Source organism: Coleofasciculus sp. E1-EBD-02, from assembly GCF_040218245.1.
Taxonomy (GTDB): domain Bacteria; phylum Cyanobacteriota; class Cyanobacteriia; order Cyanobacteriales; family Coleofasciculaceae; genus Coleofasciculus.
Window position 1 is genome coordinate 1 of the sequence record NZ_JAVJQN010000169.1, and the last position, 57,671, is coordinate 57,671.

The 57,671-nt window shown below is 44.0% G+C and carries 55 protein-coding genes and 3 pseudogenes; 35 read left to right on the forward strand and 23 right to left on the reverse strand.

The annotated features are described in order from the left end of the window. Positions 1-36: 36 nt before the first annotated feature. A pseudogene (locus RIC07_RS26785) lies at positions 37-165 on the forward strand (ISL3 family transposase); the annotation flags it as partial. Between the two features lie 662 nt (positions 166-827). Here the strand turns inward: RIC07_RS26785 and RIC07_RS26790 are convergent. Next, positions 828-2,849 carry a protein kinase domain-containing protein gene (locus RIC07_RS26790; protein WP_446397176.1) on the reverse strand — a complete coding sequence of 674 codons (2,022 nt, stop codon included), beginning with the start codon at positions 2,847-2,849 and terminating at the stop codon, positions 828-830. 243 nt (positions 2,850-3,092) lie between these two features. On the opposite strand from RIC07_RS26790, the gene RIC07_RS26795 reads away from it, so the two are divergent. The 10 genes from RIC07_RS26795 to RIC07_RS26840 all read left to right on the forward strand — a co-directional run bounded on the left by RIC07_RS26795 (position 3,093) and on the right by RIC07_RS26840 (position 12,605). Beyond that, positions 3,093-3,641 carry an FHA domain-containing protein gene (locus RIC07_RS26795; RefSeq protein WP_446380851.1) on the forward strand — a complete coding sequence of 183 codons (549 nt, stop codon included), beginning with the start codon at positions 3,093-3,095 and terminating at the stop codon, positions 3,639-3,641. Positions 3,642-3,884: 243 nt separating this feature from the next. Continuing rightward, positions 3,885-4,259 carry a four helix bundle protein gene (locus RIC07_RS26800; protein WP_446397177.1) on the forward strand — a complete coding sequence of 125 codons (375 nt, stop codon included), beginning with the start codon at positions 3,885-3,887 and terminating at the stop codon, positions 4,257-4,259. A 349-nt stretch (positions 4,260-4,608) separates the two neighbouring features. Continuing rightward, positions 4,609-6,489: a mechanosensitive ion channel domain-containing protein gene (locus RIC07_RS26805; protein WP_446397178.1), complete on the forward strand. Its 1,881-nt coding sequence runs from the start codon at positions 4,609-4,611 to the stop codon at positions 6,487-6,489. Between the two features lie 257 nt (positions 6,490-6,746). Further along, positions 6,747-6,938: a hypothetical protein gene (locus tag RIC07_RS26810; protein WP_446397179.1), complete on the forward strand. Its 192-nt coding sequence runs from the start codon at positions 6,747-6,749 to the stop codon at positions 6,936-6,938. Positions 6,939-7,008: 70 nt separating this feature from the next. Continuing rightward, positions 7,009-7,680, forward strand: coding sequence for a response regulator transcription factor (locus RIC07_RS26815; protein ID WP_446397180.1), 672 nt, complete (start codon positions 7,009-7,011; stop codon positions 7,678-7,680). 226 nt (positions 7,681-7,906) lie between these two features. Further along, the gene (locus RIC07_RS26820) at positions 7,907-9,178 is read left to right on the forward strand and encodes a sensor histidine kinase (RefSeq protein ID WP_446397181.1); all 1,272 of its coding nucleotides are present in this window, start codon (positions 7,907-7,909) and stop codon (positions 9,176-9,178) included. Positions 9,179-9,229: 51 nt separating this feature from the next. Then, entirely contained in the window at positions 9,230-10,726 is a 1,497-nt protein-coding gene (locus RIC07_RS26825) for a thymidylate synthase (RefSeq protein ID WP_446397182.1), read from the forward strand. Next, entirely contained in the window at positions 10,723-11,265 is a 543-nt protein-coding gene (locus RIC07_RS26830) for a deoxycytidylate deaminase (protein ID WP_446397183.1), read from the forward strand. Before RIC07_RS26825 ends, RIC07_RS26830 begins: the two co-directional genes overlap by 4 nt. 42 nt (positions 11,266-11,307) lie before the next feature. Beyond that, a complete protein-coding gene (locus tag RIC07_RS26835; protein WP_446397184.1) occupies positions 11,308-12,063 on the forward strand; it encodes a dCTP deaminase in 756 nt (251 codons plus the stop codon). Between the two features lie 62 nt (positions 12,064-12,125). Continuing rightward, entirely contained in the window at positions 12,126-12,605 is a 480-nt protein-coding gene (locus tag RIC07_RS26840; protein WP_446397185.1) for a nucleoside 2-deoxyribosyltransferase, read from the forward strand. Positions 12,606-12,628: 23 nt separating this feature from the next. Here the strand turns inward: RIC07_RS26840 and RIC07_RS26845 are convergent, their stop codons facing one another. Both RIC07_RS26845 and RIC07_RS26850 read right to left on the reverse strand, forming a co-directional pair. Further along, complete coding sequence (locus RIC07_RS26845; protein ID WP_446397186.1) at positions 12,629-13,525, reverse strand: hypothetical protein; 897 nt, start codon at positions 13,523-13,525, stop codon at positions 12,629-12,631. A gap of 173 nt (positions 13,526-13,698) precedes the next feature. Next, positions 13,699-14,235 carry a P-loop NTPase family protein gene (locus tag RIC07_RS26850; RefSeq protein ID WP_446380836.1) on the reverse strand — a complete coding sequence of 179 codons (537 nt, stop codon included), beginning with the start codon at positions 14,233-14,235 and terminating at the stop codon, positions 13,699-13,701. A gap of 19 nt (positions 14,236-14,254) precedes the next feature. On the opposite strand from RIC07_RS26850, the gene RIC07_RS26855 reads away from it, so the two are divergent. The 4 genes from RIC07_RS26855 to rph all read left to right on the forward strand — a co-directional run bounded on the left by RIC07_RS26855 (position 14,255) and on the right by rph (position 16,281). Beyond that, complete coding sequence (locus RIC07_RS26855) at positions 14,255-14,542, forward strand: hypothetical protein (RefSeq protein WP_446397187.1); 288 nt, start codon at positions 14,255-14,257, stop codon at positions 14,540-14,542. After that, positions 14,523-14,711 carry a hypothetical protein gene (locus tag RIC07_RS26860; protein ID WP_446397188.1) on the forward strand — a complete coding sequence of 63 codons (189 nt, stop codon included), beginning with the start codon at positions 14,523-14,525 and terminating at the stop codon, positions 14,709-14,711. Before RIC07_RS26855 ends, RIC07_RS26860 begins: the two co-directional genes overlap by 20 nt. A gap of 95 nt (positions 14,712-14,806) precedes the next feature. Then, positions 14,807-15,403: an adenylate kinase gene (locus tag RIC07_RS26865; RefSeq protein WP_446397189.1), complete on the forward strand. Its 597-nt coding sequence runs from the start codon at positions 14,807-14,809 to the stop codon at positions 15,401-15,403. A 161-nt stretch (positions 15,404-15,564) separates the two neighbouring features. Then, complete coding sequence (rph, locus tag RIC07_RS26870) at positions 15,565-16,281, forward strand: ribonuclease PH (protein ID WP_446380832.1); 717 nt, start codon at positions 15,565-15,567, stop codon at positions 16,279-16,281. A 221-nt stretch (positions 16,282-16,502) separates the two neighbouring features. On the opposite strand, the gene RIC07_RS26875 is transcribed toward rph, so the two are convergent. The 4 genes from RIC07_RS26875 to RIC07_RS26890 all read right to left on the reverse strand — a co-directional run bounded on the left by RIC07_RS26875 (position 16,503) and on the right by RIC07_RS26890 (position 20,310). Next, positions 16,503-17,516 (reverse strand): DUF2207 domain-containing protein, encoded by a 1,014-nt coding sequence (locus RIC07_RS26875; RefSeq protein ID WP_446397190.1) that lies wholly within the window; start codon positions 17,514-17,516, stop codon positions 16,503-16,505. Positions 17,517-17,606: 90 nt separating this feature from the next. Further along, positions 17,607-17,939: a hypothetical protein gene (locus RIC07_RS26880; protein WP_446397191.1), complete on the reverse strand. Its 333-nt coding sequence runs from the start codon at positions 17,937-17,939 to the stop codon at positions 17,607-17,609. Further along, on the reverse strand, positions 17,824-18,924 hold the full coding sequence (locus RIC07_RS26885; RefSeq protein WP_446397192.1) for a DUF2207 domain-containing protein: 1,101 nt from the start codon (positions 18,922-18,924) through the stop codon (positions 17,824-17,826). The genes RIC07_RS26880 and RIC07_RS26885 overlap by 116 nt, the downstream gene beginning before the upstream one ends. A gap of 174 nt (positions 18,925-19,098) precedes the next feature. After that, the gene (locus RIC07_RS26890; protein ID WP_446397193.1) at positions 19,099-20,310 is read right to left on the reverse strand and encodes a glycosyltransferase family 4 protein; all 1,212 of its coding nucleotides are present in this window, start codon (positions 20,308-20,310) and stop codon (positions 19,099-19,101) included. A gap of 835 nt (positions 20,311-21,145) precedes the next feature. Between RIC07_RS26890 and RIC07_RS26895 the strand changes: the two genes are divergently transcribed. From RIC07_RS26895 to RIC07_RS26920, 6 genes and pseudogenes are all read left to right on the forward strand, one after another. Then, complete coding sequence (locus RIC07_RS26895; protein ID WP_446397194.1) at positions 21,146-25,468, forward strand: hypothetical protein; 4,323 nt, start codon at positions 21,146-21,148, stop codon at positions 25,466-25,468. Between the two features lie 348 nt (positions 25,469-25,816). Then, positions 25,817-26,380: a hypothetical protein gene (locus RIC07_RS26900; protein ID WP_446397195.1), complete on the forward strand. Its 564-nt coding sequence runs from the start codon at positions 25,817-25,819 to the stop codon at positions 26,378-26,380. A 12-nt stretch (positions 26,381-26,392) separates the two neighbouring features. Beyond that, positions 26,393-26,815 (forward strand): hypothetical protein, encoded by a 423-nt coding sequence (locus tag RIC07_RS26905; protein WP_446397196.1) that lies wholly within the window; start codon positions 26,393-26,395, stop codon positions 26,813-26,815. 23 nt (positions 26,816-26,838) lie between these two features. Further along, positions 26,839-27,291, forward strand: a complete 453-nt coding sequence (locus tag RIC07_RS26910; RefSeq protein ID WP_446397197.1) for an HNH endonuclease — start codon at positions 26,839-26,841, stop codon at positions 27,289-27,291. 155 nt (positions 27,292-27,446) lie between these two features. Then, positions 27,447-27,683 (forward strand): type II toxin-antitoxin system Phd/YefM family antitoxin, encoded by a 237-nt coding sequence (locus tag RIC07_RS26915; RefSeq protein WP_446397225.1) that lies wholly within the window; start codon positions 27,447-27,449, stop codon positions 27,681-27,683. Continuing rightward, positions 27,680-27,775, forward strand: a pseudogene (locus RIC07_RS26920) (Txe/YoeB family addiction module toxin); the annotation flags it as partial. The gene RIC07_RS26915 and the pseudogene RIC07_RS26920, both read left to right, overlap by 4 nt. A gap of 2 nt (positions 27,776-27,777) precedes the next feature. Here the strand turns inward: RIC07_RS26920 and RIC07_RS26925 are convergent. Further along, positions 27,778-28,482 carry a TIGR02391 family protein gene (locus RIC07_RS26925; RefSeq protein ID WP_446397198.1) on the reverse strand — a complete coding sequence of 235 codons (705 nt, stop codon included), beginning with the start codon at positions 28,480-28,482 and terminating at the stop codon, positions 27,778-27,780. 57 nt (positions 28,483-28,539) lie between these two features. Further along, a complete protein-coding gene (locus RIC07_RS26930; RefSeq protein ID WP_446397199.1) occupies positions 28,540-29,229 on the reverse strand; it encodes a Uma2 family endonuclease in 690 nt (229 codons plus the stop codon). A gap of 343 nt (positions 29,230-29,572) precedes the next feature. Between RIC07_RS26930 and bchB the strand changes: the two genes are divergently transcribed. Together bchB and RIC07_RS26940 are read left to right on the forward strand one after the other, a co-directional pair. Beyond that, positions 29,573-31,099 carry a ferredoxin:protochlorophyllide reductase (ATP-dependent) subunit B gene (gene bchB, locus RIC07_RS26935; protein WP_446397200.1) on the forward strand — a complete coding sequence of 509 codons (1,527 nt, stop codon included), beginning with the start codon at positions 29,573-29,575 and terminating at the stop codon, positions 31,097-31,099. Between the two features lie 213 nt (positions 31,100-31,312). Further along, positions 31,313-32,011, forward strand: a complete 699-nt coding sequence (locus tag RIC07_RS26940) for a ribonuclease III family protein (protein ID WP_446397201.1) — start codon at positions 31,313-31,315, stop codon at positions 32,009-32,011. Between the two features lie 63 nt (positions 32,012-32,074). On the opposite strand, the gene RIC07_RS26945 is transcribed toward RIC07_RS26940, so the two are convergent. From RIC07_RS26945 to RIC07_RS26955, 3 genes are all read right to left on the reverse strand, one after another. Then, on the reverse strand, positions 32,075-32,698 hold the full coding sequence (locus tag RIC07_RS26945; protein WP_446397202.1) for a DUF4276 family protein: 624 nt from the start codon (positions 32,696-32,698) through the stop codon (positions 32,075-32,077). Continuing rightward, a complete protein-coding gene (locus tag RIC07_RS26950) occupies positions 32,695-33,849 on the reverse strand; it encodes an AAA family ATPase (RefSeq protein ID WP_446397203.1) in 1,155 nt (384 codons plus the stop codon). The genes RIC07_RS26945 and RIC07_RS26950 overlap by 4 nt, the downstream gene beginning before the upstream one ends. Positions 33,850-34,010: 161 nt before the next feature. Beyond that, the gene (locus tag RIC07_RS26955; RefSeq protein WP_446397204.1) at positions 34,011-34,280 is read right to left on the reverse strand and encodes a hypothetical protein; all 270 of its coding nucleotides are present in this window, start codon (positions 34,278-34,280) and stop codon (positions 34,011-34,013) included. Between the two features lie 91 nt (positions 34,281-34,371). Here RIC07_RS26955 and RIC07_RS26960 point away from each other — a divergent pair, with 91 nt between their 5' ends. The 5 genes from RIC07_RS26960 (at position 34,372) to RIC07_RS26980 (ending at position 35,747) form a co-directional block, all read left to right on the forward strand. Continuing rightward, complete coding sequence (locus RIC07_RS26960) at positions 34,372-34,602, forward strand: ribbon-helix-helix domain-containing protein (protein ID WP_446380826.1); 231 nt, start codon at positions 34,372-34,374, stop codon at positions 34,600-34,602. Between the two features lie 9 nt (positions 34,603-34,611). Next, positions 34,612-34,767, forward strand: coding sequence for a hypothetical protein (locus RIC07_RS26965; protein WP_446397205.1), 156 nt, complete (start codon positions 34,612-34,614; stop codon positions 34,765-34,767). After that, positions 34,754-34,897: a hypothetical protein gene (locus RIC07_RS26970; protein ID WP_446397206.1), complete on the forward strand. Its 144-nt coding sequence runs from the start codon at positions 34,754-34,756 to the stop codon at positions 34,895-34,897. The genes RIC07_RS26965 and RIC07_RS26970 overlap by 14 nt, the downstream gene beginning before the upstream one ends. Positions 34,898-35,020: 123 nt before the next feature. Further along, positions 35,021-35,272 carry a UPF0175 family protein gene (locus RIC07_RS26975; RefSeq protein WP_446397207.1) on the forward strand — a complete coding sequence of 84 codons (252 nt, stop codon included), beginning with the start codon at positions 35,021-35,023 and terminating at the stop codon, positions 35,270-35,272. Further along, positions 35,265-35,747, forward strand: a complete 483-nt coding sequence (locus tag RIC07_RS26980; protein WP_446397208.1) for a DUF3368 domain-containing protein — start codon at positions 35,265-35,267, stop codon at positions 35,745-35,747. The genes RIC07_RS26975 and RIC07_RS26980 overlap by 8 nt, the downstream gene beginning before the upstream one ends. 153 nt (positions 35,748-35,900) lie before the next feature. Here the strand turns inward: RIC07_RS26980 and RIC07_RS26985 are convergent, their stop codons facing one another. From RIC07_RS26985 to RIC07_RS27010, 6 genes are all read right to left on the reverse strand, one after another. Beyond that, positions 35,901-36,530, reverse strand: a complete 630-nt coding sequence (locus RIC07_RS26985) for a type I restriction endonuclease (RefSeq protein WP_446397209.1) — start codon at positions 36,528-36,530, stop codon at positions 35,901-35,903. 760 nt (positions 36,531-37,290) lie between these two features. Further along, a complete protein-coding gene (locus RIC07_RS26990) occupies positions 37,291-39,237 on the reverse strand; it encodes an Hsp70 family protein (protein WP_446397210.1) in 1,947 nt (648 codons plus the stop codon). 106 nt (positions 39,238-39,343) lie between these two features. Then, complete coding sequence (locus tag RIC07_RS26995) at positions 39,344-40,243, reverse strand: hypothetical protein (protein ID WP_446397211.1); 900 nt, start codon at positions 40,241-40,243, stop codon at positions 39,344-39,346. A 208-nt stretch (positions 40,244-40,451) separates the two neighbouring features. Continuing rightward, a complete protein-coding gene (locus tag RIC07_RS27000) occupies positions 40,452-41,228 on the reverse strand; it encodes a PEP-CTERM sorting domain-containing protein (RefSeq protein WP_446397212.1) in 777 nt (258 codons plus the stop codon). A 292-nt stretch (positions 41,229-41,520) separates the two neighbouring features. Beyond that, positions 41,521-42,330 (reverse strand): PEP-CTERM sorting domain-containing protein, encoded by an 810-nt coding sequence (locus tag RIC07_RS27005; RefSeq protein ID WP_446397213.1) that lies wholly within the window; start codon positions 42,328-42,330, stop codon positions 41,521-41,523. A gap of 386 nt (positions 42,331-42,716) precedes the next feature. After that, positions 42,717-43,106: a hypothetical protein gene (locus RIC07_RS27010; protein ID WP_446397214.1), complete on the reverse strand. Its 390-nt coding sequence runs from the start codon at positions 43,104-43,106 to the stop codon at positions 42,717-42,719. Positions 43,107-43,282: 176 nt separating this feature from the next. Here RIC07_RS27010 and purB point away from each other — a divergent pair, with 176 nt between their 5' ends. The 3 genes from purB (at position 43,283) to RIC07_RS27025 (ending at position 46,709) form a co-directional block, all read left to right on the forward strand. Beyond that, positions 43,283-44,578, forward strand: coding sequence for an adenylosuccinate lyase (purB, locus tag RIC07_RS27015; protein WP_446397226.1), 1,296 nt, complete (start codon positions 43,283-43,285; stop codon positions 44,576-44,578). Between the two features lie 15 nt (positions 44,579-44,593). After that, positions 44,594-45,850 (forward strand): glutathione S-transferase family protein, encoded by a 1,257-nt coding sequence (locus tag RIC07_RS27020; protein ID WP_446397215.1) that lies wholly within the window; start codon positions 44,594-44,596, stop codon positions 45,848-45,850. A 64-nt stretch (positions 45,851-45,914) separates the two neighbouring features. Next, complete coding sequence (locus RIC07_RS27025; protein ID WP_446397216.1) at positions 45,915-46,709, forward strand: DUF4058 family protein; 795 nt, start codon at positions 45,915-45,917, stop codon at positions 46,707-46,709. A gap of 147 nt (positions 46,710-46,856) precedes the next feature. On the opposite strand, the gene RIC07_RS27030 is transcribed toward RIC07_RS27025, so the two are convergent. From RIC07_RS27030 to map, 4 genes are all read right to left on the reverse strand, one after another. Then, positions 46,857-47,585, reverse strand: coding sequence for a hypothetical protein (locus RIC07_RS27030; RefSeq protein WP_446397217.1), 729 nt, complete (start codon positions 47,583-47,585; stop codon positions 46,857-46,859). Further along, the gene (locus RIC07_RS27035; RefSeq protein ID WP_446397218.1) at positions 47,585-48,766 is read right to left on the reverse strand and encodes an AAA family ATPase; all 1,182 of its coding nucleotides are present in this window, start codon (positions 48,764-48,766) and stop codon (positions 47,585-47,587) included. The genes RIC07_RS27030 and RIC07_RS27035 overlap by 1 nt, the downstream gene beginning before the upstream one ends. Positions 48,767-49,078: 312 nt before the next feature. Next, the gene (locus RIC07_RS27040; protein ID WP_446376262.1) at positions 49,079-49,840 is read right to left on the reverse strand and encodes a MinD/ParA family ATP-binding protein; all 762 of its coding nucleotides are present in this window, start codon (positions 49,838-49,840) and stop codon (positions 49,079-49,081) included. A 308-nt stretch (positions 49,841-50,148) separates the two neighbouring features. Next, on the reverse strand, positions 50,149-50,976 hold the full coding sequence (map, locus tag RIC07_RS27045) for a type I methionyl aminopeptidase (RefSeq protein WP_446397219.1): 828 nt from the start codon (positions 50,974-50,976) through the stop codon (positions 50,149-50,151). A gap of 423 nt (positions 50,977-51,399) precedes the next feature. Here map and RIC07_RS27050 point away from each other — a divergent pair. From RIC07_RS27050 to RIC07_RS27065, 4 genes and pseudogenes are all read left to right on the forward strand, one after another. Beyond that, a pseudogene (locus tag RIC07_RS27050) lies at positions 51,400-51,573 on the forward strand (Uma2 family endonuclease); the annotation flags it as partial. Between the two features lie 354 nt (positions 51,574-51,927). Continuing rightward, a complete protein-coding gene (locus RIC07_RS27055) occupies positions 51,928-54,309 on the forward strand; it encodes a VIT domain-containing protein (protein ID WP_446397220.1) in 2,382 nt (793 codons plus the stop codon). 86 nt (positions 54,310-54,395) lie between these two features. After that, positions 54,396-54,635, forward strand: a complete 240-nt coding sequence (locus RIC07_RS27060) for a hypothetical protein (RefSeq protein ID WP_446397221.1) — start codon at positions 54,396-54,398, stop codon at positions 54,633-54,635. Between the two features lie 5 nt (positions 54,636-54,640). After that, a complete protein-coding gene (locus tag RIC07_RS27065) occupies positions 54,641-55,123 on the forward strand; it encodes a DUF3368 domain-containing protein (RefSeq protein ID WP_446397222.1) in 483 nt (160 codons plus the stop codon). Between the two features lie 31 nt (positions 55,124-55,154). Here RIC07_RS27065 and RIC07_RS27070 read toward each other — a convergent pair whose 3' ends face one another. Then, positions 55,155-57,593, reverse strand: a complete 2,439-nt coding sequence (locus RIC07_RS27070) for a helicase-related protein (RefSeq protein ID WP_446397223.1) — start codon at positions 57,591-57,593, stop codon at positions 55,155-55,157. Positions 57,594-57,671 lie beyond the last annotated feature (78 nt).

Genomic DNA, 57,671 nt, shown 5'->3' on the forward strand with positions numbered 1-57,671 from the left:
TGTAGCTAAAAACAATAAATTAACAGAAGAAGAGGTCGAATCAAAGAAGCTTCGCCTTTAATTGGAATTATGCATTCATTAAAAGAAGAATTGCATCAAATATTTGAAGAAAGTCAAAACCTGGGAGAGGGAACTTTAAAACTAATTGATTGGTTAGACAAGGCAACTAGATCTAGTTTGTCCAATTGCGCGATCGCTCCGACATTCGGCTTGTAGTAAGGGCTTTAGCCCTAGATTCTGTTGGGTTGAGCGAAGTCGAAACCAAACCTACAACCTATTCCACTATTTTAGCTGTGTCACACCATTACAATTGACTTTATGATGGGCTTGAGTAAAGGGCGACCCGATCATATTGAGTGGAGGAGCGTTTTTAATTAATGCAAGCGGGTCGCCCCTACCGTTTCAACTAAAGGTGATAGGCTTCTAGATAATCAAGATTCAAATTCTATCAGTTCACGTTGATATATTCTCCTATAAAGTGGCTTCATTATCAGCAATTTCAGTATCCAGTTAACGCCGATATGCAGCCATATATTCGACAAGTTCATCAAGGAATAGTATAAACATTTCCAGGTTTTTCAGTCTGGCAAATGCTACATATAACGCTACGCGCTCAACTTTCTTGCAATAGGCTTTCTTGCAATAGTTAAGACAAAAGCTTACCTGACAAGGGATTGAGCGTATTTGAATTTTTCTTCATTTGTCCTAACCTTAGTGCGTAGTGCTATATTTTAACCCGTTTTAACAGGTTTTAGCTTTTAGCCCGAACTTTAGTTCCGGGCTTCTTCTTCTTTAGTTCCGGGCTAACCCCCGGTGAGATAGGGGTTTCATTTCTTCGCTTCTGCTGCGATTAACATCGTTGCAGCATATTCATTATTAGGTTGAATTTCCAGCGCCTTTTTCAAAGACGCGATCGCGTCATCGAACCGTTCTAATTCCATATAGGCTTCGGCTTTGTTAATCCAGGCGTTGGCAGAATTGGGTTTAAGCTGAGTGGCGCGATCAAGAACCGGAATCGCTTTCTCCGGTTGACCTAATAAAATCAACGCCACGCCTTGATTAATCCAGGCTTCGGCAAAATCTGGCTTCAGGGTTGTGGCTTTTTTGTAGAGGTTTAGCGCTTCTTGATGTCTTCCCAACTGATCCAACGCCGCACCCTTACTCCATAACGCTTCCGGATAATCAGGGTTAATGGCTAAGGCGCGATCGCACGCCTGAATCGCTTCGGTTGGACGAACCTGAGTGTTTAAATCATAGCAGCGTTGCCAATGGGTTTTGGCATTGGCGGTATTAGGGGAAGGAGAAGCCGATGGAACAGGTGATGGTGTTGGCTGAACCTTTGTTGGCTTTGGCGCTACGGGAGTTGGTGTTGACGTTGCTGGTTTGGGGGGTGCAGGATTTTGAGTGACTGGGGGTGACTTTTTCACAGAAGGGGAAGGAGTTGATTCCGGTGAAGGAACAGGAGAGGATTGGTTATTGGGTTTTGGTGTATCAGGAGTAGGCTGTTCAGACGTAGGTGATTCTGAGTCTGAACTGGGATTCGTCGTTGTCTCCTCCGTGGAGGAAGATTCAAGGGATGATCTGGGGGAGGCTTGAGTTGCAGAGTTCGCAGAATTAACAGTTAATTCCTGACTCTGATTCGTCGTTTTGCTGGTAAACTGCGGAATCAGCCGTGTTGTCGCGACTCCAGCAATTCCGCCGACAATGCCTAAAATTGCTACAACCCACCACAGATTCAGCCCTCGTTTTGGGTTGGAACCGGGTGTAACAATGGTGGGGACTGAACTCCCGGATGCGGGTTGGGAATTCCGCCAAGTTTCGGGTAACTGAGTGCTACTGGTGTCTGAGGGGGATGTGGTTGGGGAATCTGGAAAACCTCTCTCCAAACCTCTCTCCTGCAAGGAGAGAGGTTTTGAATGTTCTGGAAGCGATGCTGTGGTGTCTGAGGAATCGGGTAATCGTTGCGTTGTATCGGAGGCTGGGATATCGCTGGATAGGCTTTGCAGGGCGTCTAAGGCTTCGGTGGCGGTTTGATAGCGATCGCGGAAGTCATACCGAATCATCTGATCCAAAACCTCTGCCAAGTTGAGATTAACATGAGGGGCTAAATCACGCCACTGAATTTCTCCTGTCTCTGGATTTTCCCGCAGCAGTCGGGGATGTGTCCCGGTTAAGGCTTGAATCCCTAAGATACCCACTGCATACACATCACTACTAAACCGGGGTTGTCCACCCAACTGTTCTTTAGGAACATAGCCTTGAGTACCAATGGAAATAGTTAAATTGGTTTGTCCTTGAGGATGACTAAATTGAGTGGTAACTTGCTTCACCGCACCAAAGTCAATTAGGACAATTTTGCCATCCTGTTGGCGGCGAATCAGGTTAGAGGGTTTGATATCGCGATGAATCACATTTTGCTCATGGACATACGCCAAAACCTGGAGAATATCCTGTAGTAAGGCAATAGTTTTAGATTCTAACCATTGCTGACCTTTTTTAAATTCCTGGGTGAGGGGATTGCCAAGAATTAATTCTTGTGCTAAATAAAATTCTTGATTCTCTTCAAAATGTGCCAGCAGCCGGGGAATTTGGTCATGATTACCCAGTTGATAGAGGACTTGAGCTTCGGTGTCAAATAGGCGTCTAGCGGTTTCCAGACTGGCGGCGTCAGTGGTTTTAGGTTTAAGTTGCTTAATCACGCATTGGGGATGTCCAGGTAAGTGGAGATCTTGCGCCAGAAAGGTTTGACCAAATCCGCCTATTCCCAGTTGACACTCGATTTTATAGCGTCCACCGAGAGGTTGATCCGTATTTGTGGATTGAAATCGACGGAAAAGATTAAAGCTCATGCCCTACCGCTCATTACAGGAAAACTGAAGCCTTGACCTACTATCTTAATTATTTTTAACGATATGATTTTGATAGTGACCTAATCATCATTATCCTTATTCAGAATCCTTTACCCGATTGTTGAATCGACGACCCAAAAAATTTGACGTGACAACAGGCGTTGCGGTTTCAGCAAATGTCTACATTATCACTCAAAAAACGGGAACCATTACTATAACAGGTGTTCGAGGTCTACCACGTCTATGTATATTCAATTAACCTGGGAAGATCCAGAAATGGGGGAAGTTAAGCGATCGCTCTTAGCTGCACCGATCGCGATCGGTCGAGAATTGGATCAAATGCCAGAGTATTGGGGAGGAGAGTCGGTATCTCGGTTAGAACTGGCGAACCCAGAGATCTCCCGGTTTCATGTCCTGATTACGATGGCAAATAACCAAATCTATATTACCGATCAACGTAGTGCTAACGGTACCTTTCTAAATGGGCGACCCCTGCGCCAAGCCAATCAACCCATTTCCTTTAAAGATACCCTACGGATGGGTCCCTATAAAATGACCGCCACCTTAGTCCACAGCAATGATCTCAACGCCACCGCCCAGAGTCCCAACGTATCCAGCTTTACGCCGTCGATGAAGTCTATCCCCCAAAAGAAAGTGGTGATCTGGGCGATTGGAATCGGCGTTCTCTTATTAACCACATTTGGCGCATGGGCAGTAGCCAGCACTATTTTAGAGCGATCGCGCCCCCAACCGTCGCCCACAGAGCCGTCTAGTAGTCGTCTGGTGAAATAAAGATGGGGGAGCTGGGGAAGCGGGGGGAGCTGGGGAAGCGGGGGAAGCGGGGGAAGCGGGGGAAGCGGGGGAAGCGGGGGAAGCGGGGGAAGTGGGGGAAGCGGGGGAAGCTGGGGAAGCGGGGGAAGCGGGGGAAGCGGGGGAAGTGGGGGAGCTGAGGGAGTTGGGAAGGCTGGGGAGGACTAACTTAGAGTTTATTTGAGTAGTAAGTATTTGGTTTAGTCGAGGAAGATGAGTAGAAACATGTTGAAAAGCCATAGAGACTTAGAAGTTTATAAGATGGCGTTTGATTCAGCCATGATAATTTTCGAGTTATCTAAAAAATTTCCTGTAGAGGAGCGATATTCTTTAACTGACCAGATTCGTCGTTCTTCTCGCTCAGTTTGTGCCAATCTAGCAGAAGCATGGCGTAAAAGACGATATGAAGCTGCCTTTATTGCTAAATTGAATGACTGTGAAGCAGAAGCGGCTGAAACTCAAACTTGGATAGAGTTTGCTGTTAAATGTAGCTATATGGATATTCAAGTCGGTCGAGAAGTTTATGGGACTTACAACCAAGTTTTAACAGGTTTCGTCAACATGATCAACAATCCTTCACCCTGGCTTATGAAGCATTAAATTTATCCAATTAATTTACCCAATTAGTGATTTTTAAAATCTGGCGCTAGTAGTCATTTGTGAAAATAACCCATCTCTAAAAATGCTCCCCCTGCTCCCCCTGCTCCCTCTGCTCCCTCTGCTCCCTCAGCTCCCTCTGCTCCCCCTGCTCCCTCAGCTCCCTCTGCTCCCTCAGCTCCCTCTGCTCCCTCTGCTCCCTCGGCTTCCCCTACTCCCCCGGCTCCCCCGGCTCCCTCTAAGACGTTGGCGGTTTATCCTGTTAGGGTTATTGACGCTGCTGCTAACACTGAACCCATTTCCCAGCTTTGCCCAAACATCCCCAACCAATCATAATGACAAAGCACCAATCGTGCTAGATGGTCGCGTTTTATTGCAGGTAAGAAGTTTAAATAATAACTATACAGCAGAAAATCGGGCAAAGCGGATCAACGATATTTTGGCGCAAGCGGTGCAATCCTCTCAACCTGCAAGCGTTGAAGTGAATCAGACAGAGGATCAAACCACGCTAACTATTCCTTCCTTGCTTGAGTCAGACCATTTACTCACTGTAACCGACAAGGATGTCCTACCAGAACTAACGGCTCTTCAGCAAGCCCGAATTTGGCAGAGAATTCTGGAAAAGGCATTTGTACAAGCCCAATTTGAGCGATCGCCCGCCTATATTCGTCAGGCGTTAGGCTTTGTCCTTGGGGCGATACTGGTTGCGATCGCGATTCATCTGGGTTTACTGTTTCTGGGAAAATGGGTGTCTCATCGCTTGAGAGTGTGGCTAGGACAACCCACCTCCTCCTTTCACGCCTGGGAAGATCCCGCCCAATTCATGGTACGCCTTGCCCAACTAGGGTTACAGGGCGGATTATGGATCGCGATCGCCTATTATGTGACCGATTTGTTTCCCGCCAGTCGGATTTGGCGCTATGAGTTATTCGATTTTATCGCTAAGGTTTTTGGTATTCTTAATGCGCCAGTGATTAGCTTAGGTAGTAGTAAATATTCTGCCCTAGAATTACTATTGCTTTTGGGCTTGACTGTTGGATTGTGGTTTGCGGTTAGTTCTCTCACCAAGTTGTTTAAATCCTATGTCTTAGCGCACACCGGGGCTGAACCCAGATTGCAAGAGGTGATTACTGTCCTCACTCAGTATGTTCTCACCTTTCTCGGATGGATTGTCCTGTTACAAATTTGGGGTTTAGATGTTGGGTCTTTAACCATTCTTGCCAGTGTCCTCGGTGTGGGGATTGGTTTTGGGGTGCAGAATATTGCTAATAACTTTATTAGCGGGATTATTATTACCTTTGAACGCCCCATCCAAATCGGCGATTTTGTCAAAGTCGGTGATTTACTGGGAACCGTAGAACGCATTGGCGCACGTAGTACGGAGATTTGTACGTTAGATCAAGTTACGATTATCGTACCCAACTCACGCTTTTTAGAGACTGAGGTAATTAACTGGAGTCACGGGAATCCGATTTCTCGGCTGCGGATTCCTGTGGGTGTGGCGTATGGATCAGATATCGATAAAGTCCAAACCGCGTTACTCGAAGCCGTGAAAAATCATCCCGAAGTGCTGCTGCAACCGCCGCCTCAGGTATGGTTTCAAGGGTTTGGGGAGAGTTCCCTGGACTTTGATTTACTGGTGTGGACAGGAGAACCGAAGAAACAGTTTAAAGTTAAAAGTGATCTCAACTATCGGATTGAAGAATGTCTGCGTCATCATACGATTGAGATTCCCTTTCCGCAACGGGATTTACATCTGCGATCGCCTAAACTTGACGAAATTTTTAACCTGTTATTATATCGGGATGCATCAACATCGTCTCCTCGATCAATTGAGCCGACGAATGGGAATCAATCCCACCCTACTCCCCTTTCTCAACCGCAAGATTCCCTGGCGGCTACGACTGAGATATCCGGATCAGTATCCCGGACAATCACTCCAGCCAAAACCCTAACCGAGACAGAAATTGAAGCATTAGTTGCAGCGATGCGGGGTGCAGATGGTGTAGAAATAAAAGACCGCCGTTATCGAGGAAATCTTTATCCTCAATGCTTCATTGGTGCAGAAGCCGTGGAATGGCTAGCACAACGGACTCAGGGTTCTCGACAAGAAGCGATTCGCATCGGACAAATTTTGATTGATAGCGGTATTATCCATCATGTTATTGATGATTATCCGTTTCAAGATGATTATTCATTTTATCGATTTTATCGGGATGATCGTCTGGTATGACTTGAAGCTAGGGCGTCGGAGATCGGACTCATGACAGGATGATGCCTACCGGAGTGGCTACGGGTTTTATGGCAAGGCGGAAACTATTGGGCGGTTTTATCGAGTTTTTTACTTTTTGAGTTTAACTTGGCAGATGAACCCGAAAAATTCAGGGCTGTTTAAGGGTTTAACGGCGATGAACGCCAAGTAGAAACGTATAAGCAACTTGATTACCCCGGTAAGAAGGTTGAATTTGGAAAATTTTAGGAGGTAATGCTGTGAAGCTGAAGATTATCGCTTTTTCACTGTTGTTGGGTTTGACATCATTGCTGGGAGCTTGTCAGACTGATACAACTACACCTGATGAGACGGGTGTAGAAGAGCCAACTCCAGCAGGTGAAACTGAGGTTATGCCTGGAGAGGAAGAGGCTATGCCTGGAGAGGAAGAAGACGGTGAGGCTACGCCCTAAACCTAGCTTGATCAGAACGTGAACAGCTTACCTTGGGAGAGATAGGTTCTATTAAGTAACAGGTGCACAGATGAGACTTTTACTCGTGGAAGATGATGAGCGCATTACCGATGCCCTAGAAGAAGATCTCACCGATCAACATTATGCGATCGATGTGGCGCATGATGGAGAGGAGGGGTTAAATCTCTCTGATTCTGTCACCTATGACTTAATTTTGCTCGACATTATGTTACCCAAAATCGATGGGATTACACTTTGTCGGCGACTACGCTCCCAAGGCTGTAGCACTCCGATTCTGATGCTAACGGCAAAGGATACAATTACGGATAAGGTTGTGGGATTGGATGCAGGAGCTGATGACTATTTGGTTAAACCCTTTGACCTGCAAGAGTTATCAGCTCGCATTCGAGCTTTACTGCGTCGGGGTGTTTCCACCGCCCCCCCGGTATTGGAGTGGGGTAAACTACGGTTAGATCCAAGTACCTGTGAAGTTTTTTATGAAGATCGCCTCTTATCGCTTTCACCCAAAGAATATTCGTTGTTAGAATTTTTCTTACGCCATGGTCGTCGTGTATTTAGCCGCGCTCAAATCTTAGAACACCTGTGGCCCTTTGAGCGACTCCCGGAAGAAGCGACGGTGAAAGCGCATATCCGCAGTTTGCGACAGAAACTTGAAGCTGGCGGCGCTCCCAGTGATTTGATTGAAACGGTTTATGGTTTGGGTTATCGTTTAAAACAGTGATTGATACTTGGGAAAAATTTATAATTAAAACATCATAAGTTAGTCAGGGCGGGTTGAGTTCAGTTAGAGGTTTTCTCCTCAAGGTTATCGGTAAAACCCGCCCCTACGCTCGGTCAGGGCGGGTTTTGAATAAATGTTATTATACATAGTGAAACGAAAGCACATAAACCCGCCCCTACACAGTCAAAACTCAGACGTAGGATGCTACGTCTCTACAGTTCTTAGAATGTTTCAAGGTTTACGCTGGCGTCTATTGTTGTCTTACCTAACTGTAATGGCAGCAATTTTGAGTCTCTTTGGCACGGGAGTTTATGTCTTTGTTAGCCGCAATCTTTATTACCAACTGGATAAAAAACTATTGACTCTGGCTCAAGCCGCCGCCGCCTCGTTTACGCCTGTGAAAATGAAGGGACCTCAATATCTTAATCAAGTGGATGCGGTTCCCTGGCGTGATATTTTTAATCGGGATCAGCAAAGCTTAGAATGGTTTGATGCCAAGGGTCAACTTTTGGCAAGTCGAGGTGCTCTAGAGTTGGACTCTCGACTCCGAGTCGGTTCTCAAACTCAAGAGGAAAAGCAAAAGCCTAGACAAGTTCGCACGTATACCATTTCTGTGTTTAAAGATGGCTCAACTCCCAATCAGCCCTCTCTAGAAGGGTATATTCGCGCCTCGCAATCGATGGAGGATATCCAAATCGTCCAACGCCAAATGCTGTGGGGATTGGGAATGGGTGGTGTTATGGGGTTAGGTTTAGTAGGTTTGGGTGGACTGTGGTTGACACAGAAAGCGGTGGAGCCAATTGAGCAAAGTTTTCAGCAACTTAAACAGTTTACGGCGGATGCGTCTCATGAGTTACGCAGTCCTTTGATGGCGATTAAAGCATCGGTTGATGTGATGCGAAATCATCCGGAACGAATTCATCCCAAGGATGCGAAAAAGTTAGCGGCGATCGCGAGTGCTACGGATCAGATGAGTCACTTATCAGAAGACTTACTTTTTTTAGCGCGAAACGATAGTAAGATATCAACGCCTAGCCGTGAGAAAAGCACAATCTCTCTGAATAAGATTTTAAAGAACTTGCTGGAGTTGTTAGAACCTTTTGCACAAGACAAAGAGGTGACACTCGATTTTCAGTGGCTAGCCACAGTTTCTGTGGTAGGGGATGAATCACAACTGAGTCGTTTATTTTGTAACTTGCTGGAAAATGCGATTCAATATACGCCGAGTCAAGGGAAAGTAGACCTGATTTTAGCCAAAACTAATCGTTTTGCTATTGTGAGTATTAAAGATACCGGAATTGGCATTGAGCGAGAACAATTACCCTTTGTGTTTGATCGCTTCTGGCGGGCGGACAAAGCCCGTTCTCGGCGCGAGGGGGGGACAGGGTTGGGTTTAGCTATTGCTGCTGCGATCGCGCAGCGTCATGGTGGGAAAATCACGGTGACGAGTCAGGTTGGAGTAGGAAGCTGCTTTCAGGTGCGTTTACCTGCTGTTTAACTCCGGTTCTTTGCTATTGTAGGCTAGAGATTTCTTAACTCGCAGCCTCCTATGACAGCTAGCGCTCAGATCACTCAATTCCAGTACAAACCCCTACACAAACCCAACCAGCTTATCTATGGTACGGGTCAGACGGCAGTGGTTACAGGTTGGACAGTTAAACATGCGATCGCGAAACAGTTACAACCTTATGAGTTTGCTGTTATCGGTCAACTCTATAGTCCGACACGGGGTATCAGCCTGCTGATCCGGAATCTATTAGCGAATCCTCATGTCCGCTACCTTCTGGTTCTCAACGCCACGAAGGAAGACCAAAATGCTGGGGGTGGGATATGCTTATTAGATTTCTTCCGCCATGGGTTTACTGAAGGGTTCAGCGATACAGGGCGTCGCTGTTGGGTGATTCGGTCTGCGATTCCTGGCTATATCGATATTGAAATTGAGGCTAATGCTTTGGAAACTCTCCGGCAATCGGTGGAGTGGCAAGAGGCGAAATCAATAGCTGAAGCCGTGAGTCAGGTTAAGTCTTATGCGGTTAGGGATAGGGTTGAACCCTGGGGTGCGCCGCTAGAATTTCCCCAAACAGAAGCCGTGCCAACCGTCTTACCTGGATCACGTTACGGACATCGGATCGAAGGCAAGACAATTGCCGAAACCTGGGTGAAAATCATTCATCGGATTAAAACAACCGGAACCCTTCGACCAACGGGTTATGATGGGCAATGGCAAGAGTTAATTGATTTAATGGCGGTGGTGACGGATGAACCTCCAGGGTTCTATTTCCCTGAACCCAACTATTTACCCTGCGATCGCGCTTTTATTCAGGAATACATTCACCAAATTTTAGATGATGCGCCTTATCGAGAAGGTGTGAAATATACTTACGGTCAACGTCTCCGTTCGTGGTTTGGCAAAGACCAAATTGAGCAGATTATTACCAAATTAATTGGAGAAATTGATGCGGCGAGTGCCGTGATGTCTCTGTGGGATGTTAAAGACCACGAACAAGGGGGTAGTCCTTGCCTGAATCACCTTTGGGCGAGGGTTGTTGATAATGAGTTATCACTGACCGCGACTCTCCGCAGTAATGATATGTACATGGCGTGGCCCTCGAACGCCATGGGACTACGCGCCCTACAACAGTATATCCGAGACGAAATCGCCCAACGCTCTAGTTATGATTTGCGAATGGGACCATTGATTACTATCAGTCAGAGCGCTCATATTTATGATGACACATGGGAAAATGCGGATCAATTAATCCGAAAACAATATCCTGCAATTTGTCGGAATCGAGACTTTTATGACCCTGTAGGTAACTTTTTAATTGAAATTAACGCCAACAAAATCGTTGTTAAACAAACAACTCCTGGTAGTGGCGAAGTCGTGGCGTGCTATTCAGGCAAAAATCCCCTAACGCTGATCAGGGAAATTTGTGCAGCTTCCCCAGCTATTCAACCCGATCATGCCGCTTATTTGGGAATGGAGGTACAAAAAGCCGCAGAATCACTAAAAACGAATACGCCCTATAGTCAGGATAGTAAATGACACCATTGAATCAAGAGCGACCAACATGGGATGAATACTTCCTCATGCTGGCAAAACTTGCCGCTACTCGCTCAACTTGCTTGGCTTTTCCGGTTGGTGCAGTAATTGTTAAAAACAAACAAGTTTTAGCCACTGGCTACAATGGATCACCCGCCGGATCAGCTCATTGTACAGAACAGGGATATTGCTACCCAGGTTTAAGTAGCTGTGATGCTAGCAAAGAGATGCCATCTCGTGCTGTTCACGCTGAAGCCAATGCGCTGGCACAAGCCGCTAAACATGGCATTGCGACGACTGATGCTAGTATTTACGTCACCCTAGAACCTTGCCTTTCTTGTTTAAAACTGATCATTTCTGCTGGCATCCATGAAGTCTTTTATGAAACTCCCTTTAACAGTGGAGGCAGTATTCTGGTTAGAGATTCATTTATCAATGAGGGTTTAGTTACCCTGAAAAAAATTCAGCTATCTGATGAAACAGCAAACAGAGCGGCATCATTTTTATTAAATCCAACGTCTGTTGCTAGAGCTAGCGTATAACCGTTATCTCATACCCAAACTAATAGTTGAGGTCAAGGAACTGTGTTTAGCGATGTTGATATTGAAAAACAACTAGAATCTCAAAAGAGAGATCCAGATACAGGAATCTCAATAGAGCCTTTTGAGAAAAAGTATTTAACACCTGTTGGTTATGATTTGCGAGTTGGAAAAAAAGGATTTTCTTGGAATAATAAACGTGAAGAAAATATTGAAAGAGACGGTGGAATTGAAATTGAACCTAGGGATACAGTAGTGATTGAGACGTTGGAGTCTATAACTTTATCCAGGGAGGTGGGAGCAACTATTCATGCCATGGCTACACGGGTTAATTCTCAAGGATTATCTCACATCTCTACTACTGTAGATCCCGGATGGACTGGTAAACTTTTAATTTCTTGCCACAACTATCGCGATAGTCCTGTAGAACTTCGACTGGGAGATTCTTTCTGCACAGTTTGCTTTTTCAGAGTAGAGTCTCAAGCTAAAGTGTCTGTTGGAAGACCTCCTGACAGAGATGACATCTGGCAGCAGCTTATAGAAAAGGCTAGTCGAGAAAAACAGCAGCTTAGAGAGAAGGCTAATCAAGAAAAACAACGACAGGAGCGAGAAATAAAAGAAGAGAAAGAGAGGGAAAGACGGGAACGTCAAAATCGATTATTCGGGATGGCTTCTTTTGCTGTTGTCGCTTTAGCTATTGGTATTGTAACCTCTTTAATTGATCCAGTGATAGGCGCTTCTTTAGCGGCTGTTATCGGTGGTATAAGTCCTTTTGTTGTCGAGATATTAAAAGCCAAATAATATCTTTTAAATAAATCATCCTGAATTAACTAATTAACTTAGGTGTCTTTATTCATTAAGTTATGAATCAAACTCAAGCACATATTTACATTTCAGGTGCGTTAACTGGAGTTGAAAACCCTTTAAAACTCAAGGCATTTTATGAAGCGATTGGGGCGCTTTGTGAAACGATGGAATTTCAAGTCTATGTTCCCCATCTCAAAACCGATCCGATTAATAACCCTGATGTTAGCCCTCGACAAGTTTTTGAGACAGACAAGCGCCAAGTTAGTTCGTCAGATTTAGTCATCGCCTACCTGGGTTGTCCTTCTTTTGGCGTTGGTATGGAATTAGCTTATGCAGAAATCCATAATATCCCGTTGATTCTACTGTACGAAAAAGATAAGAATATATCACGGTTTCCTAGAGGTATCCCCACTGTTATTTCTGAAATTAAGTTTAGTAGCGATGAAGATGCCTTAGCTCGTTTGCAAAAGATTCTAGAGCAGTGGAGTGCCGAGAATCCAACACAACCTCTGTCATTACCGATAGATTACGGCTAAAGCTGGTGGAACTGGGACATATTTTATTTGGAAGTTGCCAAATATTCACATAACAACGGCACAACATTATCAAACCATCGCAGTTGCGCTCCACTCCAGGCATTGGTTTTGGATGTCGCTAGCATGGCTCGCCCGTATGCTTTTCCTTTCTCGGTGAGTCGTCGCTCCCTCGAACCGGGTTTAGTCCATTCCTGAATGCCTAATTCATGGAGTGCGGCGTTGACTTGAGCCGCTTTAACTTTTCGTCCTAATTGCTCTGACACCTTCTCAGCCACTTGTGAGGCGATCATCCCGGAGGGTTCCTCCTGGGAATGAGTGACTAAAAGCTGCTGCGCTTGATTCGCAGCACTGGCTAACGCCGGAAAACGCTGGGTGAGTACATTCAATTTCCAAGACGCGATCGCACGTTGATCCAATCCCGCTTCTTCTAACCATTTGGCGATTAACCGTAACCCCTGATCCAGTTGCTGGAGTTGGTTATCCAGGGGGAATTCATCGGTTTGGGGTAATTCCGCGATCGCACCGTCGATGTCTTTGGGATAGGGAGTCTCAACTGACTCTATATCACTGGCTGTTTTAATTTGGAGAGTCTCTAAGGATGTAGCATTCGCCGCTTCCACTAAAGCCGTTGCCGTCTCATTCCCTGCATCCGCTTGATATTGCCAAAATGCTACGGCTGCATCCCAGGATGATAACGCGATCGGTCTCGGTTTGTCCGGAACCACTGTCCTAACCGTTTCTGGCAAGTTGTTTTCGTTGGATTTACAAAACTTTTGCGCTGTCCCCTTGCTTTTACCCACGACTTCGGCGATTTGCCTGTGGGTGAACAACAAACGCTGATCCTGATCAGAGGTTAGCTGATAACCAGAAACCTCAATGTTTCCAAGCTGGAAACGAACCGCTCTCGCTTCCGTTGCCATGTCACTGTACCTTGAATGAGCGACAAAACACGTTCAGGTAAACATTGTACAGTGTTCTACTCTATTCTGTACCAAACTAACAGAGGGGTTCAATTTTTCTCTACACCCCACACCCCACACCCCACACCCTGCCTACTATTCAAGTAACTTGTCACCGCTTCAGCTTATAGCGGCTAAGGCTGATGACTGCGACGAATTTCTGTAATTTGGTCAGCCACCTCCAAAAGTTCTGGGGGCATATCGGGTCCTGTGAGAATAATATCCACGGAACTAGGGCGACTTTCCAGAAATCTCAATACTTCACTGAGGGGGATTAAGCCGTAGTTGATCGCTAAACTCAATTCATCAAGGACAACGACAGAGTATTTCCCCTCATACACGACCTGCTGAGTATGATGCCACAACTGCTTGAGCGAACTATGTTCCGCCTCATCTAATTCTGGGGTATCAATATATCGCGGCAAGTCACAGCGAATCCATTCTAAATACTGTCCTAACCGAATTGGATGCTGGTGTCCTTGACCAATACCCCCTTTGAGAAACTGAACCACCAGCACTGGTGTCCCCTGTCCAGCTATTCTCAAGCCTTGAGCTATCACATTGGTAAAAAAGCTGCGCTGGGAACTGGTAAAGACTTGTACCAACCCTTCTAGCGTGTAGGTCAAGGGATGGGTTGAATTAAGGGTAGGAGTTTCTAACTGGGAAACCATAGTCAACTATTAAAGAGCAATGAATCTAATGGACACTGCTCAAGCCTTCCTCGATCAGTGTCTATTGGTCGCTTTAGACAGCTTTTTGGCAGAATTCGCTTTTAACCATGTTGGAGCGATCGCCCAAAGCCGCTATTCCACCGAATCCTTTTGGGCTGGGAATTCTAGCCGTTTACAACTTAAATCAAATCCAACACGTCCTCCCTTTTTCCCGATTCCTACCTACATTGTCACTGTATCACAAAACCCACAAGTACCTCAAGGAACCGTAACTAGAAATTTAATCGATGCAGCGAACAAGATATAGCGTATTTTTTTCAGTGGCATCCCTAATCAAACACCATATCTACAAGTCCGTCAAGAGTGAGTTCCGAAGGGAAGATGAAGGAGATGAGGAAGATAGAGAAGAGGAGGGAGATGGGGAAAAATACCTTAATCTGGAGAATGTTCATCCACGGGGATTCGTGGCAAAATGACGGTCAGTAGTGTCAAAACCTGCCCAGATGCAAAGGATTTGTGCAACATTTGTCATGAAAGACTTGTCCAGGCTAGGAACAGAGGAGCTATTATCGTGAGACTGGTGATTCTGGGAGGTCCAGGTTCAGGGAAAAGCACACAGGCGCGACAGTTGTGTCGCCATCTCGGTATGGTAGAAATTTCCAGTGGTAACATTTTGCGTCGCGCGATCGCATCTCAAACTGACTTAGGTCGTAAGGCGCAGCCCTACGTCGAGAAGGGAGAATTAGTCCCAGATGAAATCCTGATCGAATTCATGCGCCAGCGCCTGATGCAACCCGACACGGCGAAAGGGTGGGTGTTGGAGGGGTATCCCCGTACCGCGTTCCAAGCCGAGGAATTGGATTTTCTGCTGGAGGACTTAAATCAGCAGCTAGATTGGGCAATTTACTTAACCGTACCCGAATCCGTGATGATGACTCGTTCCGTGGAGCGATCCCAAAACCAAGCTCAAGATAGCACCACATCAACCAAGTCTCGTCTGGATGACCATCCCGAAATTGTCCCGCGCCGCATCGAGTTATTCCACGAGCGCACGGTTCCCATCCTGGAGTACTATGACTATCGTCAAAAGCTGTTGACGATAAACGGTGACCAACCGCCAGAGCAAGTTCAGCAGAATATCTTGCACAAACTTGAACTGGACGATTAAAATTTTTTGAATCGGAAATAAGTAGGTTGGTGGAAATAAACCTAACACCCGACAAGTTATGTCAATAGTCCTCAAACCCTTACATAAACAAATGACGAATGACGAATGACGAATGACAATCCCCACCGTTAACTTTAATTGTTCACACCTACTTAACTACCATGTCTTGGCAACGTCCTGATCATCGCCAACCCAACCAACTCCGTCCCATCAGTTTTGTACGCGGATTCACTAAGTTTGCACCAGCTTCTGTATTGACCAAGTGCGGTGATACCCAGGTGTTGTGTAATGTCACCATTCAGCCGGGAATCCCTCGATTTCTCGAAGGAACAGGTAGTGGTTGGTTAACCGCCGAGTATCGGATGCTTCCCGGCGCCACACCCCAACGCCAAACCCGGGAATTACTCAAACTATCGGGTCGAACTCAAGAAATTCAACGATTGATTGGACGCAGTTTAAGAGCGGCTGTAGATTTAACCGCCTTGGGAGAACGCACCGTTTTTGTGGATGCGGATGTGTTGCAAGCTGATGCAGGAACCCGCACCGCTTCGATTACTGGGGGATACGTCGCCCTAGCTGAAGCGTTAGATAAATTAGTCCAAGCTGGAGAATTAGAGCGATCGCCAATCCGTCACCAAATCGCGGCGGTTTCGGTGGGATTGTTGGCGGGTGAGCCGTTTTTGGATTTGAAGTACGAAGAAGATGTCGCCGCACAAACGGATTTCAATATTGTCATGAACGACGAATTAAATATTATTGAAATTCAGGGAACAGCGGAAGAAGAAAGCTTTAGTCGGACTCAACTTAATCAGTTAATTGATATGGCAGAAATAGGAATCCAGGAGTTATTAGACGCTCAACGCCACGCGCTAAGCTAATCTGGATTTTAAGTTGAATGGCACTGAAAAGCGTGCATTTTGATATCGCCGAAACTCTTGATATCCCGTAGGGTGGGCATTGCCCACCAACCTTAAGGAGCGTGCCATTCATTTTAAGGTGTGAGTATGAAACGAGGGATGAGATAAGTCGTATAGCTGCATGACAATGGACAACCTTTGCCAAACTAATATGTAATAGACATAATTATTAGCCAAACAGTTTAACCACCGCCACCACCGCCACCACCGCCACCACCGCCACCACCGCCGCCGCCACCGCCACCGCCACCGCCGCCGCCACCGCCACCGCCATCACAACCACCACCGCCACTGTCACCACCCCAAGAGATAGCCTTTTTAGATGTGCGATGATAAAAACAGTTTGGACAATAGTAATAGTAAGTCACTCGCCTTCTACCCCTGAAATAGGAAAAATAGGACGTTGACCGAGTTTTGCTCATCGTCAGCTTTCTACAACGCGGACATAGGTGGGCAAGGACTTTTCTGATAGTTAGACCAATGAATGGTAAGGTCCAGAGCATATAGACGAAAAATTGTTTAAATTGCTGCCATTGAGGTTGAGGAAGATTCAAAACCGACGCAGGAAAGATAATTTGTACTTCAAGTTCATGTCCAGGTAGTAATAATTGACTGGCAACAAACTCAAAGGTTTTACCATCAAGACTTCGACGAGTAGCGGGAATTCCATAGGCTGTATAACTGAGGACTTTACCTGAGAGTACTTCGGGTAAGTGAACAGTAACCGTACCCGATAAAACAGGTACTTGGCGCTCCGCAAAAATGGCTTTCCAGTAAACCTGGCTTTTGTCACCATTGACTTGTATCCCGCCGATGACGCGATACTTGAGTACAAAAACATGAGATTCAGGTGGGTTGAGAGGATGCTGCCAGCGAATCCAAAGTTGATTGTTTTCAATTCCTGTAGTCGCAGCTAAAGGTTGCCCATTCTCTGTAACTGTAACATCGGTAATTCCATCCACCTTGTTCAGAGGGATGTAGCGATATCGTTCGTTGGTATAATCATCAGTGAAGACATAATGCTGTGTTTCTTTCACCCACATGTCACCATTGGGTTGAACATCCATTTCTACGTTGATGGAATCCCAGTAGAACGGAAAGTCTGATGCCGTTGAATGGGTGATGGGAATCAGAATAGTCACAAAAATTGCAATGACTGCAATTGCCATGCGGCGAAGTTGTCGAGAATTAAACATAATCCGATTTGACTCTCGTAAAATAACCCTTTATGTCACGATCGGTAGTTAGCAGCCTTTGCTGATCAACTCTGACAATTCAGGGTGATTTTATGCCAAAGAGACGTTGTTGTTGCAAAACTTAATAGACAAATAACCAGAGGAAGTCCAAAATCCGCTCAAAGCTAGCAGTACCAGGGAAGTTCTGGGTTTATGAACTCCTACCTGCCAATGAACGGGGTCATTATGCGATCGCGCCGTTGGGAGTCGAGTTGGGACTATAGGAAGGATGCTATCAAACTCAACGTGCCCGGAGGGGAACTTCAGTTTAACCGCCACCACCGCCACCACCGCCACAGCCGCCACCACCACCGCCACAGCCACCGCCGCCGCCACCGCCGCCACCGCCGCCACCACCGCCACAGCCACCGCCGCCGATGCCACCACTATGGGAGGTAGTATAGGGGATAGTTTGTTCAACTGTGTGATGATAAGAACAGTTGTTACAATGCTGAGTCACTCGCTTTCTACCATTGGAAGAGGACGTTGGATAAACCAAGACTTGAGACCGAGTTTTGAGCGTCAGCTTTCTACAACGCGGGCATCGGCGGGCAAGAATTGTTCTGATAGGCATACTAATGAATGTAATAATGAATGCAAAGAATATAAGAATGAATGGCATGAGTAGCAAGATCCGGAGCATAGATACGAAAAACTGTTTAATTTGACTCAATTGCTGTTGTTGAATTTGAACTTGCTGCCATTGGGGTTGAGGAAGATTCAAAATCGACGAAGGAAAGATGATTAGTACTTCGAGTTCATGTCCAGGTGGCAATGCTTGACTGGCAACAAATTCAAAGGTTTTACCATCAAGACTTCGACGAGTAGCGGGAATTCCATAGGATGTGTAACCGAGGACTTGACCTGAGAGGACTTCGGGTAAGTGAACGGTAACACTACCAGATTGAACAGGTACTTGGCGATCAGCAAAAATGGCTTTCCAGTAAATCTGGCTTTTGTCACGATTGACTTGTATCCCTCTAATGACTCGATACTTGATTACAAAAACATGAGATTCAGGTGGGTTGAGAGGATGCTGCCAGCGAATCCAAAGTTGATTGTTTTCAATTCCTGTCGTCGTCGCTAAAGGTTGCCCATTCTCTGTAACTGTAACATCGATAATTCCATCCACCTTGTTCAGAGGGATGTAGCGATATCGTTCGTTGGTATAATCATCGGTGAAGACATAATGCTGTGTTTCTGTTACCCAGATATCACCATTGGGTTGAACATCCATTTCTACGTTGATGGAATCCCAGTAGAACGGAACGTCTGATGCCGTTGAATGGGTGATGGGAATCAGAATCGTCACTAAAATGGCAATGACTGCAATTGCCATGCGGCGAAGTTGTCGAGAATTAAACATCATCCGACTTGATCCTCGTAATTGGTAATTAGGGGCTGCTGAATAAGTGTTGTAGTGAGGGGGAGCGGGGGAAGCTGGGGAAGCTGGGGGAGCAAGGGTACATTTTTCCTGAGCAAGGTGATGCCATACTTATAAAGGATGCTACCCAATGATACGTCCTAACCGCTATGGCGATTGCTATAAAACTGTTTGTTCGATCCACTGGATATGCTGCACTAATAATTGAGATAAATCATAACGATCCAGAATCGTTTTTCGCGCTTGAACTCGCAGCGCCGCCATCCCGTTAGGATGATTCAGCACCTCTTCCACCCGTTCAGCAATGGCTTGGGGTGAAAAAAAGTCGGCTAATAAACCATTAACCCCATCCTGGATAACCTCAGTTACAGGTGCAGTGTTCGACGCCACCACTAAACACGCTGTTGATAAAGCTTCTAACATTGACCAGGATAAAACAAAGGGACGGGTTAAATAAATATGAACCGTAGAGGCTTGTAACACTTGCAGATAATCGGGATAGGGAAGTAACCCGGTAAAATGAACGCGGTTAAGATCCAGGGAAAATTTTTCCAGCATGGCATCCTTATAAGTTTTGCCATCCGGAAGCGATTTCCCATAGGCGACACGATTTTCCCCAACGATAACTGCATGGCAATTGGGGCGTTTTTCTTGCAGTAAGGCTATGGTTTCTATTAACTGGGGAAAGCCGCGATAGGGTTCCATCCCTCTGGCGACATAAGTGATAAGTTCCTCGACGTGAGATAGGTCTAAATTTAACCGAGGGAGAACTAATTTGTGTCCCGGTTTCGGTTGAAAAAAGTTGGTGTCAATGCCATCATGGTGTACCGTAATTTTATCCCGATACTCTGGGGGGAACTGTTGCTGCTGCCAATGGGTGGGAGAAAGTCCGCGATCGCAAGTGTACAAATCAATCAGAATCGGCGCGTTTTTGATCCGAATCCGGGCTTCGTCGTCGGCGTTGAGGGGTTCTGCTGGATCGAAGTCAGCGTCTGAACCATGAGCGTGATAAAACCACTCAAAATAGCATAACAATTTCGCCTTCGGGAAACTGTCTTTGATAAAGAATGTCGGACCCCAACCGGAATGACCGTAAACCACATCAGGAATAAACCCTTGGGCTTTGAGTTGTTCGCACAGGCGATAAACCGCTTGCCCTTGCAGCACTGCATTTTCCAAGGGGCGGACGTAGTGATGGGTTTCTGGACGGACTTGGCGGGAGGGTGCATAGATAGCTTTGGCAACACCTGGTAATTGACCTTCTTTGCGGGTTGTGCCAAAGACAACCTGGTGACGCGGGTCTTGCGCCAAGGTAACGGCGAGGTGACGGAATTGGGCGGGAAAGTTGGAATGCAAAAATAAGATTCGCATTAGATTATGTTTCGTAGTCTTGGATACAGTTTTTTTTTGATGGCTTTTTCCTCGATAACTGGGGGATCTCGTGATCCATTATCACAGATCGGGGATTCGTTCAGAGTTTAGTCTGTCGGTGATAATTAAAACTTTTCTTAGGAGTGGATTTAGATGAGAGATTTGTTGCTTTACAGAACGTTACGGGCAAAAAAACGGTGAGAATAATTCTCAATTAGCTACGATTTTGCGTTGGTTCAGCGATTTGGTAGAATTAAAAATTTGGGATTGGTGTGTCTATTTTTCAACGCCTCCGACTTGCCATTCGCTGAAATACCTGATTGAGCGAACTTGCTACGTTACATTAGCCTAAGCCTATTAAAGCGCCGAAAACCGTAGAGGTTGGATGCATGTATTTTTGTAAAAAATGGAATATTTATTTGACAAATTACACTTGATCAAATATAGTCCAAAGCTACGCGAAAGGGTAGAGATATTTTCCATAGGACTTAGATAAGCTGTCTGGCATTTAAACCATAATGTTATAAACTACGAAATCTTTGTGGTGCAACCATCTTGGTCACTGCCCATTCCCAATTTAAATGCATAACAGCTTAACCTGTAATACCAAGTTGCTATTTTGGTTATGACTTAAGGGTGCATGGCAACTTTTTAGGTTGGGTTGAGGCACTGAGACGGAATTTTCTCTTAAGTAGGTGGACTTTCATTAAAGTTAACGGTTGAGATTAGGAAGGAACAGGGAACAGTAAGGATTTGAGGGTGATTTACAACACTTAATGAGTCTCTGACCTGTTCCGCCATGCTTCTGAACTAAAGTTGTGTTTTCCTAAGAACGATGAAATCTAAAAATGGCGTCTTTTTTCTGCTCATCCTCTGGGCGTTACTGATTCCTCGTCCACTCTTAAGTGCTGCCAGTATTCCCAATGCGGCAAAGTTAAGGAAGCCCTTAGAGAGAGATGAAATCAGAGATAATTCCAATAACTTTGTTGGTTTTCCCACTCAACCCAAAACTTTGAATAAATCCCACATTACCCAATCCCCTGTTTCTCCGGATTTTACTGCCGATTCTTCTGCCTATTTTGTGCAAAGTCTCCCGATTCTATCGGTCAAAAAAAAAGAAACGCGATCGCAAAGACTGGGTGGGTGGTTTTGTCCAGAAGTGATACCCGATTCCCCAACTCTGATACTGCGTCTTCCAGAGGAAACCTTACCCCCACCAGTAACACGAGTGGGGGGAAATGTCGTAACTACAGGACAACTCGCAGGGAGTGCCGACGACTTAGCCACTGAAACCTTAGCCACCGAAGTATTCGCCGCAATCAAAGCTGAAGCGTTTATTGCAGCTAAATTGGCTGACATCGGCGAATTAGACCAAGCCCTTGACCTTGCCAACTCAATCAACCTCTACCGATACTTTGAACAATCCCTGGCGCTTGCCCACTCTGCTAACCTTAACAATTACCGAGAACCCTTACTGCTCGACATTGCTGTCAAATTGGCAGAAGTTGGAGACTTTCAACGAGCCTTACAAGTCGCTCAATCGATTAAATCTGAGCCAGAACGCAGCAAGGCATTCCTGAACATTTCAGTTGAATTAGCAGACGCTGGAGATATCCAACAAGCCTTAAAAGTCGCTCAATCTATCGAATCTGAACCAGAACGAAGCAAGGCATTCCTGAACATTTCAGTCGAATTAGCAGACGCTGGAGACGTTCAACAAGCCTTGCAGATGGTTGAGTCCATTAAATTTGAGCAAGAACGAACTCAGGCGTTTGTAGCAATTACTGTCAATTTAATAGAAGCCCAAGAGTTACAACAAGCCTTACAAGTTGCTCAATCCATTGAATCTGAGTCAGAACGAATTAGGTTGTTAAAGACGATTACGGTCAAATTAGCAGAAGCGGGAAACTACAATCAATCTCTGCAACTGGCTCAATCCTTTGACTCCGAAAAGTTGCAAACGACAGTTTTAGCGGCGATTGCCATCAACTTGACAGCCACGGGAAACGATGACCAAGGTTTACGATTTGCCCGATTCATTCAATCCCCGCAGCAGCAAAGCAGTACATTGGTTTATCTGGCTGCCATATTAGCGGATACGGGAGACTATGACCAAGCGTTAGATCTGGTTCAATCTATCGAATCCGATCCCGCGCCAGACTCATTTTACCTGCATCCCGACCAAGGAATCAGTTATATCGCCGCCCAATTAGCTGCAGATGGAGACTATAACCGCGCCTTACAAGTCGCCCAAACCATTACGTCTGAACCTGAGAAAAATAAAGCACTCGCTTACATTGCGATCAACTCAGTAGTCGCCGGAAACCATGACCAAGGGATACAGCTAGTCCAATCGATTGAATCTGAACCTGAGCGAGCAACAAGTTTACTTCAAATCGTGCTTCAGTTGATAGAAGCTGGAGACTATAACCAAGCCCAAAAGCTAGCTCAATCCATTCAGTCGCCTTGCTCAAAAATCTTGGTGTTGACTGAACTTGCGGTTGAGCAAGGGAAAGCCGGACAAGCGGATAAAACGCCGCCTCTTTTCGCTCAAACTTTACAATTAACCCCATCTATCTCATCCGATGCAGCTCAAGCTTGGGCATTCAGTACGATTGCCGTAAGTTTAGCAAAAGCTGGAGAAGAGGAGCAAGCCCTAGACGTGGTTCAGTCTATTGAAAATAAGCTACTCAAAGCTTGGACATTGGCAACAATTGCGATCGCGTCAGGGGATGCTGAAACGTTTAACCCAGTCTTAGTTGATCAGGTTGGGCAACTGAGGCAATTACCCGATCAGCAAGAGAATGTACACCAAGGCTTATTATATGACCTCGCCAATCAGTTAATCGAAGCCCAACAATATCAATCATTGCTCCCCTTCGTTGAAGCAATTCAGTATAACGAGTACAAAGAGCGATTCGTGAGCGTCATAAGTTATTGGTTAATGGAAATCGGAGAATGTGAGCTAATAGCAAGATTGGCGGAACAGATTGGCTTGAATCGTTTTCGATCTCATCTATTGCCGAAATGTTTGAGTCAACCGTTAGCATCAGGAGCAGAAAATAATACTTGGCTATTGGCTCAATTTATCACGTCTGAAAGTTACTTCGCTGAGGATGTACTACGATTTGATCAATCCATTAACTCTAAGGTTGACAGCGCGATCCAGTTAGCTCAAGTCAGAAAATATGAGCAAAGTTTAACGCTGGCTCAATCGATTCAGGAAAGACCAGACCAAGCCATTGCTCTAGCTGGGATCGCTAACCAATTGGCTCAAACTGGACAAACGGATCGGGCTAGGCAGATTTTTGACCAAGCCTTAGGGTTAATTAAAACGGTTCGGTCAGACTTACGAGAAATTAACATATTATCGGAAATCGCGATCGATTATGCTCAAGTTGGACAATCTGATACAGCAGAACAGGTTTTCTCTCGTGCTTTGGCAATCGCCAACTCGATTCCATCGGAACGCTATCAAAACTCAGCGTTAGCTGGTATAGCGCTGAAGTTAGTTGAAGCCCAACGATACGACCAAGCACTAGAAGTGGTTCGATCAATTGCTTCTGAACGCTATAAAAACCTGGTGCAAGTTGGCATGGCGTTTAAGTTGGTTGAAGTGGAACGATACGACCAAGCCTTACAAGTGGCTCAATCTATACTCATGAAGTCCGATTTGTCTAACGTCGAGGAGTTTAGTGATGTCTTGAGTAATTTGACTGACATTGCTGCTGAGTTAGTTCTAGCCGGACAAGATGATAAAGGGATACAACTAGCTGAATCGATTCAATCGATAATAATAAATTCTAATTATCCTAGTAGCGGAGACTTGGATTTTATAATTTGGCAGTTAATTATGTCTGACAAGAACAATCAAGCTTTACAAATTATTCAAAAGTTGGAGAGCAATAATAACTGGTTTTTATATAATGTAATTTATCGATTAATTATAACAGAAGACTATGATTTTGCTTTACGCTTCGCTCAATTTATTGACGATAAAAAGCTGCAAGCTGATGCATTAGCATTTATCGCTACTAAATTGGCTGCTGCTGGAGACTATAATCGTGCATTGGAGTTAGCTAAATCTTTAGAGGACAAAGAATATCAAGTTTACGCATTAGCGGGTATCGCTGTTGAATTTGCCGCCGCTGGAAACTATAATCGCGCATTGGAGTTAGCTGCATCCCTTGAAGAGAAGGATGATCAAGCCTACGCATTAGCAGGTATCGCTGCTGAATTTGCCGCCGCCGGAGACTATGATCGTGCTTTCGAGTTAGCTGAATCTCTGGATAAGAAAGAATATCAAGCTAAAGCACTAACAGGTATTGCAATAGAATTCGCCGCCAATGGAAATCCTAGTCGCGCCCTAGAGTTATTTCAATCTATTCCGTTTGACCAATTAAATTCAGATTCTTTATCCATTAAAAATGCGAAACCTAAAGCATTAGCGAAGATTGCGGTAGGATTTGCTACGGTCGGAGACCATGATCGTGCCTTAGAACTGTTGGAATCTATTGAGTATGACAAGTTTAATTCAGAACATTACGCCATTGAAACCGCGAAAAAGGAAGCATTAATTGATATTGCTGTTGAATTAGTCAAAGCTAAAAACTCTAACCACCTTCTACGGCTAGTACAATCTCTTGAAGGAAATCTAGAACAAACTGGGACAGTAGTTGAGATCGCAAGTAAGTTAGTTGAAACTGAAGACCATGATCAAGTCTTATGGTTTATCCAAATCATGATTGATGAATTTAATGGAAATTGGCCATTCTCTAATATACTCAAGATACTTGTTGAGGCAGGAAAATACGAAGCCGTCTTCAAAATTGCCCAATCTCTTGAACAAGACGTACAAATTAAGATTTTAGACCTGATAGCAGTAAAATTAGCTGAAACAGAAAACTATGATAAAGCACTTCAACTTGCTCAACCGCTGTCAGGAGAATACAAAACAACAATGTTAGGACGAATTGCGATAAAATTAGCTGAAGCGGGACGCTATGACCAAGCTCTGCAACTTGCTCAATCCCTTGAAGGAAAGCATTTTAAAGCTGAAGTTTTAGGTCGTGTGGCGGCTCAATTAGCAAAAGCCAGACAAGGGAATCGAGCGTCTCAAGCTTTAAATCAAGCTCTAGAACTCATCGAATCTCAGTAATTGATTAGGTTAAGGATAATCAGGCTGACTTCGGCGTTTATACTGAATTCGGGTTCCCCACCCCTATGATAATTCTGACGTTTCACGAGAAGTTTCTTAACCCGCCCCTACAGACGCACCATGCCCGACTAGCGAAGTGAAGAGTCACCACTTATAGCAGTACGCTCTCGCGTAGTTAAAGTACAAACGTTCTAACGTACTCTTGATAAAGCCTCCATTTCTAATGTGTAAATACACGCCTAGCGTAGCGCTATACCTCCCTTCGTTGCGCCACATACCTTGAAAAGCTGTCTTCTGCTATACGCTGCGTGAGGTATAGTGAAAATAAACCTCTGAAGGAGAAGGTGAATGCCAACCAAGAGTACTCTTCAAGATGCACTGAAAGCTAAATACAGCATTAATAAGAACATTACTCAATCTTTATCTGCGGTAGAGTGTGAACAGTTATTGACCCTGCTACAAGACCAACCGACTGCAACCAAGTTGGTTAAGTCATTCATTGCTAAAAATGAAGAACTTAGCCAAAATAATCGTAACTTTGGTCAGCAGCGGAGTCAGGCGCAGAAAAAGCTCAAATCTATTCAGATAGAAAATGAAAAGTTAGAGAAGGATATCACAGCGCTCAAAGATCGAAGGGGTCGGCTTTCCCAGGAACAGCAAGAACTTGAAGAACAAATTAAGCAGTTATCGGAGCAGAATCAGACATTATCGGGCAAAGTACAAACCCTAACGACTCACAACGATGAATTGATTGACGCTAACGAACAACTCAAAAAAGATAACAAAGATTTAAAAAATATTGTTGACCAAATTCGACTGCGGTTAGCGCGAGATACCAAAATGCTGTTGGAATATGAGGACAGCGAGATTCGCAAAGCATTGATTAGACTGTTTCGGTGGACGTTAGGGTAGGGACAAATTAGTATGGCAAGCCCAAAAAAACAAAGTCGCACATTTAGCGGTATGAGCTATCGCGAAGTCCAGCGATCAAATTCAATTCGTCGGAGTAAATTGCCGAAAAATCATCAAATCTGGCTCAAAGAAAATGGGTATAAAAATGTTGGCTGGGATAATGTAATTCAGCTCTATCAAAAAATTAATGAGTTACTGAATCAGCCTGACGCGGATGATGAACCAACGTTAGAAGAATTGTTCTTAGAAGCCGATCGCATCGGTAAAAAATACCAAACGCCTGAAGAAATAGAAGCTTTTAATCAAGAAATGGCGGCGGAAGTGAATGCGGTATCAGACTTAGTTGACCAGCAATTTCCAGAAACGGAGGTTGAAGTAATTGATTACAGTCAAATATCTCGTTCCTCACGGCAATCTCGCTATAAAAATCGCTAAATTAAGTCACAATCCTATCGATCATGAACCTTGAGTATAAAAATCTCGAAGATCTATTTAAAGTAGCCGATAAGGTTGGTAAAAAACGTTATCATAAACTAACTCACCAAGATTTAGAAGACTATCGCAAGTTTGATTACTGGCGCTATATCAATGGTAGTGCTGAATGCGGCACAACTCAAGAGAGTAAAGACTGGGTGAAAAACAACTCGGATTGGCATTGTCCAATTTGTGGTAGCCGATTTGCTCATGTGGGTGGGAGAACTATCGATCACAAACTTCCGCGATCGCAATACCCCTGGCTGTCCTTAGACTTTAGAAATCTGTGGGTTATTTGTCGGAGTTGTAATCGGGAAAAAGGTGAAATGCACTGGTACGAGTACGAACATTATATGTTTATTCACTATCCTAATCGCTATCAAGACATCCAACTATTTCGACCCAGGCAATTGCTGAAATCGTTGAAGGCAAATTAATAAAGTCAGCACATTAAACCATTAGGGTTAAATCATAACTGGTAAATTGCCGCGTTTTCGCACCACTCGACAAGTCGTTTCGCCACTAGAACGCTAAAATCATGAATATGATAGATCCAAGTGTAAGTAGTTTAAACTTGACCAAGTTGATGTCGATGATCCCTATTCATAAAGCCAAACAGCAATTGCAAGATTTGATCGATGCCGTGAGTCAATCCCATGAGCCGATTGTGATTACTTCAGGAAGTAGCAATGCGATTTTACTGTCTGAAGCCGATTGGTTAGCAATTCAGGAAACGCTGTATCTACTTTCGATACCGGGAATGCGGGAATCAATTCGTGCGGGTTTGGCAACTCCAATTGAAGAATGCGATCGGGAGTTGGAGTGGTGACTTGGCAACTTGTCTACACAAAACAGGCTCAGAAGGATGCTAAGAAGCTATCTCAAAGTAATTTACGAGACAAAGCGCAAACACTACTTGATTATCATCGCAAATCCTCTAACTTTTTAAGCAAAAGGTTTACAAAGACAATGAAAGCTCCTCCTTCTTCTGGAGTTGGATCGACAAAACGATGGGCAGAAGGATTACGAAAAGCACCAACAATCCCTGCATACAGATCTCGATATCCTTGCCTCTCAGCATCAACTGGAAGTTTGGATGCTAAAGTACCCTTGTTACTAAAAACATTATTGACAAGAGCTAGACCAACACAATTAGTATCTGATATACCACCAACATCTCTCAGGCGATTTTCTAAAACTCGACAAGCATTATTTACAGCCGTGTCCCATGATGTATTTGGGTCAGCACTTGCAGCACCTAAAATCGGTAAGCATCGCTGTTTTAACTGCTCATCTAGATTAGTTATATCTGCTAATGGTGTTAGATGCTCAACAAAGGATGTATCTGGAGCATCGAAATTTGTATTAACTGCCTTATAAGCTTTGCCAGTTAAGGTACATCGTAGGTCATTCTTGCCTATGTCTTCGCTCAAAAGTAAGCCCTCCGCTTTAAGCGCTTGAATGGCTCCCTTTTTTATCTCTGGTAGTGGTTCCTGTCCACTGTAACCAGAAATGCATGGACCCGAAAAAGTCCAACCGATCATAAATTCTTCAGATAGCTGTTTTTGATTGACCTGTTTGACAAACCATCGTAGAAGCTCTTTTTGGCTATCCGTCAAGTTATACATTAGTTTAACGTTCACTATTTCTTCACAAATACTATTATAGTGAGCAAACTAATTTCCCTATTGCTGTGTCAACTGTTTAACAAAGGCTTTATGTTGCGGTGAAGCTAAACCTTCTTGCAACACCGACAACACCGTCGCCATATTTCCCGCTAACAAATCACCTGCAGCTAACCACAATCCGGGAAACACTCGACTCCGGATCACACTCCCGTCATCCACGGGTAACGATACATACTCACCCTGTTGCAAGTAAAACCAATCAAGCCTCCGTTCACACACTTGCCAAACAATATACTCTTGCACCCCATTACGACGATACGCCCGTTTCTTATCATGCAAATCAATCGCCACACTACTCGCTGCAATCTCGGCTACCAACTCCGGCGCACCCTCAATATAATCATCTTCACTGAGTCTGGCTTGTCCACCTGCATTTTCATCAATTAACAGTACCGCATCAGGTTGGGGTTCGTTGTCCAAATCTAAACGAACAGTAGGTTCAATCCCCAACTCAATCCCAGATGTCGCCACTTGATAATTGCCCAGCCATAAGATTAAATTGGCGTGAGGTTGACCATGACTTCTAAAACGCAGTGCAGCAGGCAAGTAAACAACTCCTTCAATGAGTTCAGCTTTTTTGAGAGAATGCATCCTGTTGTAACGACGCTCAAATTCATAACGATTTAAGCGATCGCCGCTTTCAAGCGCTGGAGGTAAAGACTCTTGTGGGAAAGAAGTTTGAACCATAGATTGCTGTTGTTGCTAGTCTGTTGATGTCTCTATCCCTAGATCCTATCGGCTATTACTCCATAGAATTGTTAAGCGTGCAACGGGAACGTTGAGGAATTTCGCGAAAGTTTAAGAATGATTGCAATAAACAACAGTGAAGTTGTTTTGCCTGGAGGCTGAATCCCAGTTACTAAAGGGGTTTTGGCGATTTCCCAGCCATGACAATCCGCGTTAATACCTACTCACGAAATGCGAAAAGTCTGAGACAATCAGAAACGACTTGAAAATATAGACTCATCGATAACACTGCCCATTCGTCCTCAATCGGGCTTTGTGCAACTAATACAAGGGAGAAACTCGTATGAAATTAGCTTACTGGATGTATGCAGGTCCGGCTCACATTGGCACTCTCCGCGTTGCCAGTTCGTTTAAGAATGTCCACGCGATCATGCATGCACCACTGGGCGATGATTATTTTAACGTGATGCGATCGATGCTGGAACGGGAGCGAGACTACACCCCAGTCACCGCCAGCATCGTAGATCGACACGTTTTAGCACGGGGTTCTCAGGAAAAAGTGGTGGACAATATTGTCCGCAAGGATAAGGAAGTCACCCCGGATTTGATTGTATTGACCCCCACCTGCACCTCCAGCATTCTCCAAGAAGATTTGGCTAACTTCGTCGAACGCGCCGAACTTGAAGCCAACAGCGATGTGATGCTGGCGGATGTGAACCACTATCGGGTGAATGAACTACAAGCCGCCGATCGCACTTTAGAACAAATTGTCCAGTTTTACCTGAAGAAGGCGAACAAAAAAGGAGAATTACCCGAAGGGAAGACAGAAAAGCCTTCAGTAAACATCATTGGCATTTCTACCCTCGGCTTCCACAACCAGCACGACTGCACCGAATTGAAGCGGTTAATGGCTGATTTGGGGATTGAAGTAAACGAGGTGATCCCAGAAGGTGCTTCGGTTCACAATCTGAAGAATTTGCCTCGCGCTTGGTTTAATTTAGTGCCTTATCGGGAAATCGGTATGATGGCGGCGCGTTATCTGGAAGCCGAGTTCGATATGCCTTATGTGGATATCACGCCGATGGGTGTAGTGGAAACAGCACGTTGTATCCGCAAGATGCAGCAGGTACTCAATGAGCAAGGCGCTGATGTTGATTACGAGGAGTATATTAACAATCAAACGCTGTATGTGTCCCAAGCGGCTTGGTTCTCCCGTTCCATTGACTGTCAGAATTTGACTGGGAAGAAAGCCGTTGTCTTTGGTGACAATACCCACGCCGCCGCGATGACCAAGATTTTGGCACGGGAGATGGGGATTCATGTGGTGTTAGCGGGAACGTACTGCAAGTACGACGCGGACTGGTTTAAGGAACAGGTAAGCGAGTACTGTGACGAGATCCTAATTAGTGATGATAACGGCAAAATTGGCGATGCGATCGCGCGGATTGAACCGTCTGCTATTTTTGGCACTCAGATGGAACGCCATGTGGGTAAGCGGTTAGATATTCCCTGTGGTGTGATTGCTGCACCGATTCACATCCAAGACTTCCCCATTGGTTATAAACCATTCATGGGTTACGAGGGGACAAATCAAATGGCTGATTTAGTGTACAATTCCTTTACCTTGGGAATGGAAGATCACCTGTTGGAAATCTTCGGTGGTCATGATACCAAGGAAGTGATTACTAAAGGGATTTCCGCTGATTCTGACTTGAATTGGAATAAAGAAGCGCAAACTGAATTGAATAAGGTTCCAGGTTTCGTGCGCGGTAAAGTGAAGCGGAATACAGAGAAATTTGCGCGGGAGCGAGGGTTTAGTGAAATTACCCTTGAGGTGATGTACGCCGCTAAGGAATCTGTAGGCGCTTAGAAGGACTTCGCGATCGCACGCTGTAGTAGAATGAGAGTGTTTCCTGGCTGGGGACACTCTCATTGGTATAGAAGTAGGGGTTGGCGGAAAATGACACAGAGTAATTCTGATAAGGTAAACTTTATAAATTTGAGGAATAGAAAAAGACTAAAATGTTTTGAGGATAGAAAAATACGAAAAATACAAGATTTCAGGAATAGAATAAAAGTTTTCATGAATGATCAAGAGTTGCGTCAGTGGCTTCAAATAAACTTGAAAGTAAATCCAAAAGATTTAAACGTATATAGAATGGCAATTACCACTCGACAGTATGAAGTTCTGGAGTTTTTTGGGGATTCGGTACTGGGTTTTATGGTATCTGAGTATTTAATTAGAAAATTTACTGTAGATCAACCAGGATGGTTTACTAATGTTAGATCTCAACTTGTAGAAGATAAAAATTTATCTCTGATAGCTAAGAAAATTAACTTAATTTCTGTGATCACTATTCCCACGACAAGCAGTAGAGAGCAAATTAGTGATAGAGTAATAGCTGATGTTCTAGAAGCTTTGATAGGAGCCATTTATTTGGATCAAGGCTTTTCCAAATGTAGAGAGGTTATTACAAGCTTATTTGAGTTAGATCGAATAAGTCCTCCATATAATACAAAAATGGTAAATACAGAAGCAACTGTTGTAGATATAGAAAATCCCATTTCGGTTCTACAAGAATTGCTAGCAAAATATGGTAGTTCTCCACCTCAGTATATTGAGTTATATAAACAAGGTGCTGATCATCTACCAGTATTTACTATCAGAGCTACCTGTAAATTTAGAGAACAAAATTTAGTAGTAGATGGCAGTGGAAGGGCAAAAAAAGAAGCAAAGAGGAATGCCGCTCACAAACTACTTGCCCTAGTACTTAGCTTATAAAAAAAGTCTCAGATTAACTGAATAAGGCAATTGGGTGAGGAGTCTCAGACAGAGAGATCGCAGCTACGGGATTGCATCTCCTCCAGACAAAGACAGAATTGTATTGATAAAAGCTTTTAATTCGGAACAAGCTTTAATAGCATCCATCAGATCGTTTTGCTCTAAGATTTTTTTGGCATCACGCGCTTTATTATAACTTCGAGAACTTTTCCCTAATTCAAAGATTTCTTTAATTCGCTGGGAAGGCGGATTATCATGATTAACTTTCTCAGGATTGCCACTGGGAGCCGACTTATTATGTTTAGCCAGTTTCTGAATGGTTGACCAAAACGGTAAAAGCCAAGCTTCAAATTCATAGGACGCAGCATGGGGATAAAAATTAGGGTTATTTCCCACCCATTCCCTCATTTTTTTCTTAGCATCTTCTGCATCTTCAAAATCTCTAATTCCTTTGGTATCTGTATAAACGTCTGTCAGTGCAATGACAACATCATAACCATCTTTACCACTCAGGAGTTTTTCAACCTGACGTTTGAGTTTATTTCCTTTAGGAATACGACCACCCGCTCCAGATGTGACAAACTTTAGTTTGGGCATCTGTTGGGGTAAATACCGCTTGAGGAACTCGATTAGGATTGGCTTAAACGCTTTTTCAGTTGATCCTTCAACTAAAATTGCAATCTTCATGGACGCCCTCCCATTAGGTTCATCGCCCATACTTGGTCTAAACTATACTCTTCCAACCACTTCTCTAAATCCAGAGAATCTGCCCACGTTAGAGTCGTTAATCCATCTTCGGCGTCACACACCAATACTTCCTTCGGTTCCAGAAATCGGATGAGTCTATCTGAATGCGTTGCCACAATCAGTTGAGTTCGTTGAGCAGCTTCTCGCATGACATGAGCTAACAATTGGAGCAACTCTGGATGTAAACTAACTTCGGGTTCATCAATCAGAGTTACAGCGGTTAAATCTCGGCTTTGTAGGAGTGTCACCAACCACAAAAAGCGCAATACTCCCTCAGATAATTGGTGCATATAGAGAGGTTCTGAGAAATTTTTATCTTTCCATGTCATTGCCAAAGTACCTGCTGCTACGGGCGGAAAACTCAATCGTTCAAAATCGGGAAAGGCAGCAGAAAGGGTATCTTCTATGATTTCAAATCGATCGAAATCGGTTTCTCGCAGATAATAAAGGCAGGAGACTAAATCTTCTCCATTGGCTCCAGGTAACGTGGCTGGACGCAGGGATTGAGGCAAACGAACGGGACTTTTAGGGGCAACATTTAATTCCCAGGATCGGTAAAAACTACAGGAGGCTAATCGCTTTCGTAATGTCTCCGGTTGTTGATACATTTTGGGAACCTGAGACAGGGATGTTTCTAAGGGATTATGTTCCCAATTCGGGCGCAATAGTCCGCGTTCCTGTGGCGTGGAATATTTGACATCTAAGCCACTTGAATCAATGTAATTGAAGGCTTGTGGGGCATGAGGATCACGCTGTTGAGTCAACGTTTCTAGACCAATTTCATAGAACTGACCTTTGAGATTTATTTTGAGGTTGTAGTTTAGGGGGAGTTCATCTGGAACAGACATGGACAAGGCGATAGCTAAACTATCCGTCTGGTTACGTGTCACAATATCACGAAGACCACCTAATTCGGAAATAGTGGATTGTAGTTGACCGTTTGCTGACGCGGCTAGGAGTGAAAATATCTCCAAAAAAGATGTTTTGCCTACTCCATTGGCACCAATCATCACCGTTAGAGGGCGCATATCCACTTGTACAGAAAACAAGCGACGGTATCCTTCGATGGTTATGTGTTCAAAGAAGTTCATATCTGGATTTATTGCACTTGTTTATATTTACTGGAATGATTAGACTAATCGCATCATATTCCTATTTAATCTGAATGTCATGCATATTAAGATAAACAGCCTTGGGTTCAAACCCAAGGAACCCAAAGCTAAAGTCAGTTAAAGCTGACTGAACAAAAGTTTTAGTCGATTGGGTCAAAGATAATGGTCAATCGAGCAGTCGGAATGAGTTGTCGCAGAATTCGCACATGACCATCGGCATCAGACCAACGGCGATATCGACCCATAACGACTCGTTGGAAATTTGGCAGCAGATTAACCACAATCCAAGGCTTGAGACGGTCTTGATATAGCATAATGAAATTATCTCCTATGTAAGTGGGAGCCAGAGCCAGTCCGATGCTTTTCCAGGGCGCGGGACTGGCTTCTGACTTTGAACGTTTCGCGTTCATTTTAAGAATATCACAAAAATAAATAATCTTAAATTATAGCGTACTTTGGGCTTTTTTTGTAGCTAATTTGTAGCTAACGCCCTATTTACGAGTGCAGACCTATAAGATTAAAAGCGATAATGAACGTCAACTGTTGGTAGTGAGCAAACGTATTCACGTTACAATTCCCGACTATATTTATGAAACTTTAGAGCAATGGGCAGACAACCAAGGCAGACCCAGAGCGAGTTTGGCTGCCTTTCTGATTGAGGTAGCTGTATTAGAAGCTCAAAAAACCGGACAGATACCACCCAAGCGAGAAAAACCAGATAAAGGCAGATAAGGATGATTTATGTCAACTCAGCGCGAATGGATAACTAACAATCGCATCCCCTGGTTTTTGGGTCGAGTGTTGTGCGGTGTGAGTTTGGGACTGACTATTGCTTGTCAAGCAGAACCTCCCTCTGGGGTGAATTCTCCGGGAACGTCTGCGATTGTACGAGTTTGATAATATCGTGCTTCCCAGTGGCGATGGTCAAGATATGATTGTGATTAGTCTGGCTAAAGGAACTGGCAATGAGGCGGCGTATCAACAGGCGTTTGAGCGAATTCAGGGGATATTGCAACTCTTGCAGTAGTAGGATTGTGTCCTGTGGGTTCGATGTATGTCCAACTTGTAGGTTGGGCCCTTGGAACGAAACCCCACAAGCGCGGGTTAGCGTGAACATTATGTTAAAGACAAAATAGTTGCTACAGAAAAGATGATGACTCAGCAGATTGTGATTAACGTGCCAGAATCAGTATTGCAGGCTGAAAACACTAATAAAGATGCATTTGCTCGTGAACTGTGCCTCTTAGCAGCGGTTAAATTATATGAATTGGGTCGCTTTTCATCGAGTCGAGCAGCAGAATTGGCTGGAATGTCGCGGGTTGAGTTTCTGATGAATCTGGGACGCTACCAGGTTTTTCCGTTGGAGGCGGAACTACAAGACTTGGAGAGCGAGCGTGCCTGAAGCGATTAGCAATACTTCACCATTGCTGTATTTATATCGAATTAATGCCCTGGATTGGCTACCTGAGCTATTTAACGCAATCTGGACTCCGAATGCAGTAGTGCTTGAGCTACGAGAAGGAAAACAGAGGGGTTATGATGTTCCTGTTCCTGATGACTATCCCTGGTTGCAAATCGTTGAACCACAATTTATCCCACCTGAATTAACCACTTTGGATTTAGGGAGAGGTGAGCTTGCAGCTTTGGCAATGGCTCTAGAAACCCCTAATCGCATTGTGTTGTTAGATGATGGATTAGCACGACGCGCGGCTCAAGCTTCCGGCTTAACTGTTTGGGGAACACTCAGGGTTTTATTGGAAGCAAAATCCCAAGGCTTAACTGAGATCATTACACCACTGGTTGATCAACTCCAAGACTCAGGCATGTGGCTCTCAGAGGATATTCGTAATCGAATTCTGAATCTAGCAGGTGAGTGAAGTGATAACACTTAATTCGCTCAAGGTATAGTACTGTTTCTGGCTGCATCACCTCCAGTAGATACCTCAAAAAGACTTTGATATGACAATTATTTTGGTGTACGAATAACCGCCAGTAGGGTGCGTTAGCGCTAGCGTAACGCACCAACTCACTCATTCACCCCCTAATTGACTCAGACGCTTGATAATTTTCAAAACGCTGTAGAGTTCATTCCCTCGATTGTCAATCACAAACTCATCCGATAACGCATACTTCGGCGTTGCTTCTCGAACTAACTTGACAAACCTAAAATTGACGCCGTTGGTAATCATGCCAAACGTGGGTGTTTCCGGGTTGGGGTCAGCTAGCATATAAGTCAGAATTTGGGCTAACCCTTCTTCGATAGAGAAAACCGTTTGCTTGGATTCGATAACCGTAACCCAGAAATTTTGTCTCAGAACCAGGATATCAATTCTACCTTCGATAACAACACTCTCATCCTCTGCTCGAATCTCCAGGGATTTTTCCGCTTTGATGTGAAAGGGAGACAGATATAAACCCGCAATAAATAAAAGCGGACTGACAATTGTTAATTTAACAACATTCTCTAACAATGGCGGGTATTCGACTAAATTAAAATATCCCTCCTGCACCCGATCAAGTTCTTGTTTCTCTATATCCGTTAATTCAGGGAGATTAGTTTGCCATTCCCCAAAAAACTGGTCATCCCGAATGCGCTGAAGACCGAAGTTGTCAATTAGGTAGCGTAAATCTATTCTTTGGGCTTTTAGAGTTTCAACCATAAGACTTCATTTGTGATCACGTTGAGTAATAGCCGATAGCTGTCACAAGATATCATGTAGAGACTAATCTGGCACATCTGACTAGCAAATTTCACCTCAATCCTTGTTCACGCAAGATTTGGAGTGTGAGGCTATATAATAGCTTAGCGTTATTGGTCAAGATATCTGTAGGGGCGACCCGCCGTACAAAATCAACATAACCCATCCATCAATTTTATCGGGTCGCCCTGCATCAAGTATCAGTAATTATCTGACACGGCGTACATTGAGACCAGGGCGAGTCGAGACAAGTTAATCTTCACACCGCTATATTTGAACAGCGACTCGCCCCTACAACCTTTGCCATCCCTATCATCTCTATGACGAATTCAAAACCTGTAAAATCTATTTTACCATCGTAGGGGCGCACAGACGTGCGCCCGGAAAACCTATCAAATTTATTTTCAGCTATGGTTAATCTGGGCGGGTTTTGTTGTTCCGTTATCGTAGGAGGGCGGGTTTTGTTGTTCCGTTATCGTAGGAGGGCGGGTTTTGTTGTTCATTTATCGGTAACTATCTAATTGAATCCCTAAACCCGCCCCTACAAATTTTCCCTAAACCCGCCCCTACAAATTGTTCCTAAACCCGCCCCTACAAATTTTCCCTAAACCCGCCCCTACAAATTGTCTCTAAACCTACCCCTGCAAATTGTCCCTAAACCCGCCCCTACAAATTTTCTTTAAACTTCAACGAATGCGTGATTATTATTTCCTAGGGTTCTCTACTGAATTAAAATTACTGCCTCTTGCGCCTTTGCATTGAGCGCTTTCTTCAACTCTCTCCCCACCTTATTAATCAATTCATCAAACGCCTCCTGATTCTCAATCAATTGTTCTCGAAACACCTTCTCTAACTCCGGCTTCATTTGCTCGCACGTCGAGTTAATCTTATTATCATTCAACAGAAACTGACGACTCCAACTGGGAATATCTAACTTTGTCTTAATCGCTTCCTGGGTTTTGCTGCGCGTGATTTCCACACCAGCCGCCAGTACCGAAATCCCATAAATGACTAATAGGGGCCAAGCCAAATGCCCAGTTAAAATCAAGGCAATAATCCCCCCAACCGTTCCTCCACCAATCACGAGATTAACAATTAATAAAACCGTATCCGCCAAGATAGCATCGCCCACGGAGATTTCGGGATTAACCACATCCGGATCAATCCCTTCCTCAAATCGTAAACTACTTCGGGGTATCTGATATCTTTGACAAATTGGATCAGTTTCTACTGATAATTCGGGTTGAATCTTGCTGTTAAACCAGGTGATTGATTGATTTTTGACAATCTGTCGGGCGGATTCAGTGCCATTATTCCCCAGAGAATCATTCTTAATCCACGCCTCCGCCTTCTGCTTCATCCGAGTTTCCAAGTCACCTAATGTCCGGATTTTATTCATGCGCCAGTCTTGTAAACTGGGTTTAACCGCGTTGTCAATTAACCCCTGGGATAGCGGTTTAATCAGCAGTTCAATTAACTCAGGAATATGGCGTTCAATAATCGATTTGAGTTTCTCAGAATCAAACCGTTGATCCACTTCTTTTTTAAACGCTTCCGCCCGTAAATCCCACCGTCCAACTCGTGCTAATCCTAGAGCGATACACCGTTCTGGTTCAGGATCAGGACGCACCTGGGTGGCAGGTTCGGGGAAAATTTCTTCACAAATCTGACGGGTAAATTGCATCCGTGATGCACCCCCTGTCATTAATATAACTTTTGGAGTTATTCCTTGTTTCGCTAGAGTTTCTTTTGCCTCTATGACTGACTCTCGAAAGGATTCAATCCAACTTTTTCCCTCTAATTCCGTTAACGGTTGGTTTAATATCTCCGTCATGACGGTTTTATTGACTTGGGGAATAAAATAAATCTGTTCGTTAATCGATTCAAAGCCACGGGCAAAGGATTGGGGATGGCTGTAGAGTGGTTCGTTAGAAAAATAATCTTCCTTGGCTTTCCGGCTAGCCAGTAGACAACGGGATTTATGATGGGGATATTCCTCAAACACCCATTTTAATAAGGCGGTATCTTCATAGTTCGCCACAGTTCGCTCAAAAATTGCTCGGTCAATCAGGAAGGCACCTAAGGTATTGCTACCAAAATCCAGAGGTATTTCATGTAAACTCTTGACTAACGTAAAATCAGTTGTAGACGAGCCAATATCAATAATTAGTACCGCCGATTTAAGCTTATCATAGTCCAACTTCCCCGCTTCCTTTGCCTGCATAAATGCCGCCCGTGATTCGGGAACCACGCTGAGGCGGGGAATTCCGGCGGCTTTACAGATGGTTTGGTAATCATTGCGATCGCGCTTTGACCAGCCGGATGGACAACCGACGAAAAAATGACTCTTTTCTTCCCCTTCCAGTTGTTTGCTTTTTTGCAAAAGTCTGTAGTAGGTTTCTAGAAAATGACGGATAGTCTTACGGTAATCTAGATCCGTATTCGGTTTTTGTTTAAAGGCAATATCCAGTTGAGTTACACCCACTTGAATTAAAGCCTGTTCCCCCACCAAATAACCCAGATCCGGATGCCAGCCTAAGGCAGTAATTTGCACTTTCTTATTATTCACCTCCAGCATTTCTGGGGGGTCAATGCTCTCCACTAGCGCTTTAGCCACGGCTGTTTCACCGTGTCCTAAATCAAATCCAATGGTCTCTAAAACGTGCATATTATCTGGAATAATAGGAGATAATGGGGACCTGTTTAGGGTTGAAATACTTTCGTTGTGTTCAGAGTTGGTCAAAGAAACTACATCAGTCATAATTAATTATTTATTAACGTCTCGGTTCAATTACCCGTCCCCGCCGCAATAGGCGATCGCCTTTGACTAAAGCGGGCGCAATTGTAATATACTCGTTAGCATTGGGGTTGATACTTGGCTCGAAGTCAAAATACTCCCGGTGACTCTTGACATCATCCGGTTGATAGAGTTTGGCTTCAATCCCCTGCTCAACCAAAATTTGGGGTATAAGTTTAGTCAGTTCTAGCGCCATCTGGGGCTTTTCTAGAAATGATGCGCCTATCAACCGTTGTAGCAGATTTAATAGTTCGGGTTGTTCCTCAATTGCATTCGCCTCGACGGTTTTCTTCCCATCTTGGGCTTGAGCAACGGCTAAATCAATGGTGTTGAGCGCCTCGGCTATATTGTCTAACAAGACTTGACTATCGATTCGTAGGGTAAGCTGAGAGGCGGTTGATTCAGGTGTGTCTGTAGGGTTTTCTAGAGAACTTTTATCCAGTTGAGAGACAACCTCAAGCCCAACCAACAACGCCATCAGCAAAATATCTAACCACACTCCGGGCGCATCGGAACTCAAGTTGAACAGCGAATCCAAGATACCGATACAGAGAAGTCCCTGAAGAACTTTGAGAATCAGGCGTTTGGGAGACAACTGTCTCCCTGTTTGGTCCTCTGACTCCGATTCTGGGGGGGTAACCCGCATCGGGTTGGTTGGATTCGCTGCTGCTAGCGTCGCCACAGACTGGCGCAGTGCATCCAGGAAAAAAGCCGCCAGACGCACTTGAGAGACACTCAGTCCCCCAATGTAACTGCTTTCCAGAGTATTGAGTTGGTTTTGCACCAGCATCACCACCTGTTCTGGATTCGTGGTTTTATCGATCGCGCCTTGCAGTTCCTGCCGTTGTTTGCTAAAAAGCGTTAGTAATGTGGTCATCGCCTATTGTGAGACTGTGGCACTGCTTCTAAGTGATACTCTAAAGCAGTTCTTCGTTGTGTGGAATACTCTCCTAAGCTTATAGCTTATCGTTGATGGTTCATCCTAGGTAAACCTCTGGCTGTGAAGTCATCCCAACAACATTGTAGAGACGTTGCATGCAACGTCTCTACACAGAGGTAAAGGTTATGAGACAGGAATGAATTGACTAACGCCGCCGTGACTGTTGTTTCTTGAACAAAGCGCCAAATCCCAAAGCCAACCCTGATCCCAGAATCGTTAGGGGTTCAGGTACTGCATCATAAGCGTGGTTATCGCTTTCAAAGGCGAGGGTTTCATCATCACCCAGTTGAGTCAACACAACCTTATCAAACCATTGATCTGATCCCTCAGCCGAGAAATTCATATAAGGATTGTTAGATTCCTCTGTTTGATTATCTCCCCCAACGCCAGGTCTCACTCCCAAACCGACAAAATCATCAGGCGTAAACCGGGCTAAACGGGTATCACCTCGGAAAAATTCAATTTGATTACTCGAATCCATAGACCCCCAGTGCATCCCCCAATAGCTGGAGGGTTTAGGTAACTGAATTGAGACTTGCTCGATGTCTTCATCATCCGGAGAATTGGTCGGTAGTGACAAGTAAGCTGACGTGTTATTTTGGGTTGAACCGGAAAAGGGAACTGCCCCTTTTGTTTCTACAAGTTCGCCACCGTTGTTAATCACTAATGCGTCGTTTGGAGAGTACGTTGCTCCTTTTTGATTAACAGCACCAACCTCTGTAAAGTCAAGGTCAGGCGCATCATTGAAATCAATCACCACAGCACCAGGTCTACTGGTAGTCAGTCCTTCACTTCCGGCTGGGTTACCTTTGAGTTCACCGCCCGTGGTAATTGTAAAACCACTGAGAGAAATAACCCCTATCATAGCGGTTGCTGTAGCAGCCACGGTAGTGATGATTGATGCATCCTTATTCATTGTCATCGGTTTAGCAAGCTCATCTAGTCTTTATAAAGAGAACTTTATTTGTTCCTCTAGGTAGATGTTAATTTAATAAAGCTGGCTTTTAGGTGAAGCTTCAGTGAAGATAGCTGTCTTGATATCAGTGTTTATATAAAGATTTGGTAAAAGGAGAATTACTATTGGTTGGGCGAAGTCGGGGATCTAAATAAAACTCTGATGTTTATCCATCCGTTTCAGTCATCCACACAGCATTGTAGAGACGTTGCATGCAACGTCTCTACAAAGAAGCCAGCGTGATGAGAAAGGAGTGAATCTACTGGCGACGCCGTGACTGTTGTTTCTTGAAGATAGCGCCAAATCCTAACGCCAAGCCGGAACCTAGAATGGTCAGAGGTTCGGGAACAGCACGAAAGGCGTGGTTGTCGGTTTCAAAGGCAACACTAACGTCTGAACCCGTTTCACTGAGTACAACTTCGTTAAACAATTGTCCGTCAGCAAAGAAGTTAATGTAGGGATTACTCTGTGGATTGTCTTGGTTTTGTGGTCCGGGTTGGACGACTATATTATTTGGGAACAGATCCGCTAAGTTTTGTCCGGTAAACAGTCCAACCCTTGTTCCCCCATTGAAAAATTCAATTTGATTAGTCGCGTCAAGGGAACCCCAGTGTAGACCAAAGTAGTCAGATAGCTTAGGTAATGTAATCGTGACAGAGCTAGGACCTTGTGATGGCGATGTCGGAAGTGTTAAGTAAGGTGAAGTGTTTTTATCCGGACCAGCGAAGGGAGACACACCGAGCGCTGTGTTATTCGGACCCGGAAGAATAGCATTACCGTTGTGGTTAACGACAACGACAGCATCACCAGGATTGTAAGTGGCTCCCTTTTGATTTACACTACTAACATTGACTTTATTTCCAGAGGTCGCCGAAGCGTCATTGAAATCGATAGTCGTGACGTTTCCAGATACAATATTAGGATTGTAGAAAAGACCTGTAGTGCCATTAGAATTTCCTTTGACTCCTCCAAGGGTAACTGAAACAGCACTGGCTGGATTAACACTTAATGTAGTAGCGGCTATCGTTCCTACTACAGCCGCCATCGAGAAGGCTTGAGTAGATTTCATAACTTTATTCATTATCACAAGCTTTCGTTGAAGCTGATATAAATTTATCTCTATATATAGATATTAATTTGATAAAGCTTCAAATTTATGAAGCTTGTGTAAAGATTGATACAGAAAATGCCGAGATTATATGAAGATTGGATGAAGACCCAAGCAACTTTATCAAAATTTCACAAAGCTCTCCCGTTCGTAGTTGCGTTTTAGCGCCGATTCCCGCCAGCACCAGCCAAATCCCCGACTTCTCTGAGAAATCGGGGATCTTGTTCTTTGAACCTGAAGGGGTGACAAGGGACGTGAAGGATAGGTAGGGTGTGGGGTGTAGGGGGTAGGGTGTCGGGAAGATGCATCCTTATTTAGCTATCGTGTCACCCCTTAAACCTTTGAACTTAAGGAACAACTACAGAATCATTCCCCTTACCAGAATGGTGGATACGCCTCATCACCCAGAACCACCCTCCTCGCAGGAAACCCGCCATCGTTTGCGGGGAAAGACTTGCCCAGGCATTAATCCCCACACAGATACACGCTAACCCTAATAAGATGAACGTGGGCGCCATCACCACCCCAATCATCAACCATGTCCAAACATGGAGAACCATCACCCCAGCCGGAATATAAGCAAGTACAGTAGCTAACCGCACCTGACGTTGAGAGCGCTGGAGTCCCGTCAAAATCATCGTCTGTAGCGTCAGCAGTAAGTTCAATGGAACTAATCCCCCACAAATCGCCACACAATGGGCGCGGGAGAATTCAAGTATGGAAGTGAGATCAAACATGGAAATATTGCAATAGGTACTTTTGCTAGTTTATCCTGCAAGTCCTAAAGATACCTGTCCAGAAAGGCGGACTTATATCACCCAATTACAAAGCTTTTACAATCCAACTGCCAAAAAAATGGAATAAACCAAAGCACAGTTGTACAATATGACGGTTGTATTGGGCAATACAGGCATTGATCGAGCGCTATACCTTGCCTGAAATGGGCGAACTCTGGACGGATACCTATAAGTTCAAAACCTGGCTACAGGTGGAAATTGCAGTTTGTGAGGCAAAAGCGGAATTGGGTGAGATTCCGGCGGATGCGGTTGCGGAAATTAAAGCGAAGGCAAATTTTGACGTCGATCGCATCTTGGAAATTGAGGCGGAAGTCCGTCATGATATGATCGCATTCCTGACGAATGTGAATGAGTATGTGGGGGATGTGGGGCGCTACATCCACTTGGGATTAACCAGTTCTGATGTTTTAGATACGGCTTTGGCATTACAACTGGTTGCCAGTCTAAATTTAATTGTGGAATGCTTGGAGCAACTAATTCAAGCGATTCGCTATCAGGCGCAACAACATCGCTACACCGTGATGATTGGGCGATCGCACGGAATTCATGCGGAACCGATTACCTTTGGCTTTAAGCTGGCTGGGTGGTTGGCGGAAATTCTGCGACACCGCGATCGCCTGGTGAATTTGCGTCAACATATTTCTGTGGGTAAGATTTCAGGTGCAGTGGGAACCTACGCCAATACTGACCCCCGTGTGGAAGCGATCGCCTGTCAGAAGCTGGGACTTGATCCAGATATGGCATCAACTCAGGTTATTTCGCGCGATCGTCATGGTGAGTTTGTCCAGCAGTTTGCCCTGTTAGGGGCGTCTTTGGAACGCTTTGCAGTAGAAATTCGCAACTTACAACGCACCGATGTTTTAGAAGTTGAAGAATTCTTTGCCAAAGGACAAAAAGGTTCTTCCGCCATGCCTCATAAGCGTAACCCGATTCGGTCTGAACGCCTAAGCGGGATGGCGCGGATTCTTCGGGGTCATGCGATCGCGGCATTGGAGAATATGGCACTATGGCACGAACGAGATATTTCTCACTCCTCTGTGGAACGAATTATCCTGCCCGATACTTGCATTTTGACCCACTTTATGATTCATGAAATGACTCATTTAGTCAAACACCTATTGGTGTACCCGGAAAACATGAAGCGGAATCTGAATCGGTATGGAGGCGTAATCTTTAGTCAACGAGTCATGTTAACTCTCGTAGAAAAGGGAACCAGTCGAGAAGACGCCTACAGTATTGTCCAGTCTTGCGCTCATCAGGCATGGAATCAACCGGGGGGAAATTTCCGGGAACTCATCGCCCAAGATGATCGTGTTCAAAGTCAGCTAACACCGGATGAAATTGAGGACTGTTTTAATCCCCAACATCATTTTCGCCATCTCGACGAGATTTATCAACGTTTAGGCATTTAAGAAAGGTGATGGAATATGTTAGTTCAGGAAACCTTAAAAAGTTGGCAAGAACTCTTGGAACTTGCCAAACCGAAAGCATCAGTCAAATGGGAACTTAGACCGGGCAAAAGTCCTTCGACTGTATCCATTTCGACTCATCTTGAGCAAATTACTCACGGGCAAAAAGCGCCCGTCTTACTGTATCGGGATACCAATGCCTGGTGTCCCTTCTGTGAGCGAGTTTGGTTTGCTTTAGAAGAAAAAGAAATTCCCTTTGATGTTGAGTTAATCGACTTGCGTAACAAGCCCAAATGGTACACAGATATGGTGCCGACAGGACTTGTCCCGGCGGTGAAAATTTCTGGGGAATTGGTTTATGAGTCAAAAAGTATCCTCTTAGCCTTAGAGGAAAAATTTGCAGCTTTGCCGTTATTACCTCAAGAACCAGCAGCAAAAACCATTGCCTTGGAGATGATAGAAGCCTGTGATACAGGGGAGTTTATCAAAGCGGGCTTCCAATTTCTCCGAGGTAAACCATTCACGTCTAATGCTCAAGACGAACCTGAAGTCGATTTAGACGTTTTACGGACACAATTTGAAACGAAATTAGATGAGGTTGAACAGGCTTTAGGTCAATATACAGGTGCATACTTTCTGCCAGAGTTTAGCTTGGTGGATATTATGTATACACCAGCTTTAAAGCGTTTGGATGCCAATTTACCCCTATTCCGAGGCTATCAGTTACGGGAAAATGAACGGTTCCCGAATCTACGGCGCTGGTTTAACGCCATCTATCAGCGTCCGGCGTATCAGAAGGTACAACCGGATGATAGAACCAACAATTTAGTCATGCAAAAACTCTTTGGCTTACAACCAATAAGCCAGGGACACACAACTGTCCCCCAAACTGAAACCACTCAGACAAATGAAGGACGATGGGAAGCCGCTGCTCGATTGAGTGATAACCACAAAATTATGATCGCCGATATTCTCAAAAATTCTGGGATAACCGCGTGGACTAATCCAGAGACTTTACCGATGCTGGAGGACTATGTTGACTTTTATCTCAAATTGGTTGCCAATTATCTGGTGAATGAAAATACGGCTTTACTCTCTAGTAAACCTGTTAATACAAAGGAGGGGGATGGTACTTCGACAGAAGCGATAGGAGCAATTACTCTTTCCTATTTGAGAAATCGTGTCTGTGTTCCCCGTGATATGAGTGCTGGTGCAGCAACTGCATTACGGAGTGCCATAGATACAATTTTAGCTTCTCTGTATTCCTTTACTTAGTTCACCCAGATATGAATAAATCTGCACTCTTGTACAAATGACGAATGACGAATGACGAATTAATATGCCTTCTCCATTTCCCGGCATGAATCCTTATTTAGAACATCCTGACTTTTGGGTGGAAGTTCACAATCGCTTGATTGTAGCAATTTCTGATGTTCTAGTTCCCCAAGTTCGTCCTAAGTACCGAGTCGCGATTGAAAAGCGCATTTATCAGATTAACCAAACCGATGGGGATAGTGGAGTTTTGCTAGGGATTCCTGATGTTACAGTCAACAGAAAACCGAATGATCCCGATAACCAGGAATCAACAGTCGCTGTTGCCCCACCTGCCGAACAACCAACCACTGTAATTGTACCCATACCCGAACAAATCAAACAAGCATATCTAGAAGTGCGAGATGTAATCACAGGGCAAGTCGTGACAGCCATTGAAATTCTCTCCCCCGTCAACAAACGTGCTGGAGAAGGACGAGAAACCTACGTTAAAAAACGGCAGAAAATGTTTGGGAGTTTGACCCATTTAATTGAAATTGACTTACTGCGGCAATGGCAACCCATGCCGCTATTAAATAATACAATTCAGTCAGATTATCGAGTTTTGATCAGTCGTCAAGAACGTCGTCCTCAAGCAGATTTGTATGCCTTTAATTTGCCGCAGCCAATTCCCGCGTTTCCGATACCTCTGCGCGAAGACGATAGAGAACCTGTAGTGGATTTACAAGCATTGCTGCATCAGGTTTACGACCGAGCCGGTTATGATTACACCATTGATTATAGTCGAGAGCCGATACCTTCATTGTCAGAAGCAGATACCCTTTGGGTCAATAATTTGTTGCAGGAACTCCAGTTACGATAGCTGCTTTCTTCTCCTTTCTAAAGACACGCAAACAATAGAATAAATTGAGAATATGTCACCTTTAGTCCTCCTGTAGGGGCGACCCGCTTGCACCAATTAACAACTATATCCACTCAATTTGATCGGGTCGCCCTTTACTCAAATCGGTCAATAATCCTGCTGAGGTAATCCAAGATTATTCAATACCTCATCTAATCTGTCTTTAAATGCTGTAAGACTAGGCATATCTACTATTTTGCTAATATCTAGGTTGCCTTGATCAATCTCATCATTCAGTAACTCTCTTGTTGCTGGTTCACCGAGATGTTCCTCTAACTGTTTTTTCAAGGAGTTAGGTGAATCATCATTACCTGACTCATTTTCAAGCGGCTGGCAATTTTGATAACGCTCACGCAAGGCACACAAAATCCAAGCTTCAGACTTGGGTTTGGGAATCATTGGAACACCATTTAAAAGTTGTTCAGCTTCAAAACCCTTCAACATAGATTGCCATTTATCTTGCCATTCTCCTCTATCAGAGCTTGCAGTACCGTCTGCATCTCTAAACAAAATTGGTATTACTTCTATTTCTTGTTGACAGCTTTCTTCCTTTGCTAATAAAGCTAAAGCTCTGGCATTTTTATAGAAATACCCTGTTTCTTTCTTGTGCTTTTTTCCTTTTCTGGAAAGAGGCTTTAGCCTAGTTTTAGCGATATCGGCTAATTTATTTTTGGAAACAATTTTATAACACTTTATATCAATTAAGGAGTAATCGCTACGTCGCATGATCCAACGATCAATAAATTTAGTCATTGATCCAATTTTATCCTCCTGAGTGCCTATATCAGATGATCCTTCTCCACTTAATAATAAGAACATCACCAAAATCCCTGACATTACTTTGTTTGTTTTAGGCTATTGATTTCTTGGTCAAGTTGAGTTAATAAGGTATCCTCATAAACTTCCCCTGGACCCATAACCGTTAATTTCTCTCGCATAGAAGGAATATCAAAGAGTCGCACAGCTTGTGTCGAGCCATTTTGCGTTTTGTATAGGTAAATTACACCGGCAGTGGCAATATCATCTTCGAGATAATTCAAAATCATTGGACTATGAGTTGTGACTAGCACTTGTGGAGGAGATTGAACTAAGCTATCAACGAGAAACTCAATAAGTTCTGGATTAATACCATTCTCTATTTCATCAAGCAACAAAAAACTTTGCTCTTTAGACAGTTGCGCCAAAATCGCCAGCATACGCAAAAAACCATCAGCTACATGGCGTGCTTCTGTCTTTAATAGAGTCTTTTTAAATTCCTCTTCAACTAGAAGTCTTTTCCAGCCAAAACGCAGTTTTTCTACATCAATTTTTTTGATTGTTGGATAAATTTTAGTCATTGTTTGTTTAATATCGTCTCGTTTGGCTTCCCCTATTTCATAGAGAAAGGCTGAAAGACGTTCACCACCCAATCCTAAACTATTTGTTGCTTCTCGTGTACGCTGCCTTAACAACTCAGGAGCCAAAAGATCTAATGCATTTATTTCTGCAAAAAATTTCTTTAGTTCAAGGGTTTGTGTAGTTAATTGAGATTCTTTAATCTGTGATAGTAATGAGCCTTGATAATCAAATGTGATAGTTCCAGATAATTTGTTCTCCCGCTCTTGCTTAGTCAAAGTCCAGATATTATATTTTCCATCTTCTACTTTTAGGATTAAATTTTTATTCCAATCTATACGTTCAGCAGTACAACGCAATGTTGTCCGGTTAAAGCTGGCAGACCATTTAATCTCAAAATTTTCATTATGGAGAAGAGTCAATTCAAAATCAATGTTATTTTTGCGAGTTAATTTTGAATTAATATCGGAGGGTTCCCACTGCCGTTTTTTTAACCAATCGTCTACATCGCCTTTAACCTGTTGAGATAAAAAATCAAAGAATTGTAATACTGTTGATTTACCTGAACCATTCAGTCCAACTAAACAGTTGAATTTGGCTAAAGGCAAATCAAAATCAACGAGTGATTTAAAGTTATCAACCCTTAGGTTGGTAATTCTCATATTCATGTCTTTTTCTGACATTATAGGGGCGATTCAGTTCATTTTAGACAACCGAGTAAAACAACTTATTTTGCTGAAAAATCACATAAAAATGCGTAGATTCCCCACCTTAGACTTAACCTGAATGGTACTTATTTAGTTTAAATCTCGCTGACTTTAGAGTTTGTAGCAAAACCTTGATATCTGGTAGGGTGGGCATTGCCCACCAGCCTATAATCAGCGTGACATTCGACTCTGAATGGTACTTATTTAATGGAAAGGGTACTGACTTTAGGGTTTGCCGTCAGTGATAGGATTTTTAGCGCTAAAGCGCAACTACGAACCGCCTTTTAATTACGTCATAATTTGCTGTGCCACTTTTTTCATTTCTAGGCTTAAAGGGTGACTTGGAAAGCGGACGCAAAAGACATCACCGCTAGCGAGTTGAATCATCTCTTCCGATAAGGGTAAAATACCTGCAACAGTAGCCTGATAGGTTTGTGCTATATCTTGCTCTAATGCCTTAAAGTCAAGGGCTTCATGGGCTTTATTTACCATTAACAATAATTTAGGCACTTGTAACTTACGTGCTACATCAACGGTGACAGCCGTTCCTTGAAAGTCCTGGCGGTCTGGACGTAGAATAATTAGCAATACGTCAGAGATGGTGATAGATAGTAGGGTTTCTTCATTTAAACCAGGGTGAGTATCAATGAAGAGATAGTCTAGTTTTAAGGCTTGAATTAAGTCCTCAAACCCGTCAATCAGCATATTCACATCATACCCTTCTCGCAAAATCCTGGTAATCTCTCCCATGCGAATACTGGACGGAATCAGATAGATTTTGCTATTGATTTTGCGGTTTTCTCCCAGGATAGAACTGACATCATACGCCGCATCTTGAATTTGACAACGCCCCCACAAGTAATCATTTAGGGCGTTTTTCATTTTGTTCTCATCGAAGCCGAAAAGAACGTGAATGCCAGGAGACTGGATATCAGTATCAACAATACCGACTCGATATCCAGCTTTAGCAACAGTCGCGGCTAGATTCGCTGTAGCATTTGATTTGCCCGTACCACCACGGAATGAGTGAATCGACACAATTTCCGACATTTTATACCTCTAGGATGTCGATTAGTTTTGACCCAACGCTAGGCTCAGGGAACCTGGTGTTTGTGTAGGGACGGGTTTCATTATTATCTATCATTTCTGACTAAACCAGATATGACTAAACCCGCCCGAACCGATTTGTTTAGGGGCGGGTTTTACTACTATCATTTCTGATTAACCCAGATGTGACTAAACCCGCCCGAACCGATTTGTTTAGGGGCGGGTTTTACTACTATCGTTTCTGATTAACCCAGATGTGCCTAAACCCGCCCTGGCTAAGTTTTGAGTTGATCTATCTTAACTCGACTGATTCACACTTTGCTGCGGTCAGTTAAAATTTCGTATCCATCTGCTCTCACCAATACGGTATGCTCAAACTGAGCGGATAGGGCATTATCGACAGTTACGGCAGTCCAACGATCCGATAAGATACGGGTAAACTTGGAACCTGCATTAATAATCGGTTCAATTGCCAGAGTCATCCCTTCCCGTAACTTTACATTGGGCATTTGCCGAGTGCGGAAGTGAAACACAGAGGGTTCTTCGTGCAGATTGCGTCCCACGCCATGACCGGTGAAATCTTCCACCACAAAAAAACTATTGGCGTTCACATGATCTTCGATCGCGCCCGCAATGTCAAGCAGGGAGTTCCCCGCTTTTACCTGTTCGATTCCTTTATACAGTGCGGCTTCGGCGACTTCTATTAACTTGGCGGCGTTGGGTTTAACATTACCCACGGCAATGGTAATACAGGAGTCGCCATGGAAGCCTTCATAGTACGCCCCCGTGTCAACTTTCAGCACATCCCCCGCCCGAATCACCTTTTTGCGACTGGGAATTCCATGCACCACTTCGTTGTTGAGACAGGAACAGATTGAAGCCGGGAAGCCGTGGTATCCTTTAAAACTCGGCGTTGCTCCCATTTCGCGGATGCGCTTTTCGGCATGAGCATCCAAATCCGCCGTCGTCATCCCCGGTTTAACCTGTTCGGAAATTTCTTTGAGAACGGTAGCGACTATTTTAGACGCCTGCCGCATAATAGTAAGTTCAGACTCGGATTTAATTTCGATGCCCCGACGTTGTTTTTTCGGGCGAGACGGCTGGGCAGGTTTGGAAAGCAGGTTACTAAGAATATTCATGTAAACGATGAAACCGAGAATGGGTGAGCTTTATGTGGATATCTCCTTGCCTCTTCCTACCTTGGCAGAAAGCCTGCTGACAAAAAAGGGACGTTCAGATTTCAATTCCCCGATGTTGCCGATTCAATGAGTTTCTGTCGGCTGGGCAAGGGTCATCCGGCGACAAAGTTTTATCTTATCATTGATTAGGCTAGCTCTGGCTTATTTGCTAGATATCGTGTTAATCAACCCTTTGAATTTGATAAACAGGCACGGCAATGCCGTGTCCCTAGGGGTTCGATTCCTTGGGTTATTGAAGTTGATGTCTCCGTTCCCAATTGTGGTGATAATCATGGTTCAATTCTTACGAAAATCAATAACTTTCGCTGAATTTATCCAATGGAAGCCAGCCAATAAACGCTATGAACTGCATGATGGAGTCATTTGGGCGGTCGTAAATTTATTGGTAATCCAAAACAACCAACGGTTTCTATTTATGTTTTAGTGGATGGAGAATACCAAGTTGGTCAATTTCGAGGGAATGACTGCATCCAGTCAGTTGCTTTCCCTAACTTACAGTTAACCGCTGAAGAAATATTTCAGTCGGTTAGTTGTTAGTTCAAGTCAGATATTTTTTCAATCAACCCTTTGAATTTGATAAACAGCTTACAACCCCACCTGTAGGGGCACGGCATTGCCGTGCCCTTACTCACCCTATAGATGCTGCATCAGTCAAGAAACCTAACGTTTCACCGGAAGTCTAGAAACCTGTATCGGGGCGGGTTTAGTTATATCTGGGTGCAACCAAAAAGATAGTAGTCAAACCCGCCCCTACACACAGACGCGCCAGTGCCATTCTCCCTAATATGCCATTCAGGTAAAATTAAGCTACTATAACTCTATTACGACCCAGCTAAATTTAACTACATTTATTTCAATCAAAAAACTCCGATAAAAAAGGACAGATAGCACATGGCACCCGTTCAATCTCCCACGCCGAAATATAACGGCTTATATTGTCAATCTCCAGAGGGAAACTCCCTGGTTTTCCCCCTCAAGCATACCGAGGTTGAGGCGAAAATTGCCGGGAACCTGTCACGAGTTGAGGTGACGCAGCGATTTGAGAACCCCTTCACCCAACCGCTAGAAGCTATCTATGTCTTCCCCTTACCCGATGAAGCCGCCGTGGATGACATGGAAATTAAAATCGGCGATCGCATAATTAAAGGAACCATTAAAAAACGCGAAGAAGCCCAGCAAATCTACGAACAAGCCAAACAAGAAGGGCGCACCGCCGGATTACTGGAACAAGAACGTGATAATATCTTTACCCAATCCCTGGCTAATATCAAACCCGGTGAAGAAATTGATGTCACGATTCGCTACACCGATAGCTTGAACTTTGAACAAGGGGACTATGAATTCGTCTTTCCCATGGTGGTGGGACCTCGATATATCCCCGGTGAAACCATTGATGAGAGTGGCGATACCGATGAAGTCCCCGATGCTTCCCGAATTACACCGCCTATTGTACCCGAAGGAACGCGATCGGCACACGATATCGGCGTTACCGTAGAAATTAATGCAGGTGTACCGATTCAAAATGTCCATTCCCCTTCTCATCAGTTGCAGATAGAAACCGAGGGAGAAATTGTCCGGGTGCAACTGGGTGGTGATGATACGATTCCGAATAAAGACTTAATCCTCAGATATCAAGTCGCCGGAGACAATACCCAAGCCACTGTCTTAACCCAATCTGATCAACGCGGCGGACATTTTGCCCTTTATTTTATCCCCGCTTTAGACTATCGCCCTGATCAGATTTTTCCCAAAGATGTGGTGTTTCTCATGGACACCTCCGGTTCTCAACAAGGCGCACCCTTGCACAAATGTCAAGAACTGATGCGGCGCTTTATTAATGGGTTAAATCCTGACGATACATTCACGATTCTTGACTTTTCTAATACAGTTCGCCATCTCTCCGAAACCCCTCTGGCTAATACACCGGAAAATCGGGAATTAGCCATCAATTATATTAATCAATTACACGCCAGTGGTGCCACCGAAATGCTCAGTGGAATTCGGGCGGCAATTAATGTTCCAGCACCAGAGGGGCGGTTGCGGAGTGTGGTTTTGCTTAGTGATGGATATATTGGTAATGAAAATCGCATTTTAGCCGAAGTGCAGCAGGAACTTCAAGCCGGAAATCGGTTATATAGCTTTGGGGCGGGGAGTTCAGTTAACCGCTTTTTACTTAATCGTATTGCTGAAATCGGACGCGGAATTTGTCGGATTATTCGTCACGATGAACCGACGGAAAAAGTCGTTGAAAAGTTTTTCCGCTCAATTAATAATCCCGTCTTAACCACCATTGAACTTAACTGGAACGGAAGCGGAGAAACCCCGGAAATTTATCCCGCAATCGCCCCCGATTTATTTGCCCAACAGCCTTTAGTGGTATTTGGACGAAAGCGCGATCGCATGGCGGGTGATTTACAGATTAATGGGACTACCGCCGGGGGTGAACACTATCAAAAGACATTTCACCTCAATTTTAGTGAAACTGGAAATCCAGCCATTGCTCAATTATGGGGACGAGCGCGGATTAAAGACTTGATGAATCAAATGGTTACTTATGAAACTAAATCGGGAGTTGAGGCGGTAACCGATACGGCATTAACCTATCAGTTATTGTGCCAATACACGGCGTTTGTTGCCGTTAGTGATGATGTGCGGGTAGAACCGGGAAGCGAATCTGTTTCCATGAATGTTCCAGTGGAAATGGCAGAAGATGTTAGTTATCGAGGCGTTTTTGGTGCAGCAGCACCTCGTTCAATGTCACTTCAATCACAACGACGAACCTATTCAGCCAGTGCGCCAAGTATGTCCCTTGAAAATCTCTCTCTTGCCGATGCAGCATCCACGGAATTTGATGCTATGTATTCGATGAAAGCAGATGAGGACAAAAACCCACCTCTATCGACCTCTTCACCGAAAGGAATGGTCAGTAAAGGTATCGATGCAGTTGGGAAAAAGTTACGTCGAAAAGCTTCGTCTCCAGCCGCCAATAATACCCACTTAGAAGTAGTTAGCGTCACCGGATTGGAGCAAAGTGATACCCTTTCATTGACTAAATATTTGCAACATAAGAATTTACCCTCTAATTTGAGGGGTGAAATCGTCTTCGAGTTTACGCTAAGTCAAGGGCGCGTCGGGCGGATTATGTTAGATGAAGAGGCTTCAACCTTGAAAACGGCAAACGTGATTGAGTTAATCAAGCGAAATTTGCTCAAGTGGCGTCCTTATCAATCGATTAATAGCACCGTGGTGTTAAGATTGCGAATTCAATCGTAGGATTTAGCTGAATCAAACAGCCAACTGTGGGGGCGCACAGACGTGCGCCACACATCAGTACCTTGTCCTTTAGAGAAACACAATCTATGATGAATCGAACAATCACTGAAACGATTGCGGCTGAACTTCAAATTTTTAAAACGGTTAATCAAAAAGAGAATTTTCTCTTTATTATCGGGGCTTTACTAACTCAAGTTATCAGTATTCAGAAAGCAGCAGAAGTTATGGAAATGGAACCCGAAATGATTTTACAACTTTTGGAATTAATGGGCATCGAATTTTCATATTTATCAGAGGATGATATCTCTATAGAGAGGAATTGGTGACTTTCGTGAACATTGTTTTGAACTCCTCACCCTTAATTTTTCTGGCTCGTCTAGACTTTTTAGATAAATTGGCTGAATATCCAGATAATTTTTATCTACCTAAATCTGTTGCTGATGAAATAGAAGTTAAACAAGATCAGCCGAGAGCTTATATCGCTAGCCTTATTGATTCCGGACAGATAGAAGTGCGAGAAGTAACCTTAATGTCCCTAGCCACGAGTTTAAATAAACGTTTAGGTAAAGGAGAGTCAGAAGCGATTGCTCTTAGCATTGAACTCCAAGCCGATTATACAATCTTGGATGACTTGGTTGCTCGCCGAGAAGCTATGAGGTTAGGATTGAATATTAAAGGAACGCTTGCTGTAATTAAAAAACTAAGAGATGAAGGTAAAATAACTATAGATAATTTAGATGATCTATATCAAAAGTTAGTAGAAGTTAAGTTTCGGGTCAAGCGCGGAATTTTCAATGATGTCTTTGCTAGCTGATACCTAACTAAGAGCAGATATATATACGAACTCACATCTGTTGCGCTGTGAGCCAGTCTTTGATCTCATCGCCAGCACTTTCCGGTTTGAGATACAGAGTACACTCACGAATTACCTCTTCTTCAGGGAAGCTTTGTTGCTGACACCAAACACGAATACCAGCATTGCTTAATGCTTCCACTTGCTCAACGTCTACCATCGCCACCTCAGTTTCACGAGTGCAAGCAATTAAAGACAGAAGATATTCCGGTTTAGGCGAACGCATCTCTTCCTTGTCAGGGTCATATAACAAGATATAGTATTCTTCTTGATACTTGAGGAGGATATAGAGTAAAACACTCTCACCAGAGTAGGTCAAGGCACTCACCAAATCGCTGTCCAAATTTTGGGCATACTCGCGGTGAGAATGGAGTTTTTGTGTGTGCTGATAGTAGGAAGAAACACCTTCATCATCAGTTTGCTCCCAGACTAAGTTACCTGACTCAATAGTTACCCTGGTATTGGAAGCAAACTCTGGCATATCAATCTCTTGCTGTGCGTTGGTAGTTAACACAGGTAAATCAGTTAATTTACGAGACTCTGCATGACGCTGCATCAAATTTTGCCAGCGTTGACTGATGTTTAGTAACTCCCATCTTAACTCAGTCTGTTCCTCGACAGTGGGAATAAAAGTATACAACTGAACTGTTCGGGGTAATTGCCACGGACGCAGGATACGTCCAGCTCTTTGATTAGGTTCAATAGCTGTCCAAGCCATATCGTAATTAATGACTACAGATGCATCCTGCATATCAATACCGATACCAAATGCATCTGTAGTAATAAATACTTCATATGTCTCTTGATATTTGTCCACAGCATTATTAGCGACAGGAGCAAACTTAGCTATAGCTTTCTGGATGTCTTTTAATTTTTTCGGCTCATACTTTACTAACACCTGCTGATAAAAATAAAGACTGTGAAGAACAACATTATCTGGAAAATACTTTTTTTGATCACCAAAATTTAAATAACAACCTTGTGTGTCCTTTTCAGTATAATACTTGGCAACGTGGGGAGCTGTGAGTTGATGAGTAACAGGTAATTTGAGAAATTCATTGGTGTCAGGAATTTTCCATGCCGAAGCTCCATCTATCCACTCAGGCAACAAAACTGGACTGTCAGAAGTATGAGGCAGTAAATAAAGCTGGGTATTGAGATTATCTACATGAGTGGCATAAGGAGAACCACTTAACAGTAATACCTTGACTCGTTCTAGATTTCCAAGCTGATTAACCAATTGATTAATGCGCGTAAAGGCTTTACGCTCTTTTTTATCCTCTTGTCGATGTCTCCTGTTACTAAATTCATCGGGATAACGTCTTCTAAGCTGATGACTTTCATCCAAGATTAAAAGATACCGTCCTCGTCCTTGACAGACATCATCCACAATCTCTTTCCAATCTTCCAAATCGCTAGCATATTGTTCATCTTCTCGATCTAAGGTTTGCAGTGTAAAGTAATCGGCGTAAATACTAGCATCACGCATTTCACGCTGCCAAGCTCGACGCACGGGCAAAGGGCAAATTACAATCACTTTGTCAATCAAATCCTCGGCACGCAGTTGAATCGCAATTAACGTTCCCATGACCGTTTTACCTAATCCCGTCGAAGCCACTAGCATTGAGCCTCCATACAGGCGAATTTGGCGTAGGGATTGAGCGATCATGTCGCGCTGGTAGGGAACTGGCTGTTTACTGTAGCTTGTCTGGATTGGCTTAAGCTGTTCCAAAGCAAGGATGGTTTTGAGGTAAATATCCCACGGTTCCACTAATCTCTGCCAGCACTTTAGTGCCTCTAGTAATGACTGTGTAATATCAGCCGCATTCGCAAAGTAGTGATTAAATTTGTGAATAAAATTAGCAACTTGAGATTCAACAAAGCGATGTAATTCTTCAATTATCACCGAATCCATCTGAACTCCGTGCTTATTTTCATAGTCTAAGACCCAGCCCTCAATTACAGACGGTGCATACAATCCTCCTGACTCAATTTGATCCAAAAACCCATATCCAGTTGTATTGGCAGAAGCATTGATGGCAGTATGATGATCGACAATGTATAGTTTGCCGTGATGGGCGCTGGCACGAGCATCCACAATTGATAATTCACGTTGCTCCATTCTGATGATTAAATCGGAGACGCTTTGCCTACGTCCAAAATCTACACCCGTCGCCAAGTGACGCATTATTTCCTGAACCAGAGCCATTTTTGCCCGTTCCTCTCCTGGTTCATCAATCCCCACTAACAGGTAAACGCGCTTACCTTCGGTATGTCTCCGAATTAATCCCCAACCCTTGATCGTGAAGAATCCAGAAGCAATACGAATTTCTTTTTGACTGGTAGAGAAGCTCTCTCGGATTTTATCGAGAGTAATGCGCGGTTCAAACCAGGTAGATTGAGAGGTAATGAAATCAAGGTTGTGTGGCATAGGTGTCACAGGTGAGGAACTCAAGCCAAACTTGTCAGTTTAGTTGATTGGCAAGCTATAACAATCTTATTTCATTTG

What these genes read in the sequence shown, in the direction of transcription:
- RIC07_RS26790 (WP_446397176.1), bottom strand. Translation starts at nt 2,849, where the DNA reads ATGAGCTTTAATCTTTTCCGTCGATTTCAATCCACAAATACGGATCAA.
- RIC07_RS26795 (WP_446380851.1), top strand. Translation starts at nt 3,093, where the DNA reads ATGTATATTCAATTAACCTGGGAAGATCCAGAAATGGGGGAAGTTAAG.
- RIC07_RS26800 (WP_446397177.1), top strand. Translation starts at nt 3,885, where the DNA reads ATGTTGAAAAGCCATAGAGACTTAGAAGTTTATAAGATGGCGTTTGAT.
- RIC07_RS26815 (WP_446397180.1), top strand. Translation starts at nt 7,009, where the DNA reads ATGAGACTTTTACTCGTGGAAGATGATGAGCGCATTACCGATGCCCTA.
- RIC07_RS26820 (WP_446397181.1), top strand. Translation starts at nt 7,907, where the DNA reads ATGTTTCAAGGTTTACGCTGGCGTCTATTGTTGTCTTACCTAACTGTA.
- RIC07_RS26825 (WP_446397182.1), top strand. Translation starts at nt 9,230, where the DNA reads ATGACAGCTAGCGCTCAGATCACTCAATTCCAGTACAAACCCCTACAC.
- RIC07_RS26830 (WP_446397183.1), top strand. Translation starts at nt 10,723, where the DNA reads ATGACACCATTGAATCAAGAGCGACCAACATGGGATGAATACTTCCTC.
- RIC07_RS26840 (WP_446397185.1), top strand. Translation starts at nt 12,126, where the DNA reads ATGAATCAAACTCAAGCACATATTTACATTTCAGGTGCGTTAACTGGA.
- RIC07_RS26845 (WP_446397186.1), bottom strand. Translation starts at nt 13,525, where the DNA reads ATGGCAACGGAAGCGAGAGCGGTTCGTTTCCAGCTTGGAAACATTGAG.
- RIC07_RS26850 (WP_446380836.1), bottom strand. Translation starts at nt 14,235, where the DNA reads ATGGTTTCCCAGTTAGAAACTCCTACCCTTAATTCAACCCATCCCTTG.
- RIC07_RS26855 (WP_446397187.1), top strand. Translation starts at nt 14,255, where the DNA reads ATGAATCTAATGGACACTGCTCAAGCCTTCCTCGATCAGTGTCTATTG.
- RIC07_RS26860 (WP_446397188.1), top strand. Translation starts at nt 14,523, where the DNA reads ATGCAGCGAACAAGATATAGCGTATTTTTTTCAGTGGCATCCCTAATC.
- rph (WP_446380832.1), top strand. Translation starts at nt 15,565, where the DNA reads ATGTCTTGGCAACGTCCTGATCATCGCCAACCCAACCAACTCCGTCCC.
- RIC07_RS26875 (WP_446397190.1), bottom strand. Translation starts at nt 17,516, where the DNA reads ATGTTTAATTCTCGACAACTTCGCCGCATGGCAATTGCAGTCATTGCA.
- RIC07_RS26885 (WP_446397192.1), bottom strand. Translation starts at nt 18,924, where the DNA reads ATGATGTTTAATTCTCGACAACTTCGCCGCATGGCAATTGCAGTCATT.
- RIC07_RS26890 (WP_446397193.1), bottom strand. Translation starts at nt 20,310, where the DNA reads ATGCGAATCTTATTTTTGCATTCCAACTTTCCCGCCCAATTCCGTCAC.
- RIC07_RS26895 (WP_446397194.1), top strand. Translation starts at nt 21,146, where the DNA reads ATGAAATCTAAAAATGGCGTCTTTTTTCTGCTCATCCTCTGGGCGTTA.
- RIC07_RS26900 (WP_446397195.1), top strand. Translation starts at nt 25,817, where the DNA reads ATGCCAACCAAGAGTACTCTTCAAGATGCACTGAAAGCTAAATACAGC.
- RIC07_RS26905 (WP_446397196.1), top strand. Translation starts at nt 26,393, where the DNA reads ATGGCAAGCCCAAAAAAACAAAGTCGCACATTTAGCGGTATGAGCTAT.
- RIC07_RS26910 (WP_446397197.1), top strand. Translation starts at nt 26,839, where the DNA reads ATGAACCTTGAGTATAAAAATCTCGAAGATCTATTTAAAGTAGCCGAT.
- RIC07_RS26915 (WP_446397225.1), top strand. Translation starts at nt 27,447, where the DNA reads ATGATCCCTATTCATAAAGCCAAACAGCAATTGCAAGATTTGATCGAT.
- RIC07_RS26925 (WP_446397198.1), bottom strand. Translation starts at nt 28,482, where the DNA reads ATGTATAACTTGACGGATAGCCAAAAAGAGCTTCTACGATGGTTTGTC.
- RIC07_RS26930 (WP_446397199.1), bottom strand. Translation starts at nt 29,229, where the DNA reads ATGGTTCAAACTTCTTTCCCACAAGAGTCTTTACCTCCAGCGCTTGAA.
- bchB (WP_446397200.1), top strand. Translation starts at nt 29,573, where the DNA reads ATGAAATTAGCTTACTGGATGTATGCAGGTCCGGCTCACATTGGCACT.
- RIC07_RS26940 (WP_446397201.1), top strand. Translation starts at nt 31,313, where the DNA reads ATGAATGATCAAGAGTTGCGTCAGTGGCTTCAAATAAACTTGAAAGTA.
- RIC07_RS26945 (WP_446397202.1), bottom strand. Translation starts at nt 32,698, where the DNA reads ATGAAGATTGCAATTTTAGTTGAAGGATCAACTGAAAAAGCGTTTAAG.
- RIC07_RS26950 (WP_446397203.1), bottom strand. Translation starts at nt 33,849, where the DNA reads ATGAACTTCTTTGAACACATAACCATCGAAGGATACCGTCGCTTGTTT.
- RIC07_RS26955 (WP_446397204.1), bottom strand. Translation starts at nt 34,280, where the DNA reads ATGAACGCGAAACGTTCAAAGTCAGAAGCCAGTCCCGCGCCCTGGAAA.
- RIC07_RS26965 (WP_446397205.1), top strand. Translation starts at nt 34,612, where the DNA reads ATGTCAACTCAGCGCGAATGGATAACTAACAATCGCATCCCCTGGTTT.
- RIC07_RS26975 (WP_446397207.1), top strand. Translation starts at nt 35,021, where the DNA reads ATGATGACTCAGCAGATTGTGATTAACGTGCCAGAATCAGTATTGCAG.
- RIC07_RS26985 (WP_446397209.1), bottom strand. Translation starts at nt 36,530, where the DNA reads ATGGTTGAAACTCTAAAAGCCCAAAGAATAGATTTACGCTACCTAATT.
- RIC07_RS26990 (WP_446397210.1), bottom strand. Translation starts at nt 39,237, where the DNA reads ATGCACGTTTTAGAGACCATTGGATTTGATTTAGGACACGGTGAAACA.
- RIC07_RS26995 (WP_446397211.1), bottom strand. Translation starts at nt 40,243, where the DNA reads ATGACCACATTACTAACGCTTTTTAGCAAACAACGGCAGGAACTGCAA.
- RIC07_RS27000 (WP_446397212.1), bottom strand. Translation starts at nt 41,228, where the DNA reads ATGACAATGAATAAGGATGCATCAATCATCACTACCGTGGCTGCTACA.
- RIC07_RS27005 (WP_446397213.1), bottom strand. Translation starts at nt 42,330, where the DNA reads ATGAAATCTACTCAAGCCTTCTCGATGGCGGCTGTAGTAGGAACGATA.
- RIC07_RS27010 (WP_446397214.1), bottom strand. Translation starts at nt 43,106, where the DNA reads ATGTTTGATCTCACTTCCATACTTGAATTCTCCCGCGCCCATTGTGTG.
- RIC07_RS27020 (WP_446397215.1), top strand. Translation starts at nt 44,594, where the DNA reads ATGTTAGTTCAGGAAACCTTAAAAAGTTGGCAAGAACTCTTGGAACTT.
- RIC07_RS27025 (WP_446397216.1), top strand. Translation starts at nt 45,915, where the DNA reads ATGCCTTCTCCATTTCCCGGCATGAATCCTTATTTAGAACATCCTGAC.
- RIC07_RS27030 (WP_446397217.1), bottom strand. Translation starts at nt 47,585, where the DNA reads ATGTCAGGGATTTTGGTGATGTTCTTATTATTAAGTGGAGAAGGATCA.
- RIC07_RS27035 (WP_446397218.1), bottom strand. Translation starts at nt 48,766, where the DNA reads ATGTCAGAAAAAGACATGAATATGAGAATTACCAACCTAAGGGTTGAT.
- RIC07_RS27040 (WP_446376262.1), bottom strand. Translation starts at nt 49,840, where the DNA reads ATGTCGGAAATTGTGTCGATTCACTCATTCCGTGGTGGTACGGGCAAA.
- map (WP_446397219.1), bottom strand. Translation starts at nt 50,976, where the DNA reads ATGAATATTCTTAGTAACCTGCTTTCCAAACCTGCCCAGCCGTCTCGC.
- RIC07_RS27055 (WP_446397220.1), top strand. Translation starts at nt 51,928, where the DNA reads ATGGCACCCGTTCAATCTCCCACGCCGAAATATAACGGCTTATATTGT.
- RIC07_RS27060 (WP_446397221.1), top strand. Translation starts at nt 54,396, where the DNA reads ATGATGAATCGAACAATCACTGAAACGATTGCGGCTGAACTTCAAATT.
- RIC07_RS27070 (WP_446397223.1), bottom strand. Translation starts at nt 57,593, where the DNA reads ATGCCACACAACCTTGATTTCATTACCTCTCAATCTACCTGGTTTGAA.